The sequence below is a fragment of the Promicromonospora sp. NFX87 genome, from assembly GCF_048564965.1.
Lineage (GTDB): Bacteria > Actinomycetota > Actinomycetes > Actinomycetales > Cellulomonadaceae > Promicromonospora.
This window is the reverse complement of record NZ_CP183413.1, coordinates 4,943,283-4,999,339: the sequence shown is the minus strand read 5'-3', so window position 1 is coordinate 4,999,339 and position 56,057 is coordinate 4,943,283. Positions and strand designations below refer to the sequence as shown.

The 56,057-nt window shown below is 70.0% G+C and carries 53 protein-coding genes (2 of these 53 cut by a window edge); 29 read left to right on the top strand and 24 right to left on the bottom strand.

Annotation, left to right across the window (positions count from 1 at the left end):
- From ACNYC2_RS22465 to ACNYC2_RS22450, 4 genes are all read right to left on the bottom strand, one after another.
- Positions 1 to 1,281 carry the 5' portion of a class II fumarate hydratase gene (locus ACNYC2_RS22465; protein ID WP_419703915.1) on the bottom strand. It extends 144 nt beyond the left edge of the window, so 1,281 of the gene's 1,425 nt are visible here — the first part of the coding sequence; the start codon lies at positions 1,279 to 1,281; its stop codon lies off the left edge, out of view.
- Between the two features lie 78 nt (positions 1,282 to 1,359).
- Entirely contained in the window at positions 1,360 to 2,052 is a 693-nt protein-coding gene (locus ACNYC2_RS22460) for a carbonic anhydrase (protein ID WP_419703914.1), read from the bottom strand.
- Positions 2,049 to 3,005: a carbohydrate kinase family protein gene (locus ACNYC2_RS22455; RefSeq protein ID WP_419703913.1), complete on the bottom strand. Its 957-nt coding sequence runs from the start codon at positions 3,003 to 3,005 to the stop codon at positions 2,049 to 2,051. Before ACNYC2_RS22455 ends, ACNYC2_RS22460 begins: the two co-directional genes overlap by 4 nt.
- Positions 3,002 to 3,241, bottom strand: a complete 240-nt coding sequence (locus ACNYC2_RS22450) for an exodeoxyribonuclease VII small subunit (protein WP_419703912.1) — start codon at positions 3,239 to 3,241, stop codon at positions 3,002 to 3,004. Before ACNYC2_RS22450 ends, ACNYC2_RS22455 begins: the two co-directional genes overlap by 4 nt.
- A 128-nt stretch (positions 3,242 to 3,369) precedes the next feature.
- On the opposite strand from ACNYC2_RS22450, the gene ACNYC2_RS22445 reads away from it, so the two are divergent.
- Positions 3,370 to 4,989 (top strand): ABC-F family ATP-binding cassette domain-containing protein, encoded by a 1,620-nt coding sequence (locus tag ACNYC2_RS22445; protein ID WP_419703911.1) that lies wholly within the window; start codon positions 3,370 to 3,372, stop codon positions 4,987 to 4,989.
- Between the two features lie 6 nt (positions 4,990 to 4,995).
- On the opposite strand, the gene ACNYC2_RS22440 is transcribed toward ACNYC2_RS22445, so the two are convergent.
- Entirely contained in the window at positions 4,996 to 5,610 is a 615-nt protein-coding gene (locus tag ACNYC2_RS22440) for an HAD family hydrolase (RefSeq protein WP_419703910.1), read from the bottom strand.
- A gap of 146 nt (positions 5,611 to 5,756) precedes the next feature.
- Here ACNYC2_RS22440 and ACNYC2_RS22435 point away from each other — a divergent pair, with 146 nt between their 5' ends.
- Positions 5,757 to 6,500: an SDR family oxidoreductase gene (locus tag ACNYC2_RS22435; RefSeq protein ID WP_419703909.1), complete on the top strand. Its 744-nt coding sequence runs from the start codon at positions 5,757 to 5,759 to the stop codon at positions 6,498 to 6,500.
- Positions 6,501 to 6,503: 3 nt separating this feature from the next.
- Here ACNYC2_RS22435 and sigJ read toward each other — a convergent pair whose 3' ends face one another.
- Positions 6,504 to 7,424: an RNA polymerase sigma factor SigJ gene (sigJ, locus tag ACNYC2_RS22430; RefSeq protein WP_419703908.1), complete on the bottom strand. Its 921-nt coding sequence runs from the start codon at positions 7,422 to 7,424 to the stop codon at positions 6,504 to 6,506.
- An 82-nt stretch (positions 7,425 to 7,506) separates the two neighbouring features.
- On the opposite strand from sigJ, the gene ACNYC2_RS22425 reads away from it, so the two are divergent.
- Positions 7,507 to 8,256 carry a class I SAM-dependent methyltransferase gene (locus tag ACNYC2_RS22425; protein WP_419703907.1) on the top strand — a complete coding sequence of 250 codons (750 nt, stop codon included), beginning with the start codon at positions 7,507 to 7,509 and terminating at the stop codon, positions 8,254 to 8,256.
- Positions 8,257 to 8,260: 4 nt separating this feature from the next.
- Here the strand turns inward: ACNYC2_RS22425 and ACNYC2_RS22420 are convergent, their stop codons facing one another.
- Both ACNYC2_RS22420 and xseA read right to left on the bottom strand, forming a co-directional pair.
- Entirely contained in the window at positions 8,261 to 9,403 is a 1,143-nt protein-coding gene (locus ACNYC2_RS22420; RefSeq protein ID WP_419703906.1) for an epoxide hydrolase family protein, read from the bottom strand.
- Between the two features lie 98 nt (positions 9,404 to 9,501).
- Positions 9,502 to 10,764 (bottom strand): exodeoxyribonuclease VII large subunit, encoded by a 1,263-nt coding sequence (xseA, locus tag ACNYC2_RS22415; RefSeq protein WP_419703905.1) that lies wholly within the window; start codon positions 10,762 to 10,764, stop codon positions 9,502 to 9,504.
- Between the two features lie 63 nt (positions 10,765 to 10,827).
- Here xseA and ACNYC2_RS22410 point away from each other — a divergent pair, with 63 nt between their 5' ends.
- Positions 10,828 to 11,865, top strand: a complete 1,038-nt coding sequence (locus ACNYC2_RS22410) for a 4-hydroxy-3-methylbut-2-enyl diphosphate reductase (RefSeq protein WP_357505627.1) — start codon at positions 10,828 to 10,830, stop codon at positions 11,863 to 11,865.
- Between the two features lie 108 nt (positions 11,866 to 11,973).
- Here the strand turns inward: ACNYC2_RS22410 and rmuC are convergent, their stop codons facing one another.
- Positions 11,974 to 13,476, bottom strand: coding sequence for a DNA recombination protein RmuC (gene rmuC / locus ACNYC2_RS22405; RefSeq protein ID WP_419703904.1), 1,503 nt, complete (start codon positions 13,474 to 13,476; stop codon positions 11,974 to 11,976).
- A gap of 186 nt (positions 13,477 to 13,662) precedes the next feature.
- Here rmuC and ACNYC2_RS22400 point away from each other — a divergent pair, with 186 nt between their 5' ends.
- The 5 genes from ACNYC2_RS22400 to ACNYC2_RS22380 all read left to right on the top strand — a co-directional run bounded on the left by ACNYC2_RS22400 (position 13,663) and on the right by ACNYC2_RS22380 (position 18,436).
- Entirely contained in the window at positions 13,663 to 14,493 is an 831-nt protein-coding gene (locus ACNYC2_RS22400) for an ABC transporter ATP-binding protein (RefSeq protein WP_419703903.1), read from the top strand.
- Positions 14,475 to 16,088 carry a hypothetical protein gene (locus ACNYC2_RS22395; protein WP_419703902.1) on the top strand — a complete coding sequence of 538 codons (1,614 nt, stop codon included), beginning with the start codon at positions 14,475 to 14,477 and terminating at the stop codon, positions 16,086 to 16,088. Before ACNYC2_RS22400 ends, ACNYC2_RS22395 begins: the two co-directional genes overlap by 19 nt.
- Before the next feature lie 61 nt (positions 16,089 to 16,149).
- Positions 16,150 to 16,935, top strand: a complete 786-nt coding sequence (locus ACNYC2_RS22390; protein WP_419703901.1) for a DinB family protein — start codon at positions 16,150 to 16,152, stop codon at positions 16,933 to 16,935.
- Between the two features lie 69 nt (positions 16,936 to 17,004).
- A complete protein-coding gene (ychF, locus tag ACNYC2_RS22385; RefSeq protein WP_116673951.1) occupies positions 17,005 to 18,090 on the top strand; it encodes a redox-regulated ATPase YchF in 1,086 nt (361 codons plus the stop codon).
- Between the two features lie 58 nt (positions 18,091 to 18,148).
- Positions 18,149 to 18,436 carry a hypothetical protein gene (locus ACNYC2_RS22380; protein ID WP_419703900.1) on the top strand — a complete coding sequence of 96 codons (288 nt, stop codon included), beginning with the start codon at positions 18,149 to 18,151 and terminating at the stop codon, positions 18,434 to 18,436.
- Positions 18,437 to 18,650: 214 nt separating this feature from the next.
- Here the strand turns inward: ACNYC2_RS22380 and ACNYC2_RS22375 are convergent, their stop codons facing one another.
- The 5 genes from ACNYC2_RS22375 to ACNYC2_RS22355 form a co-directional block, all read right to left on the bottom strand.
- Complete coding sequence (locus tag ACNYC2_RS22375) at positions 18,651 to 19,799, bottom strand: HAD family hydrolase (RefSeq protein WP_419703899.1); 1,149 nt, start codon at positions 19,797 to 19,799, stop codon at positions 18,651 to 18,653.
- 62 nt (positions 19,800 to 19,861) lie between these two features.
- Positions 19,862 to 20,695: a helix-turn-helix domain-containing protein gene (locus tag ACNYC2_RS22370; protein WP_419703898.1), complete on the bottom strand. Its 834-nt coding sequence runs from the start codon at positions 20,693 to 20,695 to the stop codon at positions 19,862 to 19,864.
- Positions 20,692 to 21,219, bottom strand: coding sequence for a DUF6879 family protein (locus ACNYC2_RS22365; RefSeq protein ID WP_419703897.1), 528 nt, complete (start codon positions 21,217 to 21,219; stop codon positions 20,692 to 20,694). The genes ACNYC2_RS22370 and ACNYC2_RS22365 overlap by 4 nt, the downstream gene beginning before the upstream one ends.
- Positions 21,200 to 21,394, bottom strand: coding sequence for a hypothetical protein (locus ACNYC2_RS22360; RefSeq protein ID WP_419703896.1), 195 nt, complete (start codon positions 21,392 to 21,394; stop codon positions 21,200 to 21,202). The genes ACNYC2_RS22365 and ACNYC2_RS22360 overlap by 20 nt, the downstream gene beginning before the upstream one ends.
- A 500-nt stretch (positions 21,395 to 21,894) precedes the next feature.
- Positions 21,895 to 22,194, bottom strand: a complete 300-nt coding sequence (locus ACNYC2_RS22355; protein WP_419703895.1) for a hypothetical protein — start codon at positions 22,192 to 22,194, stop codon at positions 21,895 to 21,897.
- Positions 22,195 to 22,579: 385 nt separating this feature from the next.
- Here ACNYC2_RS22355 and ACNYC2_RS22350 point away from each other — a divergent pair, with 385 nt between their 5' ends.
- Positions 22,580 to 24,172, top strand: coding sequence for a molybdopterin-dependent oxidoreductase (locus ACNYC2_RS22350; RefSeq protein ID WP_419703894.1), 1,593 nt, complete (start codon positions 22,580 to 22,582; stop codon positions 24,170 to 24,172).
- 106 nt (positions 24,173 to 24,278) lie between these two features.
- Here ACNYC2_RS22350 and ACNYC2_RS22345 read toward each other — a convergent pair whose 3' ends face one another.
- From ACNYC2_RS22345 to ACNYC2_RS22335, 3 genes are all read right to left on the bottom strand, one after another.
- Complete coding sequence (locus ACNYC2_RS22345) at positions 24,279 to 24,719, bottom strand: NmrA family NAD(P)-binding protein (RefSeq protein WP_419703893.1); 441 nt, start codon at positions 24,717 to 24,719, stop codon at positions 24,279 to 24,281.
- Positions 24,720 to 24,975: 256 nt separating this feature from the next.
- Positions 24,976 to 25,419: a hypothetical protein gene (locus ACNYC2_RS22340; protein WP_419703892.1), complete on the bottom strand. Its 444-nt coding sequence runs from the start codon at positions 25,417 to 25,419 to the stop codon at positions 24,976 to 24,978.
- Between the two features lie 151 nt (positions 25,420 to 25,570).
- On the bottom strand, positions 25,571 to 27,982 hold the full coding sequence (locus tag ACNYC2_RS22335) for an RICIN domain-containing protein (RefSeq protein ID WP_419703891.1): 2,412 nt from the start codon (positions 27,980 to 27,982) through the stop codon (positions 25,571 to 25,573).
- 280 nt (positions 27,983 to 28,262) lie between these two features.
- Between ACNYC2_RS22335 and ACNYC2_RS22330 the strand changes: the two genes are divergently transcribed.
- Together ACNYC2_RS22330 and ACNYC2_RS22325 are read left to right on the top strand one after the other, a co-directional pair.
- The gene (locus ACNYC2_RS22330; protein WP_419703890.1) at positions 28,263 to 30,599 is read left to right on the top strand and encodes a beta-L-arabinofuranosidase domain-containing protein; all 2,337 of its coding nucleotides are present in this window, start codon (positions 28,263 to 28,265) and stop codon (positions 30,597 to 30,599) included.
- A 28-nt stretch (positions 30,600 to 30,627) separates the two neighbouring features.
- On the top strand, positions 30,628 to 30,996 hold the full coding sequence (locus ACNYC2_RS22325; protein WP_419703889.1) for a DUF4440 domain-containing protein: 369 nt from the start codon (positions 30,628 to 30,630) through the stop codon (positions 30,994 to 30,996).
- A 21-nt stretch (positions 30,997 to 31,017) separates the two neighbouring features.
- Here the strand turns inward: ACNYC2_RS22325 and ACNYC2_RS22320 are convergent, their stop codons facing one another.
- The 5 genes from ACNYC2_RS22320 to ACNYC2_RS22300 all read right to left on the bottom strand — a co-directional run bounded on the left by ACNYC2_RS22320 (position 31,018) and on the right by ACNYC2_RS22300 (position 36,392).
- A complete protein-coding gene (locus ACNYC2_RS22320; protein WP_419703888.1) occupies positions 31,018 to 32,298 on the bottom strand; it encodes a prolyl oligopeptidase family serine peptidase in 1,281 nt (426 codons plus the stop codon).
- A 104-nt stretch (positions 32,299 to 32,402) separates the two neighbouring features.
- Positions 32,403 to 33,329: an alpha/beta hydrolase gene (locus ACNYC2_RS22315; protein ID WP_419703887.1), complete on the bottom strand. Its 927-nt coding sequence runs from the start codon at positions 33,327 to 33,329 to the stop codon at positions 32,403 to 32,405.
- A complete protein-coding gene (locus ACNYC2_RS22310) occupies positions 33,326 to 33,916 on the bottom strand; it encodes a TetR/AcrR family transcriptional regulator (protein WP_419703886.1) in 591 nt (196 codons plus the stop codon). The genes ACNYC2_RS22315 and ACNYC2_RS22310 overlap by 4 nt, the downstream gene beginning before the upstream one ends.
- Positions 33,917 to 33,981: 65 nt before the next feature.
- Positions 33,982 to 34,797 (bottom strand): oxidoreductase, encoded by an 816-nt coding sequence (locus ACNYC2_RS22305; RefSeq protein ID WP_419703885.1) that lies wholly within the window; start codon positions 34,795 to 34,797, stop codon positions 33,982 to 33,984.
- 125 nt (positions 34,798 to 34,922) lie between these two features.
- Positions 34,923 to 36,392 (bottom strand): FAD-dependent monooxygenase, encoded by a 1,470-nt coding sequence (locus ACNYC2_RS22300; RefSeq protein ID WP_419703884.1) that lies wholly within the window; start codon positions 36,390 to 36,392, stop codon positions 34,923 to 34,925.
- A gap of 221 nt (positions 36,393 to 36,613) precedes the next feature.
- On the opposite strand from ACNYC2_RS22300, the gene ACNYC2_RS22295 reads away from it, so the two are divergent.
- The 12 genes from ACNYC2_RS22295 to ACNYC2_RS22240 all read left to right on the top strand — a co-directional run bounded on the left by ACNYC2_RS22295 (position 36,614) and on the right by ACNYC2_RS22240 (position 49,388).
- Positions 36,614 to 36,988, top strand: a complete 375-nt coding sequence (locus ACNYC2_RS22295; protein WP_419703883.1) for a VOC family protein — start codon at positions 36,614 to 36,616, stop codon at positions 36,986 to 36,988.
- A 414-nt stretch (positions 36,989 to 37,402) separates the two neighbouring features.
- Entirely contained in the window at positions 37,403 to 37,960 is a 558-nt protein-coding gene (locus tag ACNYC2_RS22290; RefSeq protein ID WP_419703882.1) for a DUF6232 family protein, read from the top strand.
- 7 nt (positions 37,961 to 37,967) lie between these two features.
- Positions 37,968 to 38,303 (top strand): hypothetical protein, encoded by a 336-nt coding sequence (locus tag ACNYC2_RS22285; protein WP_419703881.1) that lies wholly within the window; start codon positions 37,968 to 37,970, stop codon positions 38,301 to 38,303.
- 276 nt (positions 38,304 to 38,579) lie between these two features.
- On the top strand, positions 38,580 to 39,698 hold the full coding sequence (locus tag ACNYC2_RS22280) for a LacI family DNA-binding transcriptional regulator (protein WP_419703880.1): 1,119 nt from the start codon (positions 38,580 to 38,582) through the stop codon (positions 39,696 to 39,698).
- Positions 39,695 to 41,317, top strand: a complete 1,623-nt coding sequence (locus ACNYC2_RS22275; RefSeq protein WP_419703879.1) for an FAD-dependent oxidoreductase — start codon at positions 39,695 to 39,697, stop codon at positions 41,315 to 41,317. Before ACNYC2_RS22280 ends, ACNYC2_RS22275 begins: the two co-directional genes overlap by 4 nt.
- A gap of 95 nt (positions 41,318 to 41,412) precedes the next feature.
- Positions 41,413 to 42,753: an ABC transporter substrate-binding protein gene (locus ACNYC2_RS22270; protein WP_419703878.1), complete on the top strand. Its 1,341-nt coding sequence runs from the start codon at positions 41,413 to 41,415 to the stop codon at positions 42,751 to 42,753.
- Between the two features lie 2 nt (positions 42,754 to 42,755).
- Positions 42,756 to 43,661, top strand: coding sequence for a carbohydrate ABC transporter permease (locus tag ACNYC2_RS22265; RefSeq protein ID WP_419703877.1), 906 nt, complete (start codon positions 42,756 to 42,758; stop codon positions 43,659 to 43,661).
- Positions 43,651 to 44,523 carry a carbohydrate ABC transporter permease gene (locus tag ACNYC2_RS22260; RefSeq protein WP_419703876.1) on the top strand — a complete coding sequence of 291 codons (873 nt, stop codon included), beginning with the start codon at positions 43,651 to 43,653 and terminating at the stop codon, positions 44,521 to 44,523. The genes ACNYC2_RS22265 and ACNYC2_RS22260 overlap by 11 nt, the downstream gene beginning before the upstream one ends.
- Positions 44,524 to 44,630: 107 nt before the next feature.
- Positions 44,631 to 45,512 (top strand): sigma-70 family RNA polymerase sigma factor, encoded by an 882-nt coding sequence (locus ACNYC2_RS22255; protein WP_419703875.1) that lies wholly within the window; start codon positions 44,631 to 44,633, stop codon positions 45,510 to 45,512.
- A gap of 75 nt (positions 45,513 to 45,587) precedes the next feature.
- Entirely contained in the window at positions 45,588 to 46,451 is an 864-nt protein-coding gene (locus ACNYC2_RS22250) for an SDR family NAD(P)-dependent oxidoreductase (protein WP_419703874.1), read from the top strand.
- Between the two features lie 259 nt (positions 46,452 to 46,710).
- Entirely contained in the window at positions 46,711 to 48,552 is a 1,842-nt protein-coding gene (locus ACNYC2_RS22245; protein ID WP_419703873.1) for a BCCT family transporter, read from the top strand.
- A 47-nt stretch (positions 48,553 to 48,599) separates the two neighbouring features.
- Positions 48,600 to 49,388 carry a GNAT family N-acetyltransferase gene (locus ACNYC2_RS22240; protein ID WP_419703872.1) on the top strand — a complete coding sequence of 263 codons (789 nt, stop codon included), beginning with the start codon at positions 48,600 to 48,602 and terminating at the stop codon, positions 49,386 to 49,388.
- A 3-nt stretch (positions 49,389 to 49,391) separates the two neighbouring features.
- Here the strand turns inward: ACNYC2_RS22240 and ACNYC2_RS22235 are convergent, their stop codons facing one another.
- On the bottom strand, positions 49,392 to 49,922 hold the full coding sequence (locus ACNYC2_RS22235; protein ID WP_419703871.1) for a GNAT family N-acetyltransferase: 531 nt from the start codon (positions 49,920 to 49,922) through the stop codon (positions 49,392 to 49,394).
- 9 nt (positions 49,923 to 49,931) lie between these two features.
- A complete protein-coding gene (locus ACNYC2_RS22230) occupies positions 49,932 to 50,513 on the bottom strand; it encodes a histone deacetylase (protein WP_419703870.1) in 582 nt (193 codons plus the stop codon).
- 197 nt (positions 50,514 to 50,710) lie between these two features.
- Between ACNYC2_RS22230 and ACNYC2_RS22225 the strand changes: the two genes are divergently transcribed.
- The 5 genes from ACNYC2_RS22225 to ACNYC2_RS22205 form a co-directional block, all read left to right on the top strand.
- Entirely contained in the window at positions 50,711 to 51,154 is a 444-nt protein-coding gene (locus ACNYC2_RS22225; protein ID WP_419703869.1) for a cold-shock protein, read from the top strand.
- A gap of 236 nt (positions 51,155 to 51,390) precedes the next feature.
- Entirely contained in the window at positions 51,391 to 53,205 is a 1,815-nt protein-coding gene (locus ACNYC2_RS22220) for an ABC transporter substrate-binding protein (RefSeq protein ID WP_419703868.1), read from the top strand.
- 194 nt (positions 53,206 to 53,399) lie between these two features.
- Positions 53,400 to 54,917, top strand: a complete 1,518-nt coding sequence (locus tag ACNYC2_RS22215; protein WP_419703867.1) for an ABC transporter permease subunit — start codon at positions 53,400 to 53,402, stop codon at positions 54,915 to 54,917.
- A 27-nt stretch (positions 54,918 to 54,944) separates the two neighbouring features.
- On the top strand, positions 54,945 to 55,943 hold the full coding sequence (locus tag ACNYC2_RS22210; RefSeq protein ID WP_419703866.1) for an ABC transporter permease: 999 nt from the start codon (positions 54,945 to 54,947) through the stop codon (positions 55,941 to 55,943).
- 2 nt (positions 55,944 to 55,945) lie between these two features.
- A protein-coding gene (locus ACNYC2_RS22205) for an ABC transporter ATP-binding protein (RefSeq protein ID WP_419703865.1) crosses the window boundary here: on the top strand, positions 55,946 to 56,057 show its beginning. It continues 1,718 nt past the right edge of the window; 112 of the gene's 1,830 nt are visible here — the first part of the coding sequence; it begins with the start codon at positions 55,946 to 55,948; the stop codon falls past the right edge of the window.

Genomic DNA, 56,057 nt, shown 5'->3' with positions numbered 1-56,057 from the left:
CTTCGCGGCGGCCTCGTACCCGATCACGCGGTTCAGCGGCGTCACGATCGACGGGGACGACTCGGCGAGCGCACGGGCGCGCTCGACGTTCGCGGTGATGCCGACGATGGTCTTGTCCGCCAGCACACGCGACGAGTTCGACAGCAGACGGATCGACTCCAGCACGCCCTGGGCGATCACCGGGATCTGCACGTTGAGCTCGAACGAGCCGGAGGCACCTGCCCACGCCACGGTCGCGTCGTTGCCGATGACACGCGCGCACACCATGAGCACGGCCTCGGGGATGACGGGGTTGACCTTGCCCGGCATGATCGAGGAGCCCGGCTGCAGGTCGGGCAGCGCGATCTCGCCCAGGCCCGTGTTGGGGCCGGAGCCCATCCAGCGCAGGTCGTTGCAGATCTTCGTGAGCGAGACCGCGATGGTGCGCAGCGCACCCGAGAGCTCGACCAGGCCGTCGCGGGCCGACTGCGCCTCGAAGTGGTCGCGGGCCTCGGTCAGCGGCAGGCCGGTGTCCTCGGCGAGCAGGGCGATGACCCGCTGCGGGAAGCCGGCCGGGGTGTTGATGCCGGTGCCGACGGCGGTACCGCCCAGCGGCACCTCAGCGGCACGCGGGAGCGCCGACTGCAGGCGCTCGACGCCGTAGCGGACGGCGGCGGCGTACCCGCCGAACTCCTGGCCCAGCGTGACCGGGGTGGCGTCCATGAGGTGCGTGCGCCCTGACTTCACGACCTCCGCGTACTCCTCGGACTTCGCCTGGAGTGCCTCCGCCAGGTGGGTGAGCGCCGGGACCAGGTCGTTCACGACGCCGGAGGTCGCGGCGACGTGCACGGAGGTCGGGAAGACGTCGTTCGACGACTGCGACGCGTTGACGTGGTCGTTCGGGTGCACGTCCTTGCCGAGCGCGGCGGTGGCGAGCGTCGCGAGGACCTCGTTGGTGTTCATGTTCGACGACGTGCCCGAGCCGGTCTGGAAGACGTCGATCGGGAAGTGGCTGTCGTACTTGCCGGAGGCGACCTCGTCAGCGGCAGCGACGATCGCCTCGGCGATGTCCTTGTCGAGCACGCCGAGCTCCGCGTTCGCGGTGGCGGCGGCCTTCTTCACGCGGGCCAGGGCCTCGATGTGCGAACGCTCGAGGGGGGTGCCGGAGATCGGGAAGTTCTCGACGGCACGCTGCGTCTGGGCGCGGTAGAGGGCGTTCTTCGGGACGCGCACCTCGCCCATGGTGTCGTGCTCGATACGGAACTCGGTGTCGCCGGACGGGACGACGGTGTCAGCAGTCATGGATCTATCGTGCCGCAGCCGCGCCCCGCCGACGCACCGCAGCGCGTGACTCGTGTCACCCCCGCCCCGCGCCGACCGTCAGTCGGACTGGGGCAGGGCCGCGGGCAGCTCGCCGACGTCCCCGATCACGTTGACCATGCGTGCGCTGCCCTCCGCGAGGTCGTACTCGAGACCGACCACCGCGCACCTGCCCTCGTCGACCGCCTTGGCCAGGCCCGCCGAGTAGCTGTGCAGCATCCCGACGGTGTGCTTGACGTGCTCGCGGCGCAGCACGTTCTGGTCGGCGAGCGCGGCCATCGCCTTGGCCGGGTCGCCCGAGGTGATGCTGACGATCGACGGGATGACGCGGTCCACCACCGCACGCACGAACCCGCCGGGCTGCTCACCCGTGGCGAGCGTGTGCGCGGCGGCAGCGACGGCACCGCACGAGTCGTGGCCCAGCACGATCACGAGCGACGCGCCGAGGACGTCGACCCCGTACTCGATGGAGCCGATCACCGTGGTGTCCAGGACGTGCCCGGCGGTGCGGACCACGAACACGTCGCCCAGGCCCTGGTCGAAGATGATCTCCGCGGCGACCCGGGAGTCGGAGCAGCCGAAGATCACCGTGTGCGGGTGCTGCGCGGCCTGCAGCTCCCGGCGCCGGGCCGCGCCCTGGGACGGGTGGGCCGGGGCGTCCGCGACGAAGCGGTCGTTGCCGGAGCGCAGCAGCGCCCAGGCGTCACGCGGGCTGAGCCGCTCGGGTACCTCGCTCATCGGCACTGCGGTCATCGGCTTACCTCCTCACGACGAGGCGGGTTGGCTCCCGCCCGGGACACGGTGATGGCAGCGACGGCGCAGCAGCGGTCCAGGACCTGCTGCACGGTCGCCAGGTCGACGGCGTCGAGCGCTCCGCGCCGGTCGGCGCCGAGCAGGTCGTGCTCCCAGAGGCCGTCGATGAGCGCGCCCATGAACGAGTCGCCGGCACCCACGGTGTCGACCACCTCGACCCGTGGGGCGACCGCCTCGACCGTACCGGCGTCGGACACGGCTACCGCGCCCTTGCCGCCGAACGTGACCACGACCAGCGCGGGCGTGCCGCGCTGCCAGTCGCGTGCCACGGACACGGGGTCGGCGCCGGGGTAGAGCCAGTCCAGGTCCTCGTCGCTCACCTTCACCACGTCGGAGAGCTGCACGAGCGCCTCGACGCGCGGCCGCACCTCCTCGGCGGGGCCCATGATCGCGGGCCGCGCGTTCGGGTCGTACGTTGTGGTCGACGTCGTCCGGGCCGCCTCGAGGACCTGGCGCACCTCGGTGGCGCCCGGCTCGAGGATCGCGGCGATCGAACCCGTGTGGACCGCGAGGGCAGCGGTGCCGCCGACCCGGGCGCTCGCCTCGGCGCTGGTGTCGGCACCCGGCAGAGCCGCGGCGGGGACGCGCCACGCCAGGTCGAAGTCGTAGGTGGCGGAGCCGCTCTCGTCCAGCGTGGCGACCGCGACGCTGGTGCGTTCCGCGCCGTCGCTGCCCGGCACGAGCGTCACACCGGAGTCGGCGAGCCACGCGCGCACCAGGTCGCCCCGTGCGTCCGCGCCGAGCCAGGTCGCGAGCCGGACCTCCCGGCTCAGGCGGCCCAGCGTGAGCGCGACGTTGGCGATGCTTCCCCCAGGATGCTCGGCGGAGGAGCCGTCGGGCCGGTGCACCTCGTCCACGAGCGCCTCGCCCACGGCGAGGACGTACGGGCTCACTCGGCCTCCTCCGGCGACTCGGCCGACGAGGAAGACCCCTGCTGCGCGGCGGCGAGGCGCTCGCGGGCGCCGTCGAGCCATTCCTGGCAGCGTGCGGCCAGGGCCTCGCCGCGCTCCCAGAGCGCGAGCGACGCCTCCAGCGGCTCGCCGCCGGTCTCCAGGCGGCCGACCACCTGCACGAGCTCGTCGCGTGCCTGCTCATAGCTGAGCGTCGCGACGTCGGGAGCGTTCCTCACCGGATCGGTTCCGGTCACAGCATCTGTACTCACGGGAGACAGTCAACAGCACGCCACCGACATCTGCGGAGTCCGTCCACAGGAATCAGTTTGGCTCTGGCCGGTCCGACGTCGGACCATGGTGTCCCATGGGCCATCTCGAAGTCGCGCACGTCGAATACCACCTGCCGGATGGCCGGACGTTGCTGGGGGACGTCTCGTTCCGCGTGGGTGAGCGGAGCGCGACGGCGATCGTCGGGCCGAACGGCGCGGGCAAGACCACTCTGCTGCGCATCATCACCGGTGAGCTGGCGCCGCACGCCGGTTCCGTGGCCGTGAGCGGCGGGCTCGGCGTCATGCGCCAGTTCGTCGGCTCCGTGCGGGACGAGACCACTGTGCGCGATCTGCTGGTGTCGGTGTCCGCACCCCGGCTCCGCGAGGTGGCGCGCGCCGTCGACGAGGCCGAGCACAGGATGCTGACGGTCGACGACGAGGCCGCCCAGATGGCGTACGCGCAGGCACTCTCGGACTGGGCGGAGGTGCGCGGCTACGAGGCCGAGACGCTGTGGGACGTCTGCACCATGGCAGCGCTGGGCATGCCGTACGACCGGGTGCAGTTCCGCGAGGTGCGGACGATGTCGGGCGGTGAGCAGAAGCGGCTCGTGCTGGAGGCGCTGCTGCGCGGCACCGACGAGGTGCTGCTGCTCGACGAGCCGGACAACTACCTGGACGTGCCGGGCAAGCGCTGGCTGGAGGAGCAGCTCAAGGCCACCAAGAAGACCGTGCTGTTCGTGTCGCACGACCGGGAGCTGCTGTCGCGGTCGGCGGACCGGATCGTGTCGCTGGAGCCGAGCCCCGCGGGCGCCGACGCCTGGGTGCACGGCGGCGGGTTCTCCACCTTCCACGACGCCCGGCGTGAGCGGTTCGCGCGGTTCGAGGAGCTGCGCCGCCGCTGGGACGAGAAGCACGCCCAGCTCAAGAAGCTCGTCCTGACGCTGCGCAACCAGGCGGCGAGCAGCCCCGACATGGCCTCGCGCTACCACGCTGCGCAGACGCGGCTGCGGAAGTTCGAGGAGGTCGGCCCGCCGCCCGAGCCGCCGCGCGAGCAGGACATCACCATGAACCTGCGGGGCGGGCGCACGGGCCTGCGGGCCGTGACCTGCGAGGGGCTGGAGCTCACCGGGCTCATGAAGCCGTTCGACCTGGAGGTCTTCTACGGCGAGCGGGTTGCGGTGCTGGGCTCGAACGGGTCCGGCAAGTCGCACTTCCTGCGGCTGCTCGCGGGCGGCGACGTCGCGCACACCGGCACGTGGAAGCTCGGGGCGCGGGTGGTCGCCGGCCACTTCGCACAGACGCACGCGCACCCTGAGCTGTTCGGCCGCGCGCTGCTCGACATCCTGTGGGAGGACCACGCGCAGGACAAGGGCAAGGCGATGGCCCGGCTGCGGCGCTACGAGCTCACCGAGGCGGCCGACCGGCCCTTCGACAGGCTGTCCGGCGGCCAGCAGGCGCGGTTCCAGATCCTGCTGCTCGAGCTCGCCGGCTCGACGGCGCTCCTGCTCGACGAGCCCACCGACAACCTCGACCTCGAGTCGGCCGAGGCTCTCCAGGACGGGCTGGAGTCGTTCGACGGGACGGTGCTGGCCGTGACGCACGACCGCTGGTTCGCGCGCTCGTTCGACCGGTACCTGGTCTTCGGGTCCGACGGCGTCGTGCGCGAGACCTCGGAGCCCGTGTGGGACGAGCGGCGGGTGGAGCGCGAGCGGTAGGCGGCCTCAGGCGGGCGCGACGCCGTGCTCGGCGAGCCGTTCCAGCAGGACGTCGTGCCCCTCCTTGAGACGCCAGTCCACGGCGGCCATCCCGGTCGCCCGGGCACTCTCGACGTTGGGGGAGTGGTCGTCGATGAAGAGGATCTCCGCAGGCTCGGCCCCGATCCGGGTCGCGGCCTTCTGGAAGAACGCGACGTCCGGCTTCGCCACCCCGAGGTCGCAGGAGTAGAGCTTGACGTCGAACAGCTCGTCGTAGGGCAGCGTGGCCTGCATGTACTCGGCCCGGCGCCGGACCTGGTTGGTGCCGAGGTGCACGCCGTACCCGGCGTCGCGCAGCCCACGGACCAGGTCCAGCGAGGCCGGTGACGTGGCGATGTTCAGCCAGACGGCCGCGAACAGGTCGGCGGCCGGCACGTCGACGTCGTACTGCCGCAGGACTTCGGCGAGAACCGGCAGGAAGTCGTCGTCGCCCCCCAGGAGCGGCCGCTCGTAGGTCGAGGCGAGGGTCAGGATCTCGGGGGCGCGCTCGCCGAGCATCGGCGTGGCCGAGGCGTAGAAACCGTCTCGGATCTCCTGGAGCACGCCGTCGGCGTCGAAGAGTACGTGTCGGATGGTCGTCACCAGCGAACCGTAACGGTCCCGCGCCAGTTGGCCGGGGCGCACCGCGCCCTGTACCGCCCGTCACAGATCTGGGGTGTTCCCGGTCGAACTCATGACGGGCCGTCCGGCTCGTCGAGAACGTCCCGGACATGAATGGGGAGCACACCATGAAGATCGTGGTCATCGGCGGTACCGGCCTCGTAGGCAGCCAGGTCGTGAACAACCTGCGCGAGCACGGGCACGAAGCGGTGGCAGCCTCGCCGCAGACCGGCGTGAACACCCTGACCGGCGAGGGCCTGCCGGAGGTGCTCGAGGGCGCCCAGGTGCTGATCGACCTCAGCAACTCGCCCTCGTTCGCGGAGGAGGACGTCACCAACTTCTTCCGGACCTCGACCACCAACCTGCTCGAGGCCGAGGCGAAGGCGGGGGTGCAGCATCACGTGATCCTCTCGATCGTGGGCGCCGAGGGCGTCGACGCCGGCTACATGCGCGCCAAGATCGTGCAGGAGGATCTCGTCAAGGCCTCCGGCGCGGGCTGGTCCATCGTGCGGTCCACGCAGTTCCTCGAGTTCCTCAGCTCGATCGCCGACACCGCGGAGACGGACGGCGTGGTCCACATGGCGCCGGTTCGCTTCCAGCCCATCGCCTCCGCCGACGTCGCCCGCTTCGTCGCCCGGACGGCCGTCGGCACGCCGCTGAACGGGACCATCGACATCGCCGGGCCGGAGGTCTTCGGCTTCGACGAGATCGTGCGCACGTACCTGGCCTCGAAGGACGACCCGCGCGAGGTCCGCACCGACCCGAGCGCCACGTACTTCGGCGCGCCGCTCGAGGACGGTGAGCTCGTCCCGCACGGCGAGGCGCTGCTGGGCGAGGTCACCTACGAGCAGTGGCGGAAGGCCCAGGCCTGACGGTCAGCTCGAACCCTCCGGCGTGGCCCGGCCTGCCCGGGCCCGCCGGAACGGGTCGATCTTCTCCGGGTTGAGCTGCCACATGAGCTCGTGCAGGCCCTCGGCCGACGCGGTGACCGCAAGGATGCCCACCAACTCGCCGTCCCGCTCCATCGCCATGCCCTCCTCGCCGTTGACCTCGATCGGCCGCGTGGTGATCCCGGCCCAGAAGATCTCCGCGAACGACGACAGCACCTGCGCCACCTTGCGCCTGCCCTGCACCGCGACGCGCGCGACATGCTTCGCGGTCCCGTTGCTGTCGGCCCGCGTGACGACGTTCTCGGCGAACAGCCGCTCCAGCCGCTCGACATCGCCCACCCGGGCCGCGGCGAGGAACGCCTCCAGGAGCGCGCGGCGCTCCGTGCTGGTCACCGTGTTGCGCGGCTCCGACGCGATGTGCTTGCGCGCCCGGCTCACGAGCTGGCGCGTGGCGGCAGGCGACACCCCCACGATCCGCGCGATCTCCGGGTACGCGTAGTCGAACGCCTCACGCAGCACGTAGGCGGCCCGTTCCGTCGGGGACAGGCGTTCGAGCAGTACCAGCAGCGCGACGTCCAGGGCCTCCGCCCGTTCCGCGCCGAGCGTCGGGTCCTCGCTCGTGTCGACGGGCTCGGGCAGCCACGGACCCACATAGGTCTCGCGGCGCGACCGTGCGCTCTGCAGCACGTTGATCGCCAACCGCGTCGCAGCGGTGGTGAGGAACGCCTGCGGGTTCACCACCACCGAACGGTCGGTCGTCTGCCACCGCACCCACGTCTCCTGCACGACGTCCTCGGCCTCGGCCGCCGAGCCGAGCATCCGGTACGCGATGCCGAACAGTCGCCTGCGGGCAGTGGCGAACACTGCTGCCGCGTCGTCGAGCGTGGTGTCAACGTCACCTGTCATCGTGCTCTCCTTCTGGTGCCGTATCGACCGTAACCGACCGAATGTCCTTGGGCTCGGTCTCGCGACGGGTAAACATGTTGCTATGACCACACCCGACCCGATCTTCGTGGATCCTCGGCTCGCGCGGCTCTACGACTCCTTCGACGACGACCGCAGCGACCTCGACCTCTACGCGAACCTCGCCGAACGGTTCGGCGCCCGCACCGTGCTCGACGTCGGCTGCGGAACCGGGGTGCTCGCCCTCCTGCTGGCCGAGCGCGGCCTGCGCGTGACCGGCGTCGACCCCGCCGCCGCCTCGCTCGAGGTGGCCCGCGGCAAGCCCGGCGCCGACGCCGTCACCTGGGTCGAGGGCGGGGCCGACGCCGTCGCCGGACTGAGCATCGCCGCCGACCTCGCCACGATGACCGGCAACGTCGCGCAGGTGTTCACCACCGACGCCGAGTGGGCCCAGGCGCTCGCGGCGGTCCACTCGGCGCTCCGTCCGGGCGGTGTGCTCGTGTTCGAGACCCGCGTGCCGGCGCGGCAGGCCTGGCTCGGGTGGACCCGCGAGCTCCGGTCCGTCCGTCGCGACATCCCCGGGGTGGGCGAGGTGGAGATGTGGAACGACCTGCTGAAGGTGGAGCTCCCGCTCGTCACCTTCCAGCAGTCCTACCGCTTCCCGCCCGGCGTGCTGCCCGACGGCGACGTGGTCACCTCGGTCTCGACGCTGCGGTTCCGAGAGCGGGACGAGACCGAGGCGACGCTGGCTGCCGCCGGGTTCGAGGTCGACGAGGTGCTGGACGCGCCCGACCGGCCGGGGCTGGAGTGGGTGTTCGTGGCGCGTCGTCCTTGACGCCTCAGCCCAGGCTGCGGAAGAAGTCCCGGATGTCGTTCGCGAGCAGCTCGGGCTCCTCCATCGCGGGGAAGTGGCCGCCCTCCGTGAAGTCGGTCCAGCGGGTCGTCGCGTTCCACGGGTCGAGCGCACGGCGCATGAGGTGGTGGGTGTCGAACACGACCCAGGCGGCGGGCACCCCGGAGGCCCCCGCCCAGCCGAGGTTCGAGTGCTCGGACTCGTAGTAGAACTGCGCGCTCGACGCGCCGGCACGGGTGAACCAGTAGAGGCTGACGTTGGTCAGGAGCTGGTCGCGGTCCACGGCCTCGTCGGGGGTCGCATGCTGGGGGTTGGTCCAGGTCTGGAACTTCTCGGCGATCCACGCGAGCTGGCCGACGGGCGAGTCGGTGAGGGCCGCGGCGATGGTGTCCGGACGGTGGTTCTGCATCTCGAAGTAGCCACGCTCGGCGATGTCCGCGGCGCGGATCGCCTCGATCTGGGCGATCTCGTCGTCGGTCAGCCCGTCAGGGTAGGGGAACTTGTCACCGACCATGCCGAGCATCCGGCCGTCGCTCCCGGCGTGGGTGCCGATGACGCGCTCTGGGTAGACGGCAGCGAGCCGCCCGGTGACGCCCGCGCCGATGTCGGTGCCGTGCGCGGCGAACCGCTCGTAGCCGAGCCGCGTCATGATCTCGGCGTACGCATCGGCGGTGCGCGCCAGCTCCCAGCCGGTCCCCGACAGCGGTGTCGAGAACCCGAAGCCGGGCAGCGACGGGATGACCAGGTGGAACTCGTCGGTGAGCAGCGGGATCAGGCGCTGGTACTCGACGAACGAGCCCGGCCAGCCGTGGCTCAGGATCAGCGGGGTCGCCTCGGGGTTCGCGGAAGGCACGTGCACGATGTGGAAGGTCTGGCCGTCGACGACGGTGGTGAACTGCTCGTGCTCGTTGAGCTTGGCTTCCTGCGCGCGCCAGTCGTACCCGTCGTGCCAGTACTCGGCGAGCTCGTTCAGGTAGGTCTGGGGGATGCCGCGGCTGAAGTCGGTGCGGTCGTCGCGGCCCGGCACGGGGAGCGGACGGCGGGTCCGTGCGAGCCGGTCCTGGAGGTCGTCGATGTCGGCCTGCGGGACGTCGATGCGGAACGGGGTGAGTGCGCTGTCCTGGTTCATGAGACCTACAGTGCCAGGCAAAGAGGACAGCTTCTGTCCTCTACCGGCTGTCGATCTCAGGTCGCTTTTCGGGCGCTCGACCGTGTGTGTCATCGGAGCTAGGGGGCTGTGGCGGTGACCTCTGCGTCCAGCGCACCTTCCGCCAGGCGGATGTGGACGCCGGCGCCGACCGCGACGTCGTCGGGCCGCCGTACCACGTGGCCGTCGGCGCGCTGTACGACGGCGTAGCCGCGCTCCAGCGTCGATGCCGGCGACAACGCCCGCACCTGGGCGCCGAGCCGCCCGATCTCACCGCTCGCGCGCAGCAGCAGCGTGTTCAGCGCGTGCCGGCTGTGCCGGAGCGACTGGACGATGTCGCGCTCCCGGGCCTCCAGCATCGTGTGCGGCACGGCGAGGACCGGGCGGGAGCGGACGCCGTCGAGCCCGTGCTGCTCGCGGTCGATCATGGCCGTGACGGCGCCGCGCATCCGGCTGCGGGCCTGGGTGAGACGGAGGCGCTCCTCCGACACGTCGGGCACTATCCGCTTGGCGGCGTCGGTGGGCGTCGAGGCGCGGTAGTCGGCGACCAGGTCGAGCAGCGGCGCGTCGGTCTCGTGGCCGATCGCGCTGACCAGGGGAGTGCGGGCCTGCGCGACGGCGCGGACCAGCGACTCGTTGCTGAACGGCAGCAGGTCCTCGACGGAGCCGCCGCCCCGCGCGACGACTATGACGTCGACACGGGGGTCCTGATCGAGCTCGGCGATCGCGTTCGACACCTCGCGCACCGCGTTGACGCCCTGGACCGCCACCTCGCGGATCTCGAACCGCACCTGGGGCCAGCGGGCCCGGGCGTTCACCACCACGTCGTGCTCGGCCTTGGACTCGCGCCCGCACACGAGCCCGACGACCGCGGGCAGGAAGGGGAGCTTCCGCTTGCGGGACAGGTCGAACAGGCCCTCCGCCGCGAGGACCTTCTTGAGGGCCTCGATCCGGGCGAGCAGCTCGCCGACGCCGACGGCCTTGATCTCGTTGGCCTGCATCTGCAGCGTGCCGCGCTTGGTCCAGAACACGGGCTTGGCATGCACCACGACGTGGTCGCCCTCCGCGGGCGGCTGGGGCAGCGTGAGGAGGACACGAGAGAAGATCGTCACCGGCAGGGAGGCATCGGCCTCGGTGTCACGGAGTGTGAGCCATTGCATCCCGGAACCGGGGCGCTGGTTGAACTGCACCACCTGCCCCTCGACCCAGACCGGCGGCATCTTGTCGATGTAGCCCTTGATCTTCTCCGAGAGCACACGCACCGGCCAGGGGGTGGAGGGCGTGGTGTCGAGCGCCTTCAGAGGGATCTCTGCGGGGAGTGGTCGCTGGGTGGGTTCCGTCACGTGTCCAACCCTGCCACCCACCACCGACACAAGCCCTCCGCACGGCGCCCCTAGACTGCGTGTGTGAGTGTCACGAGCCCTGAGCGTCCTGCTGAGACCAAGACCAAGCGCGTCCTGCTGGCTGCGCCACGCGGCTACTGCGCGGGCGTCGACCGTGCCGTGGTCGCCGTCGAGAAGGCACTGGAGACCTATGGCGCACCGGTCTACGTGCGCAAGGAGATCGTGCACAACAAGCACGTGGTGGAGACGCTGCGGGAACGTGGCGCCATCTTCGTCAACGAGACCGACGAGGTGCCCGAGGGCAGCCGGCTCGTCTTCTCCGCGCACGGGGTGTCGCCCGCGGTGCGCGCCTCGGCCGTGGCGCGGAGCCTGGACACGATCGACGCAACCTGCCCCCTGGTCACCAAGGTGCACAAGGAGGCCGTCCGGTTCGCGAAGGACGACTACGACATCCTGCTGATCGGGCACACCGGTCACGAGGAGGTCGAGGGCACCGCCGGCGAGGCGCCCGACCACGTGCAGATCGTGAACTCGCCGGACGAGGTGGACCAGGTGGTCGTCCGCGACCCCGCCAAGGTCGTGTGGATCTCGCAGACGACGCTGTCGGTCGACGAGACCATGGAGACCGTGCGCCGGCTGCGCGAGAAGTTCCCGTCCCTGCAGGACCCGCCCAGCGACGACATCTGCTACGCCACGCAGAACCGCCAGGTGGCGGTGAAGAAGCTGGCGCCCGAGTGCGACCTCGTCATCGTCGTGGGCTCGGCCAACTCGTCCAACTCCGTGCGGCTCGTCGAGGTGGCGCTCCAGGCCGGGGCCAAGGCCTCGTACCGCGTGGACCGCAAGACCGAGATCAAGGACGAGTGGCTCGAGGGCGTCACCACCGTGGGCGTGACCTCGGGTGCCTCGGTTCCCGAGATCCTCGTGGAGGACGTCATCGCGCACCTCGCCGACCACGGCTTCGGCACGGTCGACGAGGTCCGGACCGCGACCGAGGACCTGATGTTCTCGCTGCCGCGCGAGCTGCGCGCGGGGCTCAAGGCCGCGGGCGAGGAGCCCAAGCGCCCGCGCCGCGAGGCTCGCCCGGAGCTGCCGCAGGCCTGAGGCCCGCCTCTCGCGCCGCCGGCGTGTGTGCCGCTGTCGAACGAGAACGGGGTTGTGTTCCGCAGGAGACCTGCGGCGAACACAGCCCCGTTCTCGTTGATGCGGTCCTCAGCCGGCCTGTCCGACGGCGGCCGTGTTCTCGTCGTCTGACGACTTCTTCTCGACCGCCTCGAACGCGCGCTTGTCGGTGGTTGCGAGCTCGGTGACCTCCAGCGCCTGCACCAGGATGGTGTCGGTGTCCTGTGCCCGGTCGAACGCGACGACGTCGCCGTCGTCCGCCGCCAGCAGCTCTGCCTTGGTGATGGGGCGGGGGACCTCCTCGATGCCCCTCGGCTCCGCGATGCGGTCCTTCTCATCGATCACATCGAGCTCCACCATGCGGCGGGCCGACGTGAGCACGTTGCGCTCCAGCGAGCCGATGAGCCTGTTGTAGTCCTTGGTGGCCGACTCCAGGGAGCGTCCCATCTTCGTGACGTGCTGCGTCATGGTGACCAGCCGCGCGTACAGCTCCTTGCCGACGGTGAGCACCTTCTGAGCGTTCTCCGCCAGCGACTCCTGCCGCCATGCGTAAGCGACGGTGCGCAGCAGGGCGAGCATCGTGGTCGGCGTCGCGATGATGACGTTCTTCTGCACCGCGTACTCCAGCAGTTCCGGCGCACGTTCCAGGGCCGCCGACAGGAACGCCTCGGCGGGCACGAACATCACGACGAACTCGGGTGCGGGCTCGAACTGGTTCCAGTACTTCTTGCCGGCCAGGTCGTCCACGTGCTTGCGCATGTGGCGGACGTGCGCGTCGAGGCGCTGCTCGCGGTACGCGGCGTCGTCGGACTGCTGGGCCTCCAGGAAGCCAAGGAACGCGACCTTGGAGTCCACGACCACGCGCTTGCCACCGGCGAGGTTGATGACCATGTCGGGGCGCTGCACCTCGCCGTCCTCCGTGGTGACCTGCGCCTGCTCGGTGAAGTCGACCCGGTTGATCATGCCCGCGGACTCGACAACCTTGCGCAGCTGCAGCTCGCCCCACGCGCCGCGCGTCTGCGACGAGCGCAGCGCCGTGACCAGGTCCGCCGTGCCGTTGCGCAGCTCGGTCGAGACCTCGGCGACGTTGCGCATCTGCTCGACGAGCGCGCCCTGGCCCTCGATCCGGGCCTTCTCCGCCTGGAGCACCTCGCTGCGCACCAGTTCCACGGCCTTGGTGAGCGGGTCCACCAGAGACTTCACGGCCTCCTCGCGCTTGGCGAGCGACTGCTCGCCGTCCGACGCGGACCGCTTGAGCCGCTCCTCCGCGAGCTCGAGGAAACGCTTGCTGTTGGCGTCCAGCGCGTCGCCCGCGAGCGCCTGGAACTGGCGGCGTGCGTGCTCCTGCTCGGAGCGGGCGGCGGCGATCTGCTCGGCGGCGCGCTCCCGTGCGGCGTCGATCTGCTCGTCCGCGCGGTGCTGTGCGGCGGCGATCCGCTGCTCGGCCGACTCGGCCTGGGCGCGCAGGCGGGCGACCTCCAGGTCCGCGTCGCGCTGTGCGGGCGCAACGCGCTGCGCGTGGCCGAGCCACCCCAGCAGCACGCCGACGACGAGTGCGCCGAGGGCCAGCAGAATCGTTGCGACGATGTCCATGGGCGACAGGCTGCCACGTGTCACTGACACTCCGGCACGGTGACACCCCGCATGGTCGAAATAGTCCGGTATGCGTCCGGTATGGCCCCGGGAGTGATTTCTCCGCCCGGCGACGGATCTCCTTCACCCGGCACTCATCCTCGCGTCGGATCCGTCGTGTCGGACGGCGCGACTACGTTGGGTGCCATGACGACCCCAGTCGACCCGAGCCCTTCAGGCAGCCCCGGGACACCAGGTGCCCAGGAGCCGCCCCCGCACGACCCGTCGGCGGCGCTCAGCGTGCGCGGACTCTGGAAGCGGTTCGGGCAGAAGATCGCGGTCTCCGGCGTCGACCTGGACGTCCCAGCGGGCTCGTTCTACGGTCTGGTCGGCCCGAACGGGGCCGGCAAGACGACCATGCTCTCGATGGCCACCGGGTTGCTGCGACCTGACTTCGGCAGTGCCTGGGTGCACGGCGTGGACCTGTGGGCGCGGCCCGACGAGGCCAAGGCGACCCTGGGCGTGCTGCCCGACGGCGTGCGCCTGTTCGACCGGCTGACCGGTCGCCAGCTGCTCACGTACGCCGGGATGCTGCGCGGGATGGACAAGGACACCGTGGTGGACCGGACGAACGACCTCCTGAAGGCGTTCGACCTGGTCGCGGACGCGGACACGTTCGTCGTCGACTACTCCGCCGGCATGACCAAGAAGATCGCGCTGGGCAGCGCCATGATCCACGCGCCGCGCACCCTGGTCCTGGACGAGCCGTTCGAGGCCGTCGACCCGGTGAGCGCCGCGAACATCCGCGACATCCTCAAGAGCTACGTGGCGGGCGGTGGCACCGTCATCGTCTCCAGCCACGTCATGGACCTGGTGCAGCGCATGTGCGACCACGTCGCGGTGATGGCGGCGGGGCACGTCCTCGCGGCGGGCACGGTGGACGAGGTGCGGGGCGAGCAGAGCCTGGAAGACCGGTTCGTGGACCTCGTCGGTGGCCGTCAGCACTCGGAGGGGCTCTCATGGTTGCGCGGTTCCTGAGCCTCAAGCTGACGCTGATGGGCAACACGTTCCGCAGGAGCGTGTGGCAGACCATCGGCATGATCGTCGCGGCGCTCTACGCGCTCGGCGTCGTCGGTCTCCTGATCGCCGCGGTAGTAGGTCTCGGGTTCTTCGGCGACCCGGCCTGGGCCGGCCTCGCGATCACCCTCGGCGGGGCGCTGGCCGTCCTGGGCTGGTGGGTCATCCCGATCTTCGCCTTCGGCGTGGACGCCACGCTGGACCCGCACCGGTTCACGACGTTCGCGATCCCCCGGCGCACGCTTCTCGCGGGGCTGGCGGTGGCGGGCCTGGTCTCGGTGCCCGGTATCGCGACGGTGCTGCTCGCGCTGGGGGTCTCCTTCGCGTGGCTCCTGCAGCCGGGCGTGCTGCTCGTCTCGCTCGTCGGCGCGGTGCTCGGCGTCGCCACGTGCGTCCTCGGCTCCCGGGCGATCACCACGCTGCTCGCACCCGTCCTGGAGTCGCGCCGCTACCGCGAGGTCGTGACGATCGTCGCGCTGGTGCTGTTCATGACGATCGGCCCGCTCGTCGGCTGGCTCGCCAACGGCGTCGAGGGCTCGGTCGAGCCGGGCTCCGACAGCAGTACCGGGATGCAGCTCCTCCCGTTGTTCGAGCAGGCGGCCGCCGTCGTCGGCTGGACGCCGTTCGGCGCGGCGTGGTCGCTCGGCAGCACCGCGTACGACGGCGACTGGGCGGGCCTGGCGGGTCGCCTCGCGGTCGCGCTCGGCACCGTCGCGCTGGCGTGGCTGGTCTGGGACCGGGCGCTGGGCCGTGCTCTGGTGCGCCCGCCCGTCGGCGACGGCAGCGGTGGCAAGGCCAAGGGCCTCGGGGTGTTCGGCCGCGTGCCGTTCTCGCCCACCTGGGCGGTCACCGCCCGGACCGCCACCTACTGGCTGCGGGACCCGCGCTACTCGGGGTCCATCGCCGTCATCCCGCTGCTGCCGGTCATCATGTACTTCACGTCCCAGAGCACAGGCAGCTTCTTCCTGCTCCTGGCGACCGGGCCGTTCGTGGGCTGGATGCTCGGCTTCAGCATCTCCAACGACATCGGCTACGACAACACGGCGTTCGCCCTGCACGTCTCGTCGGGTGTCGACGGCCGCGCCGACCGGTGGGGCCGCGCGATCCCGATGCTGATCGCCGGACCTCTGGTCGCCGCGGCCACGGTGGTGGCCTCGGTCTGGGTCGCCGACTCCTGGCACCTCACCCTGCCCCTGCTGGGGCTGGCGTTCGGTGCCCTGCTGGTCAGTACCGCCGTGTCCTGCGCCGTCTCGGCACGGCTCGTCTACCCGGTCGCGAAGCCGGGGGAGAGCCCCCTGAAGTCGCCACAGGGTGCGGCGATGGCCACGCTCGTGTCGCAGGGCATCGGGTTCGCCGTCACCGCAGCGCTGGCCCTGCCGGTCTTCGCGGTGGGCATCCCGGCGTTGATGCTGGGCGGCGTGCTGTGGGGCCTTGCCGCGATCCTCGTGGGGATCCTGTACGGCGCGCTGATCCTGGTACTGGCGGTGCGGTTCGGCGCTCGTGTGTACGACAGGCGCCTGCCCGAGCTGCTCCAGCAGGTGCAGTCCTTCCCGTGACCTCGAGGTGACGTCGCCCCAGGTCAGCGGTCGTGTCAGTGACCCGGCCTAGCCTGGGGCGATGACGCGATTCACGGCAGACGACGACCTGCGGCACGCCGAGTTCGTCGCGGCGAACCTGACCGGTGCCCGGTTCCGCTTCACCGACCTGGAGGGTGCGGCGTTCGACCAGTCATACCTGCCCCGCGTCGTGATGCGCGGAGTCGATCTGACCGGCGCGGACATCGACGGGCAGATCCGCGACCTCAAGATCAACGGCGTCGAGGTGCTGCCGTTGATCGAGGCCGAGCTGAACCGCCGGTATCCCGGGCGAGAGCTGGCTCGGTCCCAGGTCCTCGCGGAGCAGCGGGAGTCGTTCGAGGCCGCGCTGCGGACCTGGTCGGCCACGCTCGACCGGGTAGCGGCCATGCCAGCGGGTGCGGCGGACCAACAGGTCGACGGCGAGTGGTCGGTCGCCCAGACCCTGCGGCACCTGGTGTTCGCCGTCGATGGCTGGGTGCGCCACGGGATCCAGGGCCTCGACAGAGCGTTCAGCCCGATAGGCCTCCCGTTCTCCGAGTACGACGACGAAGCGGCTGCGCTGGGCGTCGACGTCACGGCCACACCGTCGTTCGAGGAGGTCCAGGCCGCCTACGCCGATCGCATGGCCCAGGTGCGCGCGCAGTACGACTCCCTCACGCAGGAGGACTTCGGGGCACCTGCTCGCCGGCTGCCGCCGTGGGAACCGGAGACGCGCAGCCTTCCGGTGTGGCGCTGCCTCGGGGTGATCGCCAACGAGGCCTGGGAGCACCACCGGTTCGCGGCGCGTGATCTCGACGAGCTGGAGCGCAGACGCGACGCCCGATAGACGGGCTTGCCGAGTCCCGCGACGACGCGGCTGTCGGCGATTGGCGCTCGGCACGTAGAATTTCGCGACGTGGCTCTTACTATCGGCATCGTCGGCCTGCCCAACGTCGGCAAGTCCACCCTCTTCAACGCTCTGACCCGCAACCAGGTGCTCGCGGCGAACTACCCGTTCGCGACGATCGAGCCCAACGTTGGCGTGGTCTCCCTGCCTGACGAGCGGCTCAACAAGCTCGCCGAGATCTTCGGGAGCCAGAAGATCCTGCCGGCCACGGTGTCGTTCGTGGACATCGCGGGCATCGTCAAGGGCGCGTCCGAGGGTGAGGGCCTGGGCAACAAGTTCCTCGCCAACATCCGCGAGGCCGACGCCATCTGCCAGGTCACCCGTGCGTTCGACGACCCGGACGTGGTGCGCGTCGACGGCTCGATGGACGCCCCCGGCGACATCGAGACCATCTCCACCGAGCTGATCCTCGCCGATCTCCAGACCCTCGAGAAGGCTCTGCCGAGGATGGAGAAGGAGGTCAAGATCAAGCGCGGCGACCCCGTCCTGTACGCGGCCGCCAAGAAGGCGGAGGAGGTCCTGAACCAGGGCGTCACCCTGTACCAGGGCGCCGCTGACGCCGGTCTCGACCTGGCCGAGATCGCGAGCCTCCAGCTGATGACGGCCAAGCCGTTCATCTACGTCTTCAACACTGACGACGCCGGCCTGGCGGACACCGCTTCCCAGGAGGCCCTGCGCAAGGTCGTGGCGCCGGCCCAGGCGATCTTCCTGGACGCGAAGTTCGAGTCCGAGCTCGTGGAGCTCGAGCCCGAGGAAGCCGCCGAGATGCTCGCCGAGTCCGGCCAGCCGGAGTCCGGCCTGGACCAGCTCGCGAAGGTCGGCTTCGAGACGCTCGGCCTGCAGACCTACCTCACGGCTGGTCCGAAGGAAGCGCGCGCCTGGACCATCCACAAGGGCTGGACCGCCCCCCAGGCCGCCGGCGTGATCCACACCGACTTCGAGCGCGGCTTCATCAAGGCAGAGGTCACCTCGTTCGAGGACCTGGTAGAGGCCGGCTCGTCCGCCGCGGTGAAGGCTGCGGGCAAGGCCCGCATCGAGGGCAAGGACTACGTCATGCAGGACGGCGACGTGGTGGAGTTCAGGTTCAACGTCTGACCGATGGTGGTGCAGGTCCTGACCCTGTCAGGACCGCGCCTGTGGCACAGTTGCCAGCATGTCGATCAGCCGGGCCGAGCGAAGGGCGATTCGCGAGCCAAGAGCACGTGAGGAGTTCGGCCGCGATGCAGACGCTGTGCTGGACATCCTTGAACTGACCGAGTTCGCTTGGCATGACTGCTACGGCGAGATAACGCCTCCCGAAGCCGTGGTCGACGACATCTTTGTCGTCGCGCGAGGGACGATCGCCAGTTTCGGAAGTGCCGCCCGACTCGCCGTCGAGGACTTTCGCGACCTGCGTCTCGCCGCGAACGACCTCCGCGCGAAGAATGGCGATTCCGTTTGAGGTCGGGCTGCCTGCATCAGGTTGGGCGACGACGGCATCTGGTGGAGTTCTGCTTCGACGTCTGAGCACCGCCCCGGTTTCCGGCCTGGTCCTCTGACCAGGCCGGAACCCGGACGACCTGCGGTAACGCTTCTGAGCCCTCGGGACCGTGGTGGACGGAATTGGTCTCCAGGGGCACGCATCCCCCTGCAGGCGTGCGGCGTGTATGTGCTTGTCAGGCATGGGTCAGTGGGAGTTCGAACTCGGCCGGCCCCGATTCAGACCCGATTGCGGTTGTGCGCCAGTGAGCGCGTCGTCGTCCTTCGTCGCCGCGCGGGTAGGTGAGCCCGGCCTCGCGAGCGGCGCGCTCGACGTCGCGCATGGTGGAGGCTCTACCAGCAGGGACGGGTGCCTGCCAAACCCACCGGCCCGACCGGAGCGTGTGGACCTCACACCCGGCGAGGTCGGGACTGGAACCGTGCCAGACCCGGACCACGAGTGGGCCCGGCGCACGTTCGACGGCGGTGTGGACGGCTGCGGCGAGCTGTGCCCCCAGCGGTGACAAGCCAGGCCGGCGCGCCGGGGCGGGGACCAGCGACAGGAGGATCGGGACTGCGCCGTCCTCCGCGATGGTGCCGGTGGTCTCGCCAGCTGCCTCGCGCACGGTGTCGGGTGCGTGTCCCATGGCGACGCCACGCGCCGCCCATCCCAGCATGGCGATGTCGTTGATTCCATCGCCGACTGCAACGGTGTGCTCGGATGCGACTCCGAGTAGGCACCGGATCTGTTCCAGCGCAGTTGCCTTGCTTGTTCCGGGCGCCGTGACATCGAGCCAGTCGTGGCCCGCTGGTGTCACGGTGACACCGAGGTGACGTAGCGCATCCGCGTGGTCCGCGACCTGGTTGGCGTGGAGCGCAACCCGCGAAGCCTGTCCCGCCAGGAGCTCTTCGAGCGGCGTCAGCTTCTGCGGTCCGTTGAGCAGTCCAGGCCCGAACTCGCAGTTCACGCGCCAGCCCCAGCCAACGTCCTCAACTGCGACGTTTATGCCGGGCGACAGCCGATTCGCCTGGCGGATTACCGCTCCCACGGTGAAGGCGCGGGCCTCCACCACCTTGTATCCCGACGATGCACCTCGGTCCAGACGCACCGTCAGGGCTCCGTTGGAACAGACGGCCCAACCCTCGGTCAGGCCTAATCTCCGGGCGGCAGCGAGCAGCCCGACAAGCGACCTTCCGGTTGCCAGCACGACGTGATGCCCACTGGCGCGCACCAGCTCCAACGCCTGGACCGTCTCAGACGGCACCTTGCCATCCCGGCCGATCAGCGTGCCGTCGATGTCGAGCGCAATCAGATGCGTCGCCGTTCCCGCCGGTGGCTCTTTCATTGTCGGACCTCCCCAGGTGCGCTTGCTCTGGGAACGATCCTGAGGCCCTTATCGGGCCGGTACTAGCCACTTTCCCGTTGCCGCACAAGGTCGTCCCGAATGCCTTCGAGGAATGGCTTCAATGCATCGCCAGACAGGGCGTGCTCGGCGAAACCATCGAACTTGGCGACGTAGAGGGCGACGTCTCGGGGGTCGGTCACCACGACCTTCGCATGCACGGTCTCGACACTCACGGAGCGATCGTCACGGACGACGAAGGCGTGGTTAGGGATATCCCGCTGGGCGCCAGCCAGCGGCACGACCCGCAGGTCGATGTTTGGTAGCCGAGTCAGTGAGATCAGCCGGTCCAGCTGCCCGGCCATGACCGGCGTCGGCACGATCAACCACCGCAGGACCGGTTCGGTGATGACGAAGCGCAGCGTCTTGTCCTCGTCGTAGAGGACCTCCTGGCGCTCGAGCCGTGCGCTCATGGTGCGTCGCACCGTCTCTTCGGTGAGGTCGTCGTGCCGAGACAAGATCGCCCGCATGTATTCGGGCGTCTGGAGCAGACCTGGCACGAGCGCAGGCTGGAACACCCGCAGCAGATCCATGTCGGCCTCGACGGCCTGCAGCTGCTTCTGCGCTTTGTGTAGACCAGCACGCTGGATCAGGCGCCAAGCCGTTGCCTCGGTGGACACCGCACGAGCGGCCTCCATGTACTCCGCCTTGACCTCGTCGGAGACACCGATGGAGGTGAGGATCCGGTCGACGTCGTCCGCGCTGGGAGAGAGTTTGCCCGTCTCGATCTTGCTCAGCTTGCTCGCGGACATGACAGAGCTACGGGCCACGGTCTTGGCCTCCGTACCAGAGGCCTGCCGTAGAGCCCGCAGCGCTGCGCCCAACTCGGAACGGTTCACTCGCCGTACATCGCCCACCAGTCTGCGAACGGCACCGCGTGCGCCAAGGCCGTCTCCCGGTAAGCGACGTACTCTGGGCCATGGTCATCCGGCAGAACGTCGGCCCCGATGAACTTGCCGTCGCTGTAGTTGAACCGGGCCGGCGTGGTCGAATCGAAGAGCCAGAAGTCCCCGACATGTTCAGGGAGCGGCGTGGGCTGGTCAGTGATGTCGAGGATGAAGAACTCCTCGCCCGCCGTGGCATTGGTGACGTAGCCCCAGCCGAGCTCGAAGCGCAGGTAGGGCGTCAGGGGTCGTTGAAGCACGTGGACGCGGTATATGCGCCGTCCCGAGTCGGTGTGGGTCCGTACCTCGTCGAGCCAGTCAAGGTTGTAGTCGGCGGGCTTGTCCTGACCGTCGAGGAACAACTGGTAGGCGTCGACGTTGCCGGACCGGCTGTAGTCGTCGAGAGTCTCCAGCCGGAAGGCTTCGCGCTGAAACTGGTCGAACAGGTCTCCCAGGGTCTTAGACACCAAGCCGGTCACCGAACGCCTTCCGGATCAGGTCCAGGGGAATCTCCACGAGGGTCTCGTGCGCGGGGATCGTCAGACCATGATCGGTCGGCGTCTCACCCTGGACCAGGATCGTGCCTCGGTCGGTCTCGTAGATCGTCGGGCAGTCGTTCTTGTCGCACGTGCTCGCGAGCGTCGTCACCTTCATGGCGGTTCCCCCTTGGCCGGCCTGCTGTCGCGTTCGATTCTTCGGTGTGTGTCGCGGCTGGGCAAGGGGATCGAGTTTCCACAACGGGAAAGCGGCACTTGCTCGGCCGTCCCGCTTGAGCAACCCCTGAACACCTGCGGCAGACGGGCTATCGTCGTGCGACTTCGTCAACGTCGCGGAGCACGGACCGCACGGGCGACTCGCGCCCCGGCCAGGCAACTGCGACGTAAGCGCCGAGCAGCGACGGTGACGTATAGGCGCGCAGCGACGCACAGCACACGGCTGGCACGGCGTAGCAGTTGTGAGTTTGTGGCGGGCGGGCGGAGCCCCGCGGACAGCGGGTCTTGAGGGCCGCCCGACGAAGGCCACACTCCTCTGGCAGATCGAGGCCAAAATTGCTGCGCGCGACTGGGGTGCCTACTTCCAACACGGCGCCGCCGATCGCGGACCCGCGGGAATGATCAGCGTGGTGATGCCTATCGGAACGTCTAGGCGACCGACTACCTGTCGAACTCCCAGTCTTCGAGTCGCGAGTGGACACTGACGTAGTTAATCGCCATTCGGTCCCGTCTCGCGGCGTCGTACTGCGCGAGACACCTCTCAGCGGTCCCCAGATCGAAGAAGGCACCCAACTGCGCGATCACGTAGTTGTCCTCGCCCAACAGGACGACCTCGTAGATCGTCTCGGGCGAGCGGTACCCCTTCGGCGGCCGCATCCAGTACGAGCGCCACGTCCGGAAGTGCCAAGACCCGAACCGCAACCGAATCCGGCGCAGGCTCTGCACGTCAAGCTCGAACATTCGGCGAGCATAAGCCGTCGACGGGCGCAGTATCGGCGTCGCCTGTTCGCCTCTGTCCAGGAATCCGCACAGCCAGCGGCGCAAGCTCCCGTGAGACCCCGGGTCGTCTTCGCAATGAGAAGGCCGGCGGTTCGAGACCGTGTCGTCGCTGGCCCTGGCGGCGACATGGATGAAGCTCGGCAATTCACCCTGACCCATCCTGATCGTCTACCGCTCCGAACCCTCTAGGTCCTGCTCAGGCGGCAGCTTGCCGCCAGCACCAAGGAGGATCGGTTGTGCGTACGTCAAGAATCGCTCTCTTCGCCGCCACAGCGGCCCCGGTGGGCCTGCCATGGGTAGCCGCGCCGGCCGGCGCGGCTACGAGCAACGAGCTCACGCCAAGCTCATGACACAGACAACGGGTAGCCCCGCTGCGCCTTCGACCGAGCGCTCTCCGCGTGGCGCGGGCTGGGCCGCGCTCGCGGGCGTGCTCGCCGGTGGCGCCGGGCTGGCGGTCGCGGAACTCGTTGCCGCGGTCGTCGCCCCCGGTGCCAGCACGCTGTTCGCAGGCGGCGCCGCCGTGATCGACGCCGTGCCCCCAGGGCTCAAGGACGTTGCCGTGGAGTGGTTCGGCACCAACGACAAGGCCGTGCTGCTCGCCACGATGGGTCTGGTGCTGGCCCTGGGATCGGCACTCGCGGGCTGGCTGGAGCTGCGCCGCCCGCCGGCGGGCGCGGTCCTGGTGGGGGTCGTCGGCGTCGTCGGCGTCGTGGTCGCGTTGCTGCGTCCGAGCGCGACGCCGCTGTGGGCACTGCCCAGCGCCATCGGGCTGGGCGCCGCGGTGCTCCTGCTGCGTGCCACCGTGGCGCGGCTGCGGCCTGTGCCGGGGCAGAGCGAGGGCTCGGCGGGCGAGACTCCGGGCGGCGCCATGGACCGGCGTGGTTTCCTGACCGTATCGGGCATCACCGTGGGTGTCGCGGTGCTCGCGCTGGCCGGCTCGCGCGTGCTGGCGATGGGCTCGAGCGCGGTCAGCGCCGTGCGGGAGAAGCTCCGCCTGCCCACCGCACGCATGCCGGCGCCGCCGGTGCCTTCCGGAGCTGACCTGAAGCTCGACGACCTGGCGTCGTATGTCACCCCGAACTCGGACTTCTACCGCATCGACACCGCGCTGATCGTGCCGCAGCTGAACCCGCAGGACTGGTCACTGGAGGTCCGTGGCCTGGTGGACGAGCCGTTCACGCTCACCTGGGACGAGCTCATGGAGCTGCCGATGGAGGAGCACTACGTCACTCTCTCGTGCGTGAGCAACGCCGTGGGCGGCGACCTGGTCGGCAACGCCCTCTGGCTCGGCTACCCGATCCGCGCGCTCCTGGAACGGGCCAAGCCTCAGGCCGGCGCCGACATGGTGCTCTCCCGCAGCGACGACGGATTCAGCGCGGGCACGCCGCTGGAGGTGCTCCAGGACCCGGACCGGCAGAGCCTGCTCGCGATCGGCATGAACGGCGAGCCGCTGCCCGAGGAGCACGGCTTCCCCGCGCGGCTGGTGGTGCCTGGGCTGTACGGGTACGTTTCGGCCACCAAGTGGGTGACCTCGCTGGAGGTGACCACCTTCGACGCCGACGAGGGTTACTGGACCCCGCGCGGCTGGTCCGCACTGGGGCCCATCAAGATCGCGTCGCGGATCGACGTGCCGCGCTTGTCCACGCCCGTGTCCGCCGGTGCCGTGACCGTGGCCGGCGTGGCCTGGGCGCAGCACACCGGCATCAGCAAGGTCGAGGTCCGGGCCGACGGCGGCGACTGGGTCACCGCTGAGCTCGCCGAGACAGTGGGCCCCGACACGTGGCGCCAGTGGCACGTCTCGATCGATCTGGACGCCGGATACCACAGCCTGGCGGTGCGCGCCACGGACTCGGACGGACAGGTCCAGACCGAGACCAAGGCGCCGCCGGCTCCCAACGGTGCCTCGGGCTGGCAGACCGTCTCGATCACCGTGGACTGACCGGGGGCATTCCGATTCGACGTCTGAGCATCACCCGGGCCCGGGCCTGTTCTGCTGACCAGGCCGGATTCCGGTTGAACTGCGGTAACACTCTCTGAGCTCAGGCTCAGGGACCAGCCACGCCCGTGGGCGCGGTCCAGCCGCTGGATCGGATCCACTCGGCCAGGTACTGGGTGGCCGGCTCGATCGCCCGCACCACCGCAAGATCCGACGGGTGTTCCGCCGCCTTCGCGAACTGGCGGAACATCGCCCTGTCGAGCTCGCTGGGAAGCACGCTCAACGGGAGGGCCTCGTAATGCGCCGGGAGCCCGGCGCGCGCGCCGAACGCCGCGGCGATCTGAGGGCCTGTCAGCTCGTCGCCGACGAGCTCGACTGCTCCGCCGGGCGCTTCCGCGGTGCCGAGCAGGAGCGCGGCGGCAACCCGGCCGACGTCCCTGACCGAGATCATCTTCAGGGCGACGTCCGCCGGCAGCGGCAGCTTCAGCACGATCTCTCCGTGCTCCAGGCTCGGTGACATCACCTCCATGAAGGGGGCCGGGCGAACCACCGTTCGATGACGAACGATCAGCCTACTTGTCGCCGGTCGCCAACCACCTCGGTACGGTCCCCGCCCGGATCGGCGAGATCGAACGATGAATCCGCGACGTCGTGGCCATCTGCTTCTGGCCTGTCTTCTGCCCAGGGCGAGGGTCTGACCGCGGAGGGCGGCGGTTCGAGGAGCCGGCGGGGCCGGGAACCCGCAAGGATCCCCGGCCCCGCACCACCACAGGTCTTCTCGTTACGGACGGCTCGCTGGGGGCACGTCAGCAGTCATACGACTCGGACTCGAGATGCTGGGCTTCGCCATTCCCGGTAGATCCGGCAGCCCTCCAGTGAAGTATCGCGTGGACCTTGAAGGAACTACCGTGGCTGCAGGCCCAGTGCGCTGTCTCCGCGCGGTCCCACTCCCGGTCCCACCCAGGGCTCGTGGCGACGTCGATGGCGCGCCATCCCAGGTTCGAGTCGTACGCCATGAGGTCGACCCGAGTCACCGAGACGTCGTAGTTCGAACCGTCCGTCTGGTCGTCGGTGATGCTTGCCGCGGCGCTGAGGCCTGTGCCATCCGTGTCGAGCCGCACGCAGCGGATGACCTTATCGCCCACGCACTTGGGGTCGAAGGCATCAGCCGAAGCAGGCGGGGCGACGGCGAACGACGTCACCACGGCAGCGACTGCTGCGAGGACGGTAAAGCGGCTGCGTCTGCGCACTTGGTTCCCTTCAATTGGTAATTAGGTAGTAGACCGCATTATCTCGGCCAGCCCACGAGGTTAGGGGGATGGCTCGAAGGGGTCAAGAGGTCCGTTTAGGCCGTGCCGGCCGAGCCGACCGGCCTGCGACGCTGACGAGCTCAGAGCTGCCTCACCTGCGGGTCCATTGCTGGTTGGTTCCGCCGTGGCAGGCCCACAAGTGGATCTTGGTGCCGTTGGCGGTGCCGAGCCCGCTGGCGTCGAGGCACAGCCCGGACTGGACGCCGGTGATCGTGCCGTTCGTGTTGAGGTTCCATTGCTGGTTGGTCTGGCCGTTGCAGTCCCAGATCACCGCGGCCGTACCGTTGCTGGTGCCCTGACCGCTCGCGTCCAGACACTTGTTGCCGTGCACCATCAGCTGCTTGTTCGCGGTGTAGGTCCAGCTCTGGTTGGTTCCGCCGGTGCAGTCCCACAGCTGCGTCTGTGCGCCGTTGCTGGTGCTCGAGCCTGGGACCTCCAGGCAGCGCCCGGACGGCACTCCGACGATCTGCGTGCCGCCCTGCGTCGCGCATCCGGGCGCGTTGAGCGGCGTGCGGTACTGCGCGGGCACGCCGGCGTTGCAGACGATCGTCTGCGCCGCCGCGGGCCAGGTCGAACCGGTCACGGGGTGGTCGTTCGTGATGCGGTTGTTCGTCGCCGTGGAGAAGTCGCCCTGCACGGCCCCGCCCATGTGCCAGGTGTTGTCGACGGTGTTGTCCTTCGTGTTGCGCGTTCCGCCCGTGTTGGCGAAGACCCAGGGGCTGGAGTCGCGGATCACGTTGTTCGTCGCGGTGATGTACCGCGATCCTTCGTCCAGGTACAGCCCGACCGTGTTCCGCAGGTTGTACATGTAGTTCTCGCGGATCACCGTGCCCGGCGACGCCGAGAGCGAGTAGATGCCGCCACCGTCGCTGAAGATCTTCTTGGTGTCGTGCACCATGTTGTTCGCCACGACGTTGTTCCGGAACGTCGTCGGGGTCGAGTACCTGGGGTTGTACTGGTAGTACCCGCGGTCGACGTAGTCCTGGGACCCGCCCGCGTCGTTCGTGCCCCAGCCGAACCCGATGTCGATCGCGTCGTAGGGGAGGTCGAACACCTCGTTCTGCAGGATGCGCGCGTTGTCGACGTAGGTCGAGAGGAAGCCGGAGTTCTCCCGGTAGGTGAAGGAGGTCTTCGTGACGGTGTTGGCCTGGACGAGGATGTCCGAGTTGGTCATGGCCGGATCGCTGGGGTGGTGGGCATCGGCCCGGATCCCGCCGGCGACGACGGCTCCTCCGCCGAGCTGGGTGAACACGTTCCCGACGACGTCGATGTTGGACGCGCCCAGACCCACGCCGCTCGCGTGAGCGTTGGCGTCGTTGCCGATCCCGAGCGCGGTCTGGCCGAGGTTCACGAACTTGTTGCCGATGAACGAGACTCCCGTCGCCGCCGAGACCTGGACGGCCGCCGGCGACTGGTTCCATGTCGTACGGGCTCGCTCGAACGCGGCGCAGCCCTGGGAGCAGCTCGTGATGGCGTTGGACGGGTAGTACGAATAGGACCCGGCGAGGTATGTCCCGGTCTGCTGCACGGCGTAGCCGTTCGGTCCCGAGGGAGCCAACCAGCTGGTACCCGAGAACTGGAGGCCCTCGAAGCTGAGGTTTCGTACCGGGCTGGAGTAGCTGCCGCTGATGTCGATGAGCCTCTCGAGCCGCGGAAGCTGCACATCCAGCGACGACGGGTTCACGCCGTTCGCGGGCTTCAGATACAGGCGTCCGGCTGAGGGATCGATGTACCAGTGACCCTGTTGGGAGATGAACGAGAGAGAGTTCTCGATGCTCAGCCCGTGTCCGCCGAAGATCGGGGCCTGCATGGTGTCGTATCCCCAGAGGTTGTTGTTCCACGCGGGCTGGGTCATCGTCGCCGTGGTGCCGTTGATGGCCGAGACCGGCGAGTAGCGATCGGTGAAGTGCCCGATGGAGCGCAGCTCGAGCCGGTTCTTCTGCGGCAGGTTCGAGAGGTAGTTGAGCGCCGGGTTCGTGATGTTGAATCCGGTGGCGGTCATCTGGATGTCGCTGCGAGCGATGTTCACCGCTGCGCGGGGCGACGCGATGCCGTTGACGAAGAGGTCACGGGTGTCCTGCCCGACGGGCGTCGAGGCGACCCAGATGTTCTTCGCCGAGTCGTGCGAGCTCCACCCGGTGACGGGCGTCGAGCCCGTCAGGACGGGGGTCGCGCCCGGGGCGGCCGTCCAGCGCACGGTCGTCGTGGTGCGCCCGCCGTCGGCGGCCGTGAAGCTCAGCGGCGAGGAGAGCTCGTAGCGGCCCCCGGCGAGCACGACCACCACGTCGGTCGGGGACGCGGAGCCCTGGTTCTGCCTGACCGCGGTCTTGACCTGCGAGATCGAGCACGGCGCGCTCGAGGTGCAGCCGGTTCCGCTGCCGCTGGGCGAGGCGTAGTAGGTGGTGGTCGCGGCGGATGCGGTAGTCGGGCTCACGAGCGCCGATGCCCATACCAGCGCCATGGCCGCGAGCGCGGTCATGAGACCCCGAGGCGTGCGATTCATCTGAGTTCCTCCGAACGTCGTTGTTTGGGGGTGCCCTCGGGCTCACTCGCTTCAGCCGTTATGCGTAGTACATCCGATCTCCGCCGCGAACTCAAGAGACATATGACATATGTTCTCTATGCCCGTCGGCCGACCCAGGCATGTCTGGCTGCGATGGGCGCGGGCAGCAGGAGCTGCGGGAACATCTCGCCTGGATCCATGAGCGAACCGGTTGAGGTAACTTCAGCGGACCTGCGCCCCAGCACAGCGACGGAGCCGTGCGATCTTCCAAGGAGCCACGTTGTCCCTGAGTACCGCACGGCCTGCGACCGCCGGCCGGACCTTCCCGCTGGGGGCCGTCCGGCTCGGCCCCGGACCGTTCGCGACCGCCCAGCAGCGGGCGCTGGAGGCGGTGCTCGACATCGACCTGGACCGGCTCCTCGCCCCCTTCCTCGTCGCGGCGGGACTCGACAGCCGGTCCGAGCCGTACGGCGACTGGGAGAGCGGAGGGCTCGACGGCCACATCGGCGGTCACGCCCTGTCCGCGCACGCGAAGCTGTGGGCGGTGACCGGCCAGGACGTGCTGCACGACCGCATGGAGCACCTGCTCGACGTGCTGGAGCGCTGCCAGGACGCGGTGGGCACCGGCTACGTCGGCGGGGTGCCGGACGGGCCGGCCCTCGGCGAGGAGCTCGCCGCCGGCCGCATCGACGCCGACCTGTTCAGCCTCAACGGCCGCTGGGTCCCGGTCTACAACCTGCACAAGACGCTCGCCGGCCTCATCGACGCGGCGACGCACGGGCGGTCCGAGCGCGCCCTGACCATGGCGACACGCTGGGCCGACTGGTGGCTGTCGGTCACGAGAACCCTCACCGACGAGCAGATCGAGCAGATCCTCACCGCCGAGTTCGGCGGACTCAACGAGGCGTTCGTGGAGCTGGGCGCACTCACCGGCCGGGAAGACCTCGTGGCCGAGGGGCGGCGGCTGGCCCACCGCAAGCTGCTGGATCCACTGGCCGACGGCGGCGACCCGCTGGACGGGCTCCACGCCAACACGCAGATCCCCAAGGTGCTGGGCTACCAGCGCCTGGCGGACCTGGCGGCGCCGGACGGCGACCCCGGCGCCGCGCGGTTCGCCACCGCTGCCGACGCCTTCTGGTCCTCGGTGGTCGAGCGCCGCACGCTGGCGATCGGCGGGAACAGCGTGCGCGAGCACTTCCATCCGTCGTCGGACTTCACCGAGGTGATGACGGACCGCGAGGGGCCGGAGACCTGCAACACCCACAACATGGTCGAGCTGGCGCGCCTGCGCCTCGACCAAGGACACGACGGCGCCGCGGTGGAGCTCGCCGAGCGCGCGCTCTTCAACCACGTGGTCTCGTCCGTCCACCCCGACCGCGGGGGCTTCGTGTACTTCACGCCGATGCGCCCGGCGCACTACCGGGTGTACTCGCGGCCGCACCTGTCCATGTGGTGCTGCGTCGGCTCGGGCCTGGAGGGCCACACGCGGTACAACGAGCTGATCTACACCCACGACGGGCCTGACCTCCGCGTCGAGCTCTACGCGCCGTCGGTCCTCGACTGGCCGGAGGAGGGCCTGCGGGTCGAGCTGTCGACCGAGCTGCCGTTCGACGACGAGGCCAGCGTTGTCATCACTTCCGCCTCACCAACGGCGTGCACGCTGCGCCTCCGCGTGCCGTCCTGGGCGGAGCTCGTGGACCTGAGGGTCGACGGCGAGCCGGTCGCCGCCGTCGTCGTCGACGGTTATGCAGAGATCGCGCGGACCTGGAGCGGGACGACGGCGGTCACGATCCGGCTCGCACCCCGGCTCGTCGCGGAGCCGCTGCCCGACGGGTCCGGCTGGGTCGCGTTCCGCTACGGCCCCGTTGTGCTCGCGTCACGCGCCGGCGCCGGAAAGCTCACAGGGCTCGTGGCGGGGCCGGACCGGATGGCGCACGTCGCCCATGGCCCGACGGTGCCGATGCGGCAGAGTCCCGTCGTCGTCGCCGAGCCTCCGGAGTCGGCGGTGACGCCCGTCGACACGTCGACGCTGACGTTCGAGCTCGCGGTGCTCCGGGAGCGCTCTGGCGACCTCGTCCCCGGCGTCGTCCTGCTCGAACCCTTCGCCGCCATCCACGACGAGCGCTACAGCATCTACTTCGCGGCCGACGGCGACCCGTCCCGTGCGCTGGCCGCGCTCCGGACCCTCGACGACGCCGACACCGCAGCGGCCGTCTTCGACAGGGTGACGGCCGGCGAGCAGCAGCCCGAGGTGGACCACGGGTTCACGGGGGAGCGGACCCGGGCGGGCGGCGCGGACGGGGTGCACTGGCGCAGCACGACAGGGTGGTTCGAGTACCGCCTCCGCTGCCCGGACGCCGCGGCCCTGGTGCGGACGCGCTTCGTCGACCGCGCCGCCAGCCGACGTCGGATCCTCCTCAACGGCCTCGAGGTCGGCCCGTCGCGGACGCTGACGGCGCCGGCCGACAGTGAGGGGCTGGCCGAGCACGAGTACGACCTCACGGACGCCGTACGCGAGGCGGGCGCCCCGGGCGAGGCGGTGTTCCGCGTCGAGGCGGTGGACGGCGCGGACAGCGGTGACCTGCTGGTCGTCGAGGTGGCCGCGCGGGAGGGCTGAGGCCCAGGAGCGATGCGAGGATGACCGGATGCCGGCGCACACCACACAGTTCTTCGTCGACCTCGAGACAGGGGTCTGGGACACGCAGGTCAACGGCGACGCGCACGCGCAGCGCGAGCTCTTGTCCGCGGACTTCCTCGGCGTGTACCCCTCGGGGTTCGCGACCAGGGACGAGCACGCCGAACAGCTCTCGGACGGCCCGATCACCACGTCGTACTCCATAGAGGACGCGCGGCTGATCGAGGTCTCCGAGAACTCTGTGCTGCTCTGTTACCGCGCCGACCACCAGCCTTCCGGTCAGGACCAGACGGAGTCGATGTACATCAGCTCGCTCTGGGTCGAGCGGGACGGCCGCTGGTGGAACACGTTCAGCCAGGACTCGCCCGCCGGCCCCTGAGCGTCGGCCCCTGAGCCCCGCTCAGCGCTTCGTGGCCGCCATCCACTCCCAGACGCTCGCGCCGTCGTGGTGCGGGTCGTTGCGCGCGACGTAGATCCACGACCAGTGCCCGGGGTAGGTGATCCCGTCCCAGGTGACGTTGTCGTACAGGCTCATGATCGAGCCCTCGATGCGCTCGTGGGCGTAGACGGTGTTCGCCTGGGCATCCAGCGTCGTGTCGTCGGCCGAGTGCACGAGCCACGTGGGCGTCGTCGTCGCCGCGAGCTCGTCGTCGGAGATGAAGTACGGGTCGGAGCCGTCGCGGGCGCCGATGCCGCAGCAGATCGGGACGGACGTCGCGAACGTCTCGGGGTACTCGGCGACCATCTTCAGCGACATGTACCCACCGTTGGAGCAGCCGACGACGTGGATCCGGCTCCCGTCGATCCGGTGAGCCCGGGCGACCTCCTCGATCGCCTCCAGGACGAGCGGCGCGAAACCGTCGCCGTCGAGCATCCAGGCCGACGTCGCCTGCGGCGCGAGCACGTACGCGCCGCCGAAGAAGTCCTGCGCCTCCGGGGTGGCGAAACCGAGCGCGCCCCGGTTGGCGCGCAGCTGCGCCTCGTTGTCGTAGTAGTCCAAACCGCCGGTCCGCAGGCCGCCCTCACCACCGCCGTGCAGCCAGACGACGAGCGCCGCGCCCCGCCGACCGCTCCGGCGCGCAGGCGAGAACAGCCGGTAGTTCAGGCCCGACGCCGTCGCATGGTGGGCGAACGCGTCGACCTCAGGATCGGACAGCCGGCCCTGACGGAACGAGTCGAGCACCACGGCGCCGCCGGGACCCCGTCCCCGCAGCGGCTCGACCTGCGTGATCGCGTAGTCGAGATCCAGGAGGACGTTGCGGCCGTACGCGCCCATGTACTGCAGGGTGCCGCCGCCGTCCACCCCCCACCCGTGCTCCAGCTCCAGCGTGATCTCGCCGCGGCGTGACCACGTCGCCGCGGTGACCACACGATCCTGCGCGTAGGCGACCTCGCCGTTGAGCGGGTTGGTGGCCGTGACGTGCACCGTGAACGTCGACGACGTCAGCGAGGACCGTTCCGCGCGGTGCAGGGCGGGGGAGGAGATGGCGAGCGACGTCACCTGCTCGCCGCCGTCGAGAACCTCGGCGATCGGCGTCACGAGCGCTTCGCGACGTCCGCTCCGGGCCGTGTCCACGTCGGCGCTCACATCGGCGCTCGCAGTCGGTGCGCCCAGCAGCGCCGAGGCGCCGATGGCCGCTCCGGAGACGATCAGGGTGCGGCGGGTCATCTCTGTACGCATGGCGGAACTCCTTTGTCCGGGGCCAAGTGGCCGGCCTGCGCGAGCGCAGCACCAGCCATCCGGAGGCTAGTTAGCCGTGTCGGCGCACGTCAACGGGTGCCGGGTCAGAGCCGCGCGTCCGTCCGGTCGCCGTTGAGCGCTCCGTCCAGCGCGGAGAGCTGGGCCTCGACGAAGGCCCGGGAGACAGCGGCCCCCGCCTCGATGGAGTCGAAGTTGTGGTACCCGCCGGGCACCACGCGGAGGGTGCAGGGGACGCCGGCCTGCTGCAGCCGCCGGGCGTAGGCGACGTCCTCGTCGTGGAACAGGTCGTTGGTGCCGACGCCGATCCAGGCGGGCGGCAGCCCGGAGAGGTCGTCGTGGCGGGCGGGCGCGGCCAGCGGCGGCACGTTGCCGTCCGGCGCGGCCGGGCCGAGGTAGGAGCTCCAGCCGAACCGGTTGCTGGCCGGGCTCCAGATGCGCAGCCGCCGCGGGTCGACGTCGGTCCGGGTGGTGGTCCGGTCGTCCAGCATCGGGTAGGACAGCAGCTGCAGGACCGGGCGGATCTCGCCGCGTTCCTTCGCCAGCAGGGCCAGCGCGGCGGCCAGGCCGGCGCCTGCGCTCTGCCCGCCGATCGCGATGCGGGCGGGGTCGACGTCGGGCCGGCCGGCGAGCCACTGCAGCGCGGTGTAGCAGTCCTCCAGCGGCGTCGGGAACGGGTGCTCGGGGGCGAGCCGGTACTCCACCGACACGACGACGACGTTCAGCTCGTCGGCGATCCGGCGGCAGAGCGCGCTGTCCTGCGCCGCGTCGCCGAGCACCATCCCGCCGCCGTGGATCCACAGCAGCGCCGGCGTCCGGGGCCTGGGCGCAGCCGGCCGGAAGACGTGCACCGACACGTCGTCGGTCACGGGGACGACCTGCGCGTCCGGCCGCCGCGTCCTCCCGGCGAGCCGGGTGAGGCGCCGGAGCGTGGGCAGCGTCCGGGCGGTGATGACGGTGCGCGGCAGGAACCGCGCGGCCCGCAGCTGCGGGTGGAAGGTGTGCTCGGTCATGATTCGGGTTTCCTGTTCACGAGGGCCAGGGCGTTGTGGAGGCCCTGCTCCAGCAGGTCGTCGGAGAGCTGCCGGTCCGTCAGGGCGCGGGCGAGCTGTAGCGTCCCGGCCATCAGGCCGAGGAGGCTGAGTGCCTTCACGCGGGAGGCCAGCGGATCCTCGGGCGTCATGCGTGCGGCGAGGCCGTCGATGACGACGAGCACGCCGTCCGTGTACGCCTGCCTCGTCGTGTCGCCGCTGCGCGCGATCTCGTCGAGCAGGGCGGCGTTGGGGCAGCCGTCGACGGGGTTGTCCCGGTGGTCGGGGGACAGGTACCAGCGCACCACCTGCTCGAGGCCGGCGGGGCCGGGATCGGCCTGCTCGACGACGTTCGTGTGCAGCGTGCGCAGCTGGTCGGTGATCGCGGTGTCGACGAGCTCGTCCTTGGACGCGAAGTGGGCGTAGAAGGCGCCGTTGGTCAGGCCGGCGTCCTTCATGAGGGTCGCGACGCCGGAGCCGTCGATGCCGTTCCGCTTGATCCGCCGACCGGCCGTCGCGATGATCCGCTGCCGGGTCTCCTGCTTGTGCTCTTTCGTGTACCGCACCATCTGTTCCTCCATCTCAGCCGGTCTCCCGCAGCCTTGTCGATGCCGCTCGGGAAGGCCAGCACGGGTCAGGCGGGCATCCGGTTGAACCGGCGGATGACGCGGTCGAAGACGCGCGCCGGGGCGACGCGGTGCACCGTGTTGATGGTCATGGCGGTCGTGCCCGCGGTCCGCCGCAGCCTCGGGTTCCGGTCGGTGGCCGCCGCGACGATCACCTTGGCGACGACGCTGGGGTCGTCGCCGCTGCTGAGGTTCTGGGTCAGCAGCTCGTCGTAGTTGCGCCGCCCCGCCGCGTAGAGCGGCATGGGGCTGTCGGCCTCGACGCTGTGCCCCGCGAACGGGGTGTTGATCGGGCCGGGCTCGACGAGCAGGACCCGGACGCCGTACTCGCGGACCTCGTGGTCCAGCGACTGGGAGTAGCCCTCGACGGCGTGCTTGGTCGCGACGTAGACGGTCATGAACGGGCTGGGGACGAACCCGCTGAGGGACGAGACGTTGATGATCCGCCCACGGCCCTGGTCACGCATGTGCGGCAGGACGGCCTTGGTCATCCGCATGACGCCGTAGACGTTGACGTCGAAGATGCCCTGCGTCTGGGCGATCGAGAACTCCTCGCCGGCGCCGGTCGATCCCACGCCGGCGTTGTTGACCAGGACGTCGATGTGCCCGAACCGGTCGATCACCTGCTCGACGGCCGAGGCGACCGACTCGTCGCTGGTCACGTCGAGGTCGAGGTAGGTCACGCCGGCCGGTGCGGTGGACCGCGAGGTGTTGCGGCCGGTCCCGATCACCTCGAAGCCCGCCGCGACGAGCGCGGTCGCTGCTGCCTTGCCGATTCCTGAGGTGGCGCCGGTTACGAGCGCGACCTGCTGGGCGGTTGTCATCACGGGCTCCCTGAGGTTTTTGAAGTACGTTCGTACGACAATAGATCGGCGGTGGAGCGGAAGGCAAGGGTTTCCGGAAAATTAGATGATGATCGTACTTTGAACGGGCCGCTCGCGATGCCGGGTCAGCCGGCCGCCGCGCCGAACCAGCGCGCGAGGTGGGCGTCCAGGTCTCGTTGGTCGTCGCCGACCCAGGCGACGTAGCCGTCAGGCCGAAGCAGGAGGCACGGGGCGTCCAGCGCCACGGTCGGATCCGCGACGTGGTCGACCCGGTCGGACCAGCCGCCGACCGTGAGGCGCTCGGTGCGGTCCAGCAGCAGGCCGCGGCCGCTCCGCAGCAGCTCGTAGAGGCGGCCCTGCTTCATGTCGAGGTCGCGCAGGCGGCGGCCGACCAGGTCAGGCCCCGCACCCAGGTCGTACCGGAGGTCGATCGCGGCGATCTTTCCGATCAGGCGTCGGTTCACCTCGTTGAGGTCCATCAGCTCGGCGAGCAGCTTCCGCACCGCCCGCGGGCCCGGTTCGGGGGACTGCAGCGCCAGCTGGGCGCGCGTGTTGTCCAGCACGTCCTCGGCGACCGGGCGGCGCTCCGCCTCGTAGGTGTCCAGCAGGGCATCCGGCGCCCAGCCGCGGACGTGCGCGGCCAGCTTCCAGCCGAGGTTGAACGCGTCCTGGAGGCCGAGGTTGAGACCCTGCCCGCCGATGGGCGGATGGATGTGCGCGGCGTCGCCGGCCAGCAGCACCCGACCGACCCGGTAGTGCTCGGCCAGCCTGGTCGCGTCCCCGAACCGGGACAGCCAGCGTGGCGAGTGCACGCCGAAGTCGGTCCCGGCTATGACGCGCAGCTGTTGCCTGAAATCCTCGAGGGTGGGCGGTTCCGTCCGGTCCGGGCTGACTCCCGCGGCGGGGACGACCACCTGATAGGCCCCTTCCCCGAACGGCCTGAGCCAGAACTGCCTGGTGGTAGCGCTGACCTCGGCCACCTTGGCGGCGATCTCCTCCTGCGGCGCACCGGCCTGCATCTCGCCCATCAGGGTCTCGGTCCGTGCGGGTTCGCCGGGAAAGCCGACGCCGAGCAGCTTGCGCACGGTGCTGCGTGCGCCGTCGCAGCCGACGAGGTGGCGCGTGCGAAGCCGTTCGCCGCCGGACAGCTCGACGGTCACGCCGTCGTCGTCCTGCACGAGGCCCACTACTTCCGAACCGTGCCGGACCTGCGCGCCCACGCTGAGCGCACGCTCTTCGAGCAGGCGGACGATCACCGGCTGCTGGATGCCCAGCAGGAAGGCGTGCGCGCTGTCCAGGCCCTCGGGCACGGGCTTGTCGATGGCGGCGAAGAAGCCGGCGGCCGGACGCCGTCGCCCGTGCTCGACCAGCCGGTCCAGCAGTCCGCGCATCGCCAGCTGTTCGAGGCTGCGGATGTGCAGACCGACGATGCGGACGAACGACGCCGGCTCGGTGTCCTTCTCCAGGACGAGCACCCGCACGCCGTGCAGCCGGAGCTCGGCGGCCAGCAGCGCGCCGGTCGGCCCGCAGCCGGCGATGATCACGTCGAACGTGCGGGGCGCGGGGCGGGCGTCGGAGATCAGTGAGGAACGCATGGGTGTTGCCTTTCGGGATGCCCAGCTCGGAGGGCACTCCCGGCGACACCTACGTCAGTCGCCCGATCCTCGCGGAAGGGGGAGTGCCCAGATCGGTCCTGCGTTCATGGGTCCCACCTCCTTCGACGGTGTCGCGGTCCAGCACAACCTACATGTTCCTGCCGCCGATAGGTTGGGCATCACGGACCGGCGTACGAACCGAGGGCGAGGAGAAACCAGAGATGATTCGCAAGCTGCAGGCCGTCGCGATCGACTGCGCGGACCCGGTCCGCCTCGCCGAGTTCTACGCCGAGCTGCTGGGCGGGCAGGTCGAGGTCGACGCGGAGGACCCGGACTGGGTGGAGCTGCGCGGGTTCGACGGCACGCCGCTGGCCTTCCAGCGGGTGGAGGGCTACCGGCCGCCGCAGTGGCCGGGCCAGGAGTCGCCCCAGCAGATGCACCTCGACTTCGACGTCGACGACATCGAGGCGGACGAGCGGCGCGTGCTGGAGCTCGGCGCGACGGTGCTGGAGCGCACCGACCAGCTGCGCCCGGAGGCCAACTGGCGGGTCTACGCCGACCCGGCGGGCCACCCGTTCTGCCTCTGCTTCCACTGAGCAGGCTGCAACAGGTGCGGCCGTGCCGGGTGAATAGCGGTGTGCATCAATTGTGGTGATGTCTCGTTCCGCAAGACTCCTCGCATTCTTGCCGTGACAGCCCTGCGAATTCATGCAGAATCACGCGGTTCTCGAAATGGTGACGTGAGCCGGGGTGAATGTGTCGGCGGGCATTTCCTAGCTGTCGTATGAAGTATTTCTTCCTGACTCTCGCTCAGTTCGTCCCCGTGATTTGCGCGCAGGCGCGCAGGTGTGGGAATCGGCGTGTTGGTGCGAGGATCGGCGTCCTCGGAGAAAGCAAAAAACCACACTGGGTGAACAAGGCGGCGCATGCCGAGATATGTCGTTGCATTCCTGGGCGACCCGCTACTGTCGGGTCTCCCAGAAAGTCGCTTCGTCTATCAGGAGGCGTACGTGGCAATATCCGCTAGGTCCGATGTCCGCATCGGCCAGGGTCAGCTTTACATCGGCGGGGACACCTATCCGCTGCGCAACATTGCTCGCACCTCCATCAAGCAGTACCGGTTGTTGCCCCCGCCGACTCCGCCGTGGGCCAAGAACGCGACGATCCTCGGCGTCATCGGGGCGGTGGTGAGCCTGATCGTCCTGATCGCAGCGGGGTCGGGCGACGACTCCGGCTTCATGGGCGTCAGCTTCTTCTGGCTGCTGTTCTGGATCGTCGTCGCGTTCATCGGCATCCGCCGCCTCCAGCGCCCCAAGACGGCCCCCGTCGACCTGACCGCGCTCCAGATCACCACGTCGGGTGCACCGCACACGGCGCTCTGGACGGACGATCGGGCCGCGATCGAGGAGCTCAGCGAGCAGATCACGCTCGGGATCAACGACCTCGGGGTGACCTACAGCACGAACCTCACGACGTACCAGATCAGCGACAAGGACATCGTCAACGTCAACGCTCCGGGCTCGGTGGGTGTCGTCCAGGACACCGCCACCGGGATCCAGCAGGGATGAGGGCCTGATGTCAGGGGACACCTTCAACATCCAGGCGCCCGGGAGCGTCGGCAAGGTCCAGGACCAGGCCACGGGGATCGTGAACAACTACGGGACCGAGAGTCTTGACGCGCTGCTGGCGAAGGTCGTCGCCCGTGCGGGGGAGGTGCGCGGAGAGATGGACGTCCCCGGCACCCTGGTCCTCGACGACGCCGTCGACGTCATCGAGGACCGGGACAACCACAACCCCAAGGAGCTCGGGTCCTCGCTCCGTGCGCTTCTCGAGATCGCGCGGGCCGTGGGCGCCGCAGGTCATGCGCTTCTCAGAGCGGTCTCGGAGGCCCAGAGGGTGATCGGGATGTAGCCGGAGGGCGCCCACGATCTGACGGGGCGGGTGCTGCGACGAGGTCCGGACAGGACGCTCGTCGCGGCACCCGCCTTGTCGTGCCGCGACCAGTCATGCGCCGTTGATAATGCGCGCCACCGACCCGCCGCGACCATGCAGGCCCTCGAGCCCGCGGCCCCGGGCCCGCACGCGGCAGCTGCTAATAATGCGCATCATCAGATTGACCGCCCGCTGAGCGGACGGTGACACTCCTGACGTCAGCCGCCGGGTCGGAGCTGGGTTCAAGGAGGAGCCGTGCCACGTCGCCGCATCACCCAGACGGACGTCGCCGCGATGGCCGGCGTCAGCCAGGCCACCGTCTCGTTCGTGCTCAACGGCAGCACGCCGACCGGCGTCCGCATCAGCGAGGAGACCCGCCAGCGCGTCCTGGACGCCATCCGGATCACCGGCTACACCGCGAACCCCGCCGCCCAGCGCCTCGCGGGCGGGCTCGCCCAGATCCTCGGCGTGTTCACCTACGAGGCGACGTTCCCCCGGGCCAGCCGCGACTTCTACGGCCCGTTCCTCGTCGGGATCGAGCACGCCGCCGAACGGCTCGGCGTCGACCTGCTGCTGTTCACCAGCGCACCCGTCACGGACGGGCGCCGCAGGCTCACCCGCGACGGCTGGCAGCGGCTCGGCGTGGCCGACGGCTGCCTGCTGCTCGGGCAGCACGAGCACCGCGGCGAGCTGCAGCACCTGCTCGACACCAACTACCCCTTCGTCTTCATCGGCAAGCGCGGCAGCGACGGCGGCCGGCTGCCCTACGTGGGCGCCGACTACGTCGGGGGAACCGTGCGGCAGGTCGAGCGCCTCGTCGCCCTCGGCCACCGGCGCATCGGCTACGTGGGCATGCGCGGCACCGACCAGCCGACGCTCGACCGCGTCGACGGGTACCGCAGCGCCATGAAGGCGCACGGGCTCACCACCCGGTTCGTCGAGCTCGACGACGTCGCCGCCACCGCCGCCGAGATCGTCGACCAGCGCTTCACCGCCGTCGTCGTCGCACCCGAGAACCATCCCGAGGAGCTCGCCGACGAGCTCGAACGCCGCGGCAAGCAGGTGCCCGACGACGTGTCGGTGCTGCTGCTCGGACAGCCGCACCATCCCCGCCGCGGCGGCAGGAACTGGTCCGGCTTCTCCGTACCCCGCGAGGAGATGGGCGCCCGGGCGCTGTACCTGCTCTCTCGCCTCGTCTCCGACGACAGCCCCAAGCGGGAGCGCGAGACGGGCCGCACCTCGGCGCTGACCGAGGCCGAGCTCCACCAGATCCTCGTGTGCCCCGACGTGGAGGGCGCCACGGCCGCACCGCCCCGCACGGACGAACCAGGCACCGACGAACCAGCGACCGACGACAGGACGGACCCCGCGTGACCCATCAAGACCTGCAGACCGACGTGCTCGTGGTGGGCGCGGGCCTCGGCGGCATCGCCGCGGCGCTCGCGGCCGCCGACCGCGGCGCTCGCGTCGTCCTGACCGAGGAGCACCGCTGGATCGGCGGGCAGCTGACCTCGCAGGCGGTGCCGCCCGACGAGCACCCCTGGGTCGAGCGGTTCGGCGTGACCGCGCGCTACCGGGCGCTGCGCGACGGGATCCGCGACGTCTACCGCCGTCGTTACCCCCTGACCGCCGCCGCGCGGGCCTGGCCGGAGCTCAACCCGGGTGCCGGGTGGGTCTCGAAGCTGTGCCACGAGCCCCGGGTCGCCGTCGGCGTACTGGAGGAGATGCTCGCGCCCTACCGCTCCGCCGGCAGGATCACGCTCCTGGAGCGGGTGCGCCCGACCGCCGCCACCACGGACGGCGACCGGGTGACGTCGGTGACGCTCGCCTCCGTCGTCGGTGGTCCGGAGGTGACGGTGAGCGCCGCGTACACGATCGACGCGACCGAGACCGGGGAGCTGCTGCCGCTGACCGGCACGGAGTACGTCACGGGGTTCGAGTCGGCGCGCGAGACCGGCGAGCCGAGCGCCCCGGACGAGGCCCAGCCGGACAACGTCCAGGCGTTCAGCGTGTGCTTCGTCGTCGAGCACGCGGACGGCGAGCACACCATCGACAGGCCCGACCGCTACGACTTCTGGCGTTCTTACGCGCCCGGCGCCTGGGGCGGCGAGCGGCTGCTCTCGTGGACCGCGCCCAACCCGCGCACCCTCGCGCTGGAGCGGCGGTCGTTCACGCCGAACCCCGGCGACGACCCGCTGGCGGTCGACGCGGACCAGTCGAAGAACGCCGGCGACGAGAACCTGTGGCTGTTCCGGCGCATCGCCGCGCGCGACCTCCACGAGCCCGGCTTCTACGCGGGCGACCTGTGCCTCGTGAACTGGCCGAGCATCGACTACTTCCTCGGCCACGTCCTCGACGTCCCTCGCGACGTCGAGGAGGCCCGGATCGCCGACGCCCGGCAGCTCAGCCTGTCGATGCTCTACTGGATGCAGACCGAGGCGCCACGGCCCGACGGCGGCACGGGGTTCCCCGGCCTGCGGCTCCGCCCCGACGTCACGGGCAACCCCGACGGGCTCGCCCAGGCCGCGTACCACCGTGAGTCCCGCCGGATCCAGGCGGTCACCACGGTCACGGAGAACGACGTCTCCTATTCGGTACGAGGCGACCGCGGAGCCACCCGGTACGAGGACTCCGTGGGCGTGGGCATGTACCGGATCGACCTGCACCCCTCCACGGGCGGCGACACGTACATCGACGTGCCGTCGACGCCGTTCGAGATCCCGCTCGGCGCCCTGCTCCCGCGGCGCACGACGAACCTGCTCGCGGGCAACAAGAACATCGGCACCACGCACATCACCAACGGGTGCTACCGCCTGCACCCCGTCGAGTGGAACGTGGGCGAGGCCGCCGGCCACCTGGCCGCCCACTGCCTCGCCACCGGACGCACGCCCCACGCCGTCCAGGCCAAGCCGGACCTGCTCGCCGACTACCAGGCCGAGCTGGTCGCGGCCGGGTTCGAGCTGCGCTGGCCGGACGGCGCGCACCCGTACTGACGAAGCCCCCCAGCACCGAGCACATCCAGCACCGGCACACCCAGCACCGGCACACCCAGCGACAACTCGTCGCGGATCAGTCCAAAGGAGAACTGATGTCTGCACAGCACACGCTCCGACGCCCGAGCCCCGGGTCCCGTCCCCGCCGTCGGGCCGCCGTCGCCACGACCGCCCTGAGCGCGGCGCTCGCCCTCACCGCCTGCGGTGGCGGAACCGACGCGCCGGTAGGGGAGCCCGAGGCCCCGGCCGAGCCCGTCGACCTGCGGATGACCGTATGGACCGCCGACGAGGCGCAGCTCGAGCTCTTCCAGAGCATCGCCGACGACTACGTCGCCCAGAACCCGGACCTGGTCTCCGGTGTGACGTTCGAGACCATCCCGTTCGAGGACTACACGACCGCCCTGACCACCCAGCTCGCCGGGGGCAACGCCCCTGACCTGGCCTGGGTCTTCGAGAGCAACGCCCCCGAGTTCGTCTCCAGCGGGGCGCTCGTCGACCTCCGGCCGCTGCTCGAGAGCACCGAGGGCTATGAGCTGGACGACATGGTGCCGAGCGCCCTGGGGCTGTGGGAGGACGGCGACGGCCTGTACGCCTACCCCTTCTCCAACAGCCCGTTCGCGATGTTCGTCAACACCGACCAGATCGCCGCGGCGGGGCAGCCCGACCCGGCAGAGCTCGTCGAGTCCGGCGAGTGGACCTTCGACGCCGCCCGCGACATCGCCGCCGCCACGGCCGAGGACTCGGGCAAGCAGGGCCTGGTCGTGCGCGACTTCGAGTACCAGGCGTGGGAGAATCTCGCGACCGTCTGGTCCGGCTGGGGTGCGGCCCCGTGGAGCGCGGACGGCACCCAGTGCACCCTCGCCGAGCCGGAGATGGTCGACGCCATGACGTGGATCCATGACGCGGCCTTCGAGGACGGCGCCATGCCCGGCCCGGGCACCACCGCCGACTTCTTCGCCGGGGACGCCGCGATGACGATCACCCAGATCAGCCGGGCCTCGTCGCTCGACGGCTCGTTCGAGTGGGACGTCGTGCCCTTGCCCGCCGGCCCGGCGGGCAAGCAGAACGTCATCGGCCAGGCCGGGGTGGGTGTCTTCGCCGCCGGTGAGCACCCGGACGTCGCCGCCGACTTCCTCGCCTACTTCACCAACCCCGAGAACGCCGAGAAGCTCAGCGCCTACTTCCCGCCGCCGCGCGCGTCGCTGCTCGACGCCGAGGGACTCGCCGAGGCCAACCCGAACCTGAGCGCCGAGCAGCTGCAGGCGGTGGTCGTGGACGGCGTCGAGGACGCGGTGACCAAGCCCGCGCACAAGAACTTCGCCAAGCTGTCGGGCACCGTGCGCGCGGAGCTCGACGCGCTGTGGACGGCGGACGCCGACGTCGAGGCGGTCCTCACCGACACCTGCTCGGCCGTCGCGCCGCTGCTGGAGGAGTGACGGTGGCAGCTCTGTCCGCGGGACATGTCTCGGCGGCGGTCCGCCGGGACTGGCTCGTCGGGTACGTCATGGTGGCGCCGGTGGTCCTCGGGGCGCTCGCGTTCGTCGTCCTCCCGCTGTGCATGGTGGTCTGGTACTCCCTGCACGAGTGGAACGTCCTGGCGAACACGTTCACGTTCGTCGGCGCCGAGAACTACCAGCGCATGGCCGCCGACGGCGGGCTCGCGGACGCGCTCCTGGCGAGCCTGTGGTTCTCGGTGGGGCTCGTCGTCCTGAACATCGTGCTGGCGCTGCTGCTCGCCGTCCTGCTCGACCAGCGCCTGCCCGGCACCACCACGTTCCGGACGTTCTTCTTCTCGCCGGTCGTCGTGTCGCTGGTCGCGTGGACGATCGTGTGGAGCTTCCTGCTGCAGGCCGACGGCGGCATCAACGGCTTCCTCGCGCTGCTCGGCGTCGACGGCCCGAACTGGCTGCGCCACCCGACGACGGCGATGGTGTCCGTGATCGTCGTCCAGGTCTTCAAGAACGTCGGGCTCAACATGATCCTGTTCCTCGCGGCGCTGCAGGGCGTGCCCGAGGAGCTGCAGGAGGCGGCCCGGCTGGACGGCGCCGGCGCGTGGCGGCGGTTCCGGTCGATCACCCTGCCGCTGATCAGCCCGACGATCCTGCTGGTCTCGATCATCACGATCGTCGGCTCGCTGGAGGTCTTCGCGCAGATCGACGTCCTCACGGGCGGAGGTCCGGGGAGCTCGACCACGGTGCTCGTCTACTACCTGTACCAGCAGGCGTTCCAGTTCAACGAGTTCGGGTACGCCAGCGCCATCGCGGTGCTCCTGTTCGTCATCGTCCTCGTACTGACGCTCCTGCAGTGGCAGTCGCGCAAGAGGTGGGTCTTCCATGAGGTCTGAGTCGAGGTCCGAGGTGCTGCCCGCCCGGCTCCGCCGGCGCTGGACCCGGTGGCTGCTCGTCGCGCTGCTGACCGTGCTGAGCGTGCCGTTCGTCTTTCCCACCTGGTGGATGGCGACGTCCAGCCTCAAGCCGATGAGCGAGATCCTGCGCCGGGTGCCGACGATCTGGCCGCAGGACCCGTCGCTGGACGCCTACGGCAAGGTGTTCACGCTGCAGCCGTTCGCGCAGCAGTACTGGAACTCCCTGTACATCGCGGCGCTGGTCACCATCGGCACGATGCTCGTGGCCGCGATGGCGGGCTACGCGTTCGCGCGGATCCGGTTCCCGGGGGCGAACGCCCTGTTCGTGCTGGTGCTCGTCGGTCTGCTCGTGCCGTCCGAGGTGACGATCGTCCCGCTGTTCCGCATCGTCAACACGCTCGGGCTGATCAACACGCACTGGCCGCTGATCGTCATCCCGATCCTCGGGGCACCGGCGGTCCTCGCCGTGTTCATCATGCGGCAGTTCTTCCTGGCGCTCCCGGCGGAGCTCGAGGAGGCGGGCCGGATCGACGGGCTCGGGCGGTGGGGGATCTTCTGGCGCATCGCCCTGCCGCTGGCGCGGTCGGCCCTCGGCGCCGTCGCGATCTTCACGTTCCTCAAGTCCTGGAACCTCTACCTGGAGCCCATCGTCTACCTGTCCAGCAAGGAGAGCTTCACACTGCCGCAGGCGCTGACGCAGTACGTCGACGCGTACGGCGGCCCCATGTGGAACGTGCAGCTCGCCGCGACGACGCTCACCGTGCTGCCCGTCCTCGCCGTGTTCCTCGTGGCGCAGAAGCAGTTCGTCCAGGGGCTGGCCCACAGCGGGCTCAAGGGCTGAGCGGCACCGGCCGACGGCGTCGGTGGTCACCCTGGGACCGGCGGTTACCTTGTGCGGGCCTGATCCGTCGTCACCTGTGACGGATCCCGCCGAAGGAAGGTAACGACATGACCGCACCACGCCCGGACGACGCAGTCGCCGTCGCGTTCGAGGAGCAGCGCGGCAGGCTCGTGGGGGTGGCCCACCGCATGCTCGGATCGCGGGCGGACGCCGAGGACGCGGTGCAGGAGGCGTGGCTGCGCCTGTCGCGGCAGGACACCGCGGCGATCGACAACCTCGCCGCCTGGCTGACGACGGTGGTGGGTCGTGTGTGCATCGACGTGCTGCGCTCGCGCAAGGTGCGGCGCGAGGAGTCGTACGAGGACCGGCTGCCGGACCTCGTGGTGACCGAGGACGGCGAGGGGGCACCGGAGGACGGCGCCCTGCTCGCCGACTCCGTGGGCCTCGCCCTGCTCGTGGTGCTCGAGACCCTTGGCCCCGACGAGCGGCTCGCCTTCGTGCTGCACGACATCTTCGCCGTGCCGTTCGACGAGATCGCCCAGATCCTCGGCAAGTCCACCGACGCGTCGAAGATGCTCGCCAGCCGGGCCCGCCGGAAGGTGCAGGGCACGCACCGCCGGACCGACGAGCGCGACCGGCAGCGGGCGGTCGTCGACGCCTTCCTCGCGGCCGCCCGGGGTGGCGACTTCGAAGGCCTGCTGCGGGTGCTCGACCCCGACGTGACGTGGCGTACCCACACGTCGCAGGGCGTAGTGGTCCGGCTGGGTGCGACAGAGGTCGCCGCGAAGGTCCAGCAGGCGGTGCACTCGAAGGCGACAGCACGCCGCGTCCTCGTCAACGGCGAGCCGGGAATCATGGTGTGGGGCGCGAACGGCACGCCGCAGGCAGTCATGGCCTGCACCGTCGTGGACGGCCGGATCGTCGAGATGCTGTCGGTGCTCGATCCGCAGCGGCTCGCGGCCATGGACCTCCCGGGGCTGCCCGCCTGAGCCGCCTGTTACCTCCGCCGGCTCGGGCCCGTCGTCAGGGTGTACGCACATCCCGGCAAAGGACGGAAGCACACCATGACCAAGACCTGGTTCGTCACCGGATCGTCCCGCGGCCTGGGCCGCAGCTTCGTCGAGGCGGCCCTGTCGCGCGGCGACCGGGTGGCCGCGACCGCCCGTGACACCGGCACCCTCGACGAGCTCGTCTCCACCTACGGCGACGCGGTGCTCCCGCTCGCGCTGGACGTGACCGACAGGGCCGCGGTGCTCGAGAGCGTGCGGCGGGCGGCGGAGCACTTCGGCAGCCTCGACGTCGTCGTGAACAACGCGGGCTACGCCCAGGTCGGCGCGATCGAGGAGCTGTCCGAGCAGGAGCTGCGGGACCAGCTGGAGACCAACCTCTTCGGTGCGGTGTGGGTCATCCAGGCCGCACTGCCCTACCTGCGGGAGCAGGGTTCGGGTCACATCATCCAGATGTCGTCGGCCGCCGGGCTCATCGCGTTGCCGCTCGGCGGCGCGTACCACGCCTCGAAGTGGCCGCTCGAGGCGCTGAACGAGTCGCTCGCCCAGGAGGTCGCCGAGTTCGGTATCAAGGTGACCGTCGTCGAGCCAGGCGGATTCGCCACGCGGTCGGGCAAGAACCCGAACCCGCTGGACAACGGGCACATGGCCACGCCCAACCCGGTGTACGACGGGCTCCGTGCGCGCCTCGCCGAGCTCACGGGCAAGCAGCCTGCCGGCGACCCGGCCGCCGCGGCCCGGGCGCTCCTGAAGATCGTGGACTCCGACAACCCGCCGCTCCGGGTGATGTTCGGTCAGGGGTTCTACCCGCTGCTCCAGCAGGTCTACGCCGACCGGCTCAAGACGTGGGCGGACTGGCAGGACCTCTCGGCGGAGGCCCACGGCGACCTCGAACGAGCAGCCGGCGGAGCTCCTGCCTGAGCCGCCCGCCGTCCCGGCCGGCACCCGGGCGCTCCCGCCCGGCCGGGACGCACCCCGCCCGGGTGGCCGGTGCGTGGTTCCGGAGCGATCTTTGAAGCAGGGAGCGCCGGATGCGCGCCCTGGCGCCCACCCGTGGCGGGGGTGAAATTTGGATGTGGTGCTAGCGTGAAGCGCTCTGTATCCGCCGCGTCATATGTAAAGGAGTTCTGGCGCCCCGGTGTGACAGCCCGGAGATCCGGGCGGGAGGGGAGCCGCTGTGATGAGTACTTCAGAATCCACAAAGTCCCTGCTGGGTCAGGTCCAACGCGCCGCTCGCCGGGTCGAGCGCGCGGGGCGCGGCCCCGACGAACACCGTGTCGGTACCGACAAGGTCGTCTTCGGCGTCGCGGGCCTGATCGCCGTCGCCTTCATCGTCTGGGGCTTCGCGAGCCCCGACAGTCTCGGCACGGTGGCCGACGCCGCCCTCGCCGGAGTGCTGCAGAACTTCGGCTGGCTGTTCGTGATCGCCGCCACCGTCTTCACCATCTTCGTGCTCGTCGTCGCGGCGGGCCGGTTCGGCAAGATCACCCTGGGCCAGGACGGCGAGAAGCCGCAGTACAAGACCTCCTCCTGGATCGCGATGATGTTCGCGACCGGGATGGGCATCGGCCTCATGTTCTACGGCGTGGGCGAGCCCCTGTACTTCTACATGGCTCCGCCGCCCGGCACCGTCGAGGGCTCCACCCCGGAGGCCGCGGCCACGGCCATGGGCACCACGCTGTTCCACTGGACGCTGTACCCGTGGGCCATGTACGCGATCGTCGGCCTCGGAATGGCCTACGGCACCTACCGCCTGGGCCGTGCCCAGCTGTTCAGCTCGATGTTCACGTCGCTGTTCGGGCGCAAGGCCGTCAACGGGGTCGGCGGCCGGGTCATCAACATCCTCGCGATCCTCGCGACGCTGTTCGGCTCCGCCTGCTCGCTGGGCCTCGGCGCCCTGCAGATCGGCGGCGGCCTGCAGCACTCCGGCTTCCTCGGGACCGTCGGCACCGCGACGCTCGTGATCGTCATCGCGATCCTGACGGCGCTGTTCGTGCTCTCGGCGGTCTCCGGCATCGAGCGCGGCATCCAGTGGCTGTCCAACGCCAACATGTGGCTCGCGCTGGTGCTCGCGATCATCGTCTTCATCGGTGGCCCCACGCTCTTCATCCTGAACGTGCTGCCCGCGTCGCTCGGCGCGTTCGTCGGCAACCTGCCCGAGATGGCCTCGCGCACCGCGGCCTCCGGCGACCAGTCCCTGTCCGACTGGATGGGCACCTGGACGATCTTCTACTGGGCCTGGTGGGTGTCCTGGACGCCGTTCGTCGGCCCGTTCATCGCGCGCATCTCGCGCGGCCGCACGGTGCGCCAGTTCGTCGTCGGCGTGCTGCTCGTGCCCTCCATCGTCTCGACCCTGTGGTTCGCGATCTTCGGCGGCGGCGCCATCGGCCTCCAGGAACGCGCCGAGCAGGCACAGGACGCCGGCTCGGCGCTCGCCGCCATCGGCGAGGCCGGGGCCGACATCAACTTCGACCTCATCCTGTTCCAGACGCTCGGCGCCCTGCCGGTGCCCGGCTGGGTAGGGCTGGCCCTGATGGGCCTGGCGGTGGTGCTCGTCGCCATCTTCTTCGTCACCGGTGCCGACTCCGCCTCGATCATCATGGGCGGCCTCTCCGAGAACGGCGCCGAGCACCCCAGCCGCAGGTCCGTGGTGTTCTGGGGCGTGAGCACCGGTGCGGTCGCCGCCGCGATGCTGCTGGCCGGCGGCGACGACCCGGCCAGCGCCCTGAACGGGCTGAAGAACATCACCATCGTCTCGGCGCTGCCGTTCGTCGTGGTGATGCTCGTGCTCTGCGTCGCCCTGTGGAAGGACCTCTCGCGCGACCCGCTGGTCCTCAAGCAGGAGCTGGCGGTCCAGGTGCTCGCCGAGACGGTGGACACCGGCGTCGAGAAGCACGACGGCGAGCCGTTCGAGCTCGCCACCTCCGCGTCGCCCGCCGAGGCGGACCCGGACGACACCCCGGTCACCCCGGAGAACGGCGTGCCGGCCGTGACCGAGGGCGGCGTCGCGGTCAAGGAGTAACCGATATTCCGTTGCCGGGCCACGGCCCGGCAACGGACGGTGTACCCATGACCGACACCTCCCGCCTGCTCCAGGCGTACGACGAGCAGCTCCGTACCGACGCCGAGACGCCCAGCGCCATCTCGGTGACCCACCTGGGACCGCTGCGCCTCGTGACCTTCCTGGGCGGACGTGGCTTCGTCACGTACCGCGACCTCGGCGGGGCCGACGAGCCCCAGGTGCGCAAGCTCGTCGCCGACGCCATCGCCCACTTCCGCGCCGACGGCGGCATCACGAAGGTCGAGTGGAAGACCCGCGGCCACGACCACGCCCCGGGCCTGCACGACGCGCTGCTCGAGCACGGGTTCGTCCCGGAGGATCCCGAGTCGATCATGATCGGCGAGGCGGAGGCGCTCGCCGCCGACGTCCCGCTGCCCGACGGCGTCACCCTGCGCCAGGTCACCGAGGAGGCCGACGTCCGCGCGATGTGCGCCATGCAGGACGAGGTGTTCGGCGCCCCCGTGTCCGACGAGACGGCGAACGCGATCCTGCGCAGGCAGGCGCTGGGCGACGGCATGGAGCTATGGGTCGCGGAGGCCGAGGGGCAGATCGTCACCGCCGGCCGGCTGGAGCCGGTCGCGGACACCGAGGTCGCGGGGATCTGGGGCGGCAGCACCCGGCCGGAGTGGCGGGGACGCGGCATCTACCGCGCGCTGACGGCGGCCCGTGCGCGCTCGGCCCTCGCGCTGGGCAAGACCCTGATCCACAGCGACTCGACCGAGTACTCGCGCCCGATCCTCGAGCGATACGGCTTCGTCAAGGTCTCCACGACGACGCCGTATGTCTGGGAGCGCTGAGCGTCACCCCGGCCGCCGTCGGCCCATGATGTTGGCCGGCTCGGTGACGCCCGCGTACCGGAACCCGGGTACCAGGTCGACGAACCCGAGCCGGCCGTAGAGCACCTTGGCGCGGTCGGCGGGGTCGGCGGTCGTGGACAGCAGGGTGTGCCGGTGGGGGATCCGGTCGAACAGCCCGCGCAGCAGCGCCGTCCCGAGCCCCCGGCCCTGGTGCTCCGGCAGGATCTCCAGCTCGTTGAGCTCGAACGCGTCCTCGGTCCAGGCCGCGTGGCCCGCCTGCGCCAGCGCCGGGCCCACCTGCTGCGGCCACCAGTGCCCGGGCTGGTAGTCGAACCCGTACACGAACCCCACGAGGTCGGCGCCCTCGAACGCCCCGAGGGTCAGTGCTCCGTCGTACAGCGGGAGATAGGCGAGCCGGGTGTCCCGGAAGTGGTCACGGCGTTCGTCGGAGTAGCCGAACGCCCGCTGGAAGACACCGGCGATCTCGTCCGCGCGCCGCAGTACCTCCGAGGTCTCCACCGTGCGGATCGTCATGTCCGCACGCTAGCGCCGGCGGGGGGCGTCGTCGCGGGGGAGCACGGCGGCCAGGTAGGCGGTGACCTCGGCGTCGGACCAGCCGTGCGCCTCGCGCAGCCCTGCCTCGATCATCGCCAGGTACGCGGCCGACGGCGCGGCATGTGGCGCCTCCGCGTGCCCGTACGGTGCGGTGAACGTGAGCATCGGCAGCCCGTCCATCCGCCCGACGGCGACCAGGGTCTCGTACCGGCCCGGCCCCGCGGCGTGCCGCCCCTCGATGCCGGCGAGGAGCACGGCCTCCAGCGGGTCGTCCGCCGCGGGCGAGCGGTGCATCTCCTGCGCCGCGACGTCGGCGAGCTGGGCGGCGGTGATGCGGTACGCGCGGGCCGCCGTCGGGCCGACGGCGTAGTGGTCGTAGAACGCCACGCCACCGCCCCACACGGTCGACTCGCCCGTGAACCAGAGGCGTCCGGGGAGGTGGACCGCGCGGTCCTCGCTCGGGAGGGTCCGGTCGCGCGCGCCCGGGTAGTGCCGTCGCGCCCCCGTCGGGCGCCCGCCCGTCAGATAGCAGGCGAGCCGGGCCCGGGCCATGTTCGACCCGTAGCTCACGTACCAGACCTCGGCGCTCAGGGGCGATCTCCTCGGGACGGTGGTGCGGCACAAAACGCCATCGACGTTACGCCTCGTCGTCCGATTCGCCCACCCGCGCCGGAACCTGGCCGACACGACGTGCGTTGGACAGCCCGAGTTGGACAAGCGTCCTAGACTCGGGCGTGCAGGGATTCTTACGAGGCGGAGTGTGTGTCGTGGTTCAAGGCAAGGTCATCAGGTTCGATGAGGTTCGCGGCTACGGGTTCGTTGCGCCGGACACGGGCGGCGACGACGTGTTCATCCACGTCAACGACCTCGAGTTCGACAAGCGCCACCTCGCGGTCGGCGCAGTGGTGGACTTCGCGGTGGAGGACGGTGACCGGGGCCTGAAGGCCTCGACCGTCACCCTGGTCGCGCCCGCCCCGGCGCTGACGGCGTCCGCCGTCTCCGCGGTGGCCCACGCCGCGCCCGTCCCGGCATTCCTCCCGCCGCTGCCCGACGCCGCCTCCCGGCCCGACGGCGAGGCGCCGTCCGAGCGGGAGCTCGCCGTCGAGGTCACCGAGGTTCTTCTCGCGGGGGTGCCGACCCTCACTGCCGAGCAGGTTCTCGCCGCCCGGGGTGCCTTCGTCGCGGTGGCGCGCTCGCACGGCTGGATCTGATTCCGCTTCGCGGTGTTACCGCTCTGTTTCCTTCTCTGATGCGCGGAGACGGTACCGCTACGGGGCGATATCAGGTCGGTAACGATCAAGTCCGGCAAACGGTGAAGTAGGGCAAACCCTCCCATCGCGTGAGTAGCGTGAGCGGAAACCATGACGGTGACGGACGTCTCACCCCCGGCGCGCGCTGCGGCGCGCCGCCAGGAAGTCCGATGCCGGCATCCCCTTGAGGAGGAACATTGAAGATCAGGCGACTGAGTGCCGCTGTGGCGGTGACCGCCACGAGCGCGTTGCTGTTCTCCGCGTGCACCAGCCCGGCGGGCGGCGACAACCCGGCGGACGGCGAGTCCACGGAAGCGACGGCCACGGCCGATGGTCCGTGCAAGGCCGATCTCGGCGACATCGAGACCGCTGACGGCGAGGTGAAGGTGTCGATCGAGGACGAGTTCCTCGGCTACAACACCAACACGCCGGAGACGTACTCCGTCTACAACAGCGCCGTGACCGAGCGCATCTTCGGCAGCTTCTGGTACTTCGGCGACACCGGCGAGATCTGCGCGGACGAGGAGTTCGGCACCTACGAGGCCACCTCCGAGGACCCGCTGGTCGTCGAGTACACCCTCAACGACGAGGCTGTCTGGTCGGACGGTACGCCGGTCACGTACGCGGACTACCTCCTCGACTGGGCCACCCAGGCGATCACCGAGGACGGCAAGGTGACCGACGACGGCTCCGAGGCGCCGCTCTTCAACCACATCTCCGGCCTCACCCTCGGTGACTACGTTCCCGAGGGCCCGCAGGCGGACTCCCCGGACGCCAAGTCGTTCACCTACGACTACGAGCGCGTCTACGCCGACTGGAAGATCCTCGTGGGCGGCGCCTTCCCGGCGCACGTCGTCGCGGAGCAGGCCGGCATCACCACCGAAGAGCTCGTCACCGCCATCCAGGAGCTCGACCTCCCGGTCCTGAAGAAGGCTGCCGAGTTCTGGGACAAGGGCTGGCTGTCGCAGCCGGGCGAGGTCCCGGACCCCGCGATCTCCCCGGTCAACGGCCCGTACAACTTCAAGGCCGACGGCTGGGAAGCCGGCCAGTACCTCACGCTCGAGGCCAACACCGAGTACTGGGGCACGCCTGCCGCCACCAAGGAGCTCACGTTCCGCTTCATCGGTGCCGACGCCCAGATCCAGGCGCTCGCCAACGGTGACCTCGACGTCATCAACCCGAGCGGCCCCACGGTCGACACCGTCACGCAGCTCGAGTCGCTCGGTGACGCCGTCAAGGTCGACACCAACCAGAACCTGACCTGGGAGCACCTGGACTTCAACTTCAAGTCCGGTATCTTCGCGGACAGCCTGGAGGCCCGTGAGGCGTTCGCGCTCTGCGTGCCGCGCCAGAAGATCGTGGACGACCTGATCAAGCCGATCGACCCCGAGGCCGTCGTCATGAACGCCCGCGAGGTCTTCCCGTTCCAGCCGAACTACGAGGCCACGGTCTCCGAGGCCTACGACGGCCGGTACGACGAGGTCGACCTGGACGCCGCCAAGGAGAAGTTCGCGGCGGCCGGCCTCAAGGAGGGCGAGAAGGTCCGGATCGGCTACTCCGCCCCGAACCCGCGTCGTGCCTCCGAGATCGAGGCCATCAAGTCCTCGTGCGACCAGGTGGGCTTCGACATCGTCGACAGCGCCTCGCCGGAGTTCTTCGACAAGGACCTGCCGAACGGTGACTACGAGGTAGCGCTGTTCGCCTGGGCCGGCTCGGGCCAGATCGCCTCCGGTCAGAACATCTACGCGACGGACGCTCCGCAGAACTACGGCGGCTACTCCGACGACACCGTCGACGCCGCCTGGGAGACGCTGGCCTCCTCGGTCGACGAGGCCGTGCACGCCGAGCAGACCGTCATCATCGAGAAGCAGCTCTGGGACACCCTCTTCGGTATCCCGCTGTTCTCCCACCCGGGTGTGATCGCCAGCAGCTCGACCCTGAGCAACGTGCGTAACACCGCCGCCCAGAGCGGTGTCCTGTGGAACGCCGAGCAGTGGGCTCGCGCCTCCTGACGAGGGCCTGACGCAATACCTGCGGGGAAGGGAGCGTCTGTTCCCTTCCCCGTAGGGCTGTCTACCGCCATTCAGGATTATTTCCACCCCTGACCTGGGGCGATGATGGCAATTTTCATCCGGTGTCCTATAGTGACACGCTGATCGCTTTCCCCAGCAGACGCCGTGCTGCGTCCGCCTCGAAGGGCCACCCCGTGCTCAAGTTCATCCTCCGACGCATCGGCGTCTCGGCGCTCGTCCTGCTCGGCGCCTCAATGCTCATGTTCTTCCTGACCATCAACTCGGGCGACCCCCTCAAGGATCTCCGGGAGTCGAACAACCAGAACCGCGCGCAGCTCATCGCCGAGCGCACCGAGCGGATGCGTCTCAACGACTCGCCCTGGGAGCGGTACTGGGACTGGCTGACCGGCGTCGGCGGGTGCTTCACCGGCAAGTGCGACCTCGGCGTCAACGTCAACGGCGTCGACGTGCTGGGCCTCACCCAGCAGGCGGCGTCCTCGACGCTGCGGCTCGTCACCCTCGCCACGCTGCTCGCCATAGTCGTCGGTGTCGCGCTCGGTATCCTCACCGCGATCCGTCAGTACTCCGGCTTCGACTACACGATCACGTTCAGCGCGTTCCTCTTCTTCTCGCTGCCCGTGTTCTGGGCCGCGACCCTGCTGAAGGAGTACGCGGCGATCCAGTACAACAACTGGATGGCGGTGGGGCAGTACGCGCCATGGACCATAGTGATCGCCGCGATAGTGGCGGCGTTCGTGCTCCAGGCAGTGCTCGGCGGGTCCAGGAAGCGCCGGCTCGTCACTGCCGCGACGGTGTTCGCGTTCGTCACGGTGCTGCTCTTCGTCTTCAACGCGCTCGACTGGTGGCGCCAGCCGATGTTCGGGGCTGGTGGTGTGCTGCTGGTCTCGGCCGCCGCGGGTGTGCTGGTCACGGCCCTGGTCGCCGGGCTCCGCAACCGGCGGGCGCTCTACGCGGCGCTCACCACCGCCGTCGTCGGCGTGATCGCCTACTTCGCGCTCGCCCCGCTGCTGCTGGCCCCGTCGTGGCCGCTGCTCATCGGGCTGTTCGTGGTCACCCTGGTGGTCTCGGTGGCGATCGGCGCCGCCTGGGGCGGTTACGCCCGCAAGCAGGCGATGCTCGTCGCCGGCATCACGGGCACGATCACCAGCATCATGGTCGTGGCCGACATCCTCATCTCGCACTGGGCCAGCTTCCTGAGCCTCAAGTCGCGTCCCATCTCGACCATCGGCTCCCAGACGCCGAACTTCACCGGCGAGTTCTGGGAGCGGCTGCTCGACATGGGCACGCAGATCCTGCTGCCGACCATCCTGCTCACGCTGGTCTCCGTGGCGAGCTACTCCCGCTACACGCGGTCGTCCATGCTCGAGACGATGAACCAGGACTACGTGCGCACCGCGCGGTCGAAGGGCCTGTCCGAGCGCGAGGTCATCGTCAAGCACGCGTTCCGCAACGCGCTGATCCCGATCACGACGATCGTCGCGTTCGACTTCGCGGGCCTCATCGGCGGCGCGATCATCACCGAGCAGGTGTTCGGCTGGAAGGGCATGGGTGCGCTGTTCCAGGACGGACTGAACGCCGTCGACCCCGCGCCGGTCATGGCCTTCTTCCTCGTCACGGGTGTTGCCGCCGTGCTGATGAACCTGGTGGCAGACCTGGCCTACGCAGCCCTCGACCCTCGGATCCGGCGCTGAGCGCGGGTCACGGCAGGAGACACAGACATGAGTGACATCAGGAACAGCACCCCCGGCGGCGAGGACTACGAGCCCCAGATCTCGGCGACCGGCACCGACGCGGTCGGCCTCGCGGCCGGCGGCTCGGCCGGCCCGCTGCCCGGCGAGGACAAGTCCTACAGCCAGGGCCAGCTCGTGGCACGCCGCTTCTTCCGGCACAAGGCCGCGCTCACCTCGATGATCGTGCTCGGCCTCATCATCGTCGTGGCGTTCACGTCCATCGGCACCGGCCCCATCCCGGGCTGGTGGCCCAAGGACTACACGCTCCAGTACGACAAGATCGGCGACGGCGCGCCCACCTGGGCCTACCCGTTCGGCCAGGACACGGGCGGCAAGGACTACTTCGCCCTCGTGATGCGCGGCACGCAGTTCTCGCTGATCATCGCGTTCTCCGTCGGCATCATCTCCACCATCGTGGGCACGCTGGTCGGGGCGCTGGCCGGCTTCTACCGCGGCTGGGTCGAGTCGGTCCTCATGCGGCTCACCGACGTCTTCATCGTCATCCCGCTGCTGGTGGTCGCGGCCGTGCTCGGCAAGACCGCGGCGGGCTGGGGGATCTGGGGTCTCGCCCTCGTGCTCGGCCTGATCACCTGGACCGGCCTTGCCCGCCTGGTTCGCGGCGAGGTGCTGTCGCTGCGCGAGCGCGACTTCGTGGTCGCCGCCCGGGCGGTCGGCACGAGCTCGTGGCGCATCATCACCCGGCACGTGCTGCCCAACTCGGTGGGCGTGATCATCGTGTCCGCGACGCTGGCGATCGCCGGGGCCATCCTGCTCGAGACCGCGCTCAGCTACCTCGGCTTCGGTGTGCAGGCGCCCGACACGTCACTCGGCACGCTGATCGACGAGTACCAGTCCGCCTTCGCCACCCGGCCCTGGCTGTTCTGGTGGCCCGGCCTGATGATCCTGACCATCGCCCTGTGCGTGAACTTCATCGGCGACGGCCTGCGCGACGCGTTCGACCCCCGCCAGAACCGGACCAAGGACTGAGCATGACAACTCTCGACATCAGCGCGCCCGGTCCCGTCGCGGCGGCCGGCGACGCCGTCCTCTCCTTCGAGGGCCTCAGCGTCACGTTCAAGACGGAGTTCGGCGACGTGCACG

What these genes read in the sequence shown, in the direction of transcription:
- ACNYC2_RS22375 (WP_419703899.1), bottom strand. Translation starts at nt 19,799, where the DNA reads ATGAAAGAGCCACCGGCGGGAACGGCGACGCATCTGATTGCGCTCGAC.
- ACNYC2_RS22390 (WP_419703901.1), top strand. Translation starts at nt 16,150, where the DNA reads ATGACGCGATTCACGGCAGACGACGACCTGCGGCACGCCGAGTTCGTC.
- rmuC (WP_419703904.1), bottom strand. Translation starts at nt 13,476, where the DNA reads ATGGACATCGTCGCAACGATTCTGCTGGCCCTCGGCGCACTCGTCGTC.
- ACNYC2_RS22420 (WP_419703906.1), bottom strand. Translation starts at nt 9,403, where the DNA reads ATGAACCAGGACAGCGCACTCACCCCGTTCCGCATCGACGTCCCGCAG.
- ACNYC2_RS22445 (WP_419703911.1), top strand. Translation starts at nt 3,370, where the DNA reads ATGGGCCATCTCGAAGTCGCGCACGTCGAATACCACCTGCCGGATGGC.
- ACNYC2_RS22335 (WP_419703891.1), bottom strand. Translation starts at nt 27,982, where the DNA reads ATGAATCGCACGCCTCGGGGTCTCATGACCGCGCTCGCGGCCATGGCG.
- ACNYC2_RS22305 (WP_419703885.1), bottom strand. Translation starts at nt 34,797, where the DNA reads ATGACAACCGCCCAGCAGGTCGCGCTCGTAACCGGCGCCACCTCAGGA.
- ACNYC2_RS22350 (WP_419703894.1), top strand. Translation starts at nt 22,580, where the DNA reads ATGACACAGACAACGGGTAGCCCCGCTGCGCCTTCGACCGAGCGCTCT.
- ACNYC2_RS22355 (WP_419703895.1), bottom strand. Translation starts at nt 22,194, where the DNA reads ATGTTCGAGCTTGACGTGCAGAGCCTGCGCCGGATTCGGTTGCGGTTC.
- ACNYC2_RS22380 (WP_419703900.1), top strand. Translation starts at nt 18,149, where the DNA reads ATGTCGATCAGCCGGGCCGAGCGAAGGGCGATTCGCGAGCCAAGAGCA.
- ACNYC2_RS22395 (WP_419703902.1), top strand. Translation starts at nt 14,475, where the DNA reads ATGGTTGCGCGGTTCCTGAGCCTCAAGCTGACGCTGATGGGCAACACG.
- sigJ (WP_419703908.1), bottom strand. Translation starts at nt 7,424, where the DNA reads ATGACAGGTGACGTTGACACCACGCTCGACGACGCGGCAGCAGTGTTC.
- ACNYC2_RS22460 (WP_419703914.1), bottom strand. Translation starts at nt 2,052, where the DNA reads ATGACCGCAGTGCCGATGAGCGAGGTACCCGAGCGGCTCAGCCCGCGT.
- ACNYC2_RS22310 (WP_419703886.1), bottom strand. Translation starts at nt 33,916, where the DNA reads ATGGTGCGGTACACGAAAGAGCACAAGCAGGAGACCCGGCAGCGGATC.
- ACNYC2_RS22315 (WP_419703887.1), bottom strand. Translation starts at nt 33,329, where the DNA reads ATGACCGAGCACACCTTCCACCCGCAGCTGCGGGCCGCGCGGTTCCTG.
- ACNYC2_RS22325 (WP_419703889.1), top strand. Translation starts at nt 30,628, where the DNA reads ATGCCGGCGCACACCACACAGTTCTTCGTCGACCTCGAGACAGGGGTC.
- ACNYC2_RS22400 (WP_419703903.1), top strand. Translation starts at nt 13,663, where the DNA reads ATGACGACCCCAGTCGACCCGAGCCCTTCAGGCAGCCCCGGGACACCA.
- ACNYC2_RS22240 (WP_419703872.1), top strand. Translation starts at nt 48,600, where the DNA reads ATGACCGACACCTCCCGCCTGCTCCAGGCGTACGACGAGCAGCTCCGT.
- ACNYC2_RS22250 (WP_419703874.1), top strand. Translation starts at nt 45,588, where the DNA reads ATGACCAAGACCTGGTTCGTCACCGGATCGTCCCGCGGCCTGGGCCGC.
- ACNYC2_RS22300 (WP_419703884.1), bottom strand. Translation starts at nt 36,392, where the DNA reads ATGCGTTCCTCACTGATCTCCGACGCCCGCCCCGCGCCCCGCACGTTC.
- ACNYC2_RS22270 (WP_419703878.1), top strand. Translation starts at nt 41,413, where the DNA reads ATGTCTGCACAGCACACGCTCCGACGCCCGAGCCCCGGGTCCCGTCCC.
- ACNYC2_RS22295 (WP_419703883.1), top strand. Translation starts at nt 36,614, where the DNA reads ATGATTCGCAAGCTGCAGGCCGTCGCGATCGACTGCGCGGACCCGGTC.
- ACNYC2_RS22255 (WP_419703875.1), top strand. Translation starts at nt 44,631, where the DNA reads ATGACCGCACCACGCCCGGACGACGCAGTCGCCGTCGCGTTCGAGGAG.
- ACNYC2_RS22435 (WP_419703909.1), top strand. Translation starts at nt 5,757, where the DNA reads ATGAAGATCGTGGTCATCGGCGGTACCGGCCTCGTAGGCAGCCAGGTC.
- ACNYC2_RS22245 (WP_419703873.1), top strand. Translation starts at nt 46,711, where the DNA reads ATGAGTACTTCAGAATCCACAAAGTCCCTGCTGGGTCAGGTCCAACGC.
- ACNYC2_RS22425 (WP_419703907.1), top strand. Translation starts at nt 7,507, where the DNA reads ATGACCACACCCGACCCGATCTTCGTGGATCCTCGGCTCGCGCGGCTC.
- ACNYC2_RS22260 (WP_419703876.1), top strand. Translation starts at nt 43,651, where the DNA reads ATGAGGTCTGAGTCGAGGTCCGAGGTGCTGCCCGCCCGGCTCCGCCGG.
- ACNYC2_RS22360 (WP_419703896.1), bottom strand. Translation starts at nt 21,394, where the DNA reads ATGAAGGTGACGACGCTCGCGAGCACGTGCGACAAGAACGACTGCCCG.
- ACNYC2_RS22235 (WP_419703871.1), bottom strand. Translation starts at nt 49,922, where the DNA reads ATGACGATCCGCACGGTGGAGACCTCGGAGGTACTGCGGCGCGCGGAC.
- ACNYC2_RS22320 (WP_419703888.1), bottom strand. Translation starts at nt 32,298, where the DNA reads ATGCGTACAGAGATGACCCGCCGCACCCTGATCGTCTCCGGAGCGGCC.
- ACNYC2_RS22285 (WP_419703881.1), top strand. Translation starts at nt 37,968, where the DNA reads ATGTCAGGGGACACCTTCAACATCCAGGCGCCCGGGAGCGTCGGCAAG.
- ACNYC2_RS22210 (WP_419703866.1), top strand. Translation starts at nt 54,945, where the DNA reads ATGAGTGACATCAGGAACAGCACCCCCGGCGGCGAGGACTACGAGCCC.